Genomic DNA, 55,678 nt, shown 5'->3' with positions numbered 1-55,678 from the left:
CGCAGAGACTTTGATGCCGACCGGCTTTTTCGGCGGGAACACGCCGCGCACTGCATCGAACACTTCGAGCGGATAACGCATCCGGTTTTGCAGCGAGCCGCCATATTTGTCGGTGCGGTGGTTGGAGATCGGCGACAGGAACTGATGCAGGAGATAGCCGTGCGCGCAGTGCAACTCGACGGCGTCGACGCCGAGACGATTGGCGCGCCGCGCCGCCTCGACGAACGCATCGCGGATGCGCTTCAGCCCAACCGCGTCGAGCGCGAGCGGCTTCAGCTCGCCTTCCTTGTGCGCGACCTCGGACGGACCCACCGTCTGCCATCCCCGCTCGGTCAGCGGAATCTGCTGGCCGCCTTCCCAGGGCCGGTGGCTCGATCCCTTGCGGCCTGCATGCGCCAGCTGAATCGCGATCGCGATCGTCGAGTGCCTGCGCACCGAGGCCAGCACCGGCCGCAGCGCGGCTTCGGTCGCGTCATTCCACAGGCCGAGGCAGCCCGGCGTGATGCGGCCGATCTGTTCGACGTGGGTCGCCTCGACGCAGAACATCGCTGCGCCCGACAGCGCCAGCGTATTCATATGCGTGAAATGCCAGTCGTTCGCCTTGCCGTCCTCAGCCGAGTATTGGCACATCGGCGCCACCATGATGCGGTTTGGCAGCTCGAGATCGCGCAAACGGATCGGGGAAAACAGGGCGCTCATGGAACCGCATCCGGCGTGGGACGAAACTCATTTACAATGATCTATAATTCACACCTATGACGGAGGTCGAATGTCGATAGCGTGGAACGGGCTTCCGGAAACGCAACGGTCTTACGGCTTGATGCCGGCGGCCCTGATCACCTCGAGATTCTCCGCGACTTCGCGCGCCACGAACGCGTCCATCTCGGCAGGCGTCATCGGCAACGGCTCGATGCCCAGTTTCGCCAGGCTTTCCTGCATGGACGGCTCGGCCAGCAGCTTTATTCCGGCATGGTAAAACTTCTCGATAATGTCACGCGGCGTCTTCGCCGGCATGAAAACGCCGAGCCAGAAGATGCTTTCCGCATTCTTCAGGCCGGCTTCGGCCGGGGTCGGCACATCCGGCAGATCGGTAACGCGTTTTGACGTCGAGATCACAAGTGCGCGAACGCGTCCTTCCTTTATCAGGGGAAGCGCGGTCGCGAGCGGGCAAAAGTAGAAATCGATGCGGCCGCCGAGAATATCGGCGATCACTTCTGCGCCGCCGCGATAAGGCACGTGGGTGGTTTCAATCCCGGCCGCAAGGCGAAATTTCTCGGCGCTGATATGGGTTGCACTGCCGACACCGACCGAACCAAACGCGATTCCGCCGGGCCGCGCCCTGGCGTCGACAATGAAGTCCTCCACGGTCTTCCATGGCCGCGACACCGGCACGATCATCACATTGGCGCTGACGCCGATCATCAGCGCCGACGACAGGTCTTTGGTGATATCGAAGGGCAATTTCGGATAGATCGCGGGCGAAATCGACAATGCCGACGATTGCGCCAGGATGTTGTAGCCGTCGGCGTCCGCCTTCGCGATGGCGCCGGTGCCGATCGTGCCGCCGGCGCCGGGACGGTTTTCGACGACGATCGCCTGACCGAGTTCGGCCGAAAGCCGGTCGAACACGAGGCGCGGCACGACATCGGCCGCGCTTCCCGCGCCGAACGGGATCGTCGCCTTGATCAGGCGCGATGGCCAGCTGTCGGCTTGCGCCATACCTGCGAGCAGCAGGCTGCCCGCAACCACTGCCCAACGCATCACACGCATCCCTTGCTCCAGCTTCACGGCGTCCCGGCGAAGAGGTGCACAGATTTGCGGAGCAGTGCAAGCGTGCCGGCGGCACTACCACTCAGGCGGCTGGTCCGGATTTCCGGGTCTGAGGTCGATGACGCGATAGCCATGATGGCCGTCTGGGCGGCACTCGGCCTCGGCCGCGAATTCGACAAACAGCCTGCCGTCGTCGAGCTTTTCCTTCACGCGGCCATAGGCGCCAAGCAGCCGCAGAAAGGCCGGGTCCGACACGACAAACGTCCGGTCCTCCCGAAGCAGGATGCGGTTGCCGCGACGCCACTTGATCCAGGAGACGAGCCGGCGGAGGTCGTCCTGGTCGACAACGTCGCGGCTGGTGACTTCCTTGAACAGGCTGGGCGCGCGAATTGGCCGCGCGCGGCCGCCCTCAACGCTGTAAAGGTTGAGCGCAACCTCATGGCGGCTGGTCCGGAAGGCGATCGCCACGTGACGGGCATCTTTCGACCAGAAGGCTTCGTACGCGTCCGCCGCTGTATCGAGATTATTGTCGGAGCCGATACCGGGAAGCGCCATGATCTTCCGGTGCTCGGGCTCGGACATCAGCCAGACGTGAAAATTGCCATCGCCAAGCTCGCCTTCGCCGTGCGAGGCGAGCGACATCTTCTTGCTGGGTGCAAGACCCTCGCGGATGACGGCATACTCGTCCTTCGCATATTCGTGGTTGCTGGTGGCGCGCGAAGGCGAAATCGCCAAAGCGACCAGGACAGCAGCAGCGAACATGACGATGCGCGGAATCATGCCTGTTTGTCCGAGAACCGGGCCTCCAGTTCGACGTTCACTCGCGAAGCGTGAATTGTAGCAGCAGCGTGCGCTGGAGCATTGAGAAGTTATCGTCGGATACCATGGTCAGCACGGTCTCGCCCTGTTCCGTGACGTGGGCGTCGATGCCTTCCATGTTGTCGACCTCGTTGGCGAGGCTGGCTTCGAAAATCGATGGACCGTCGATCACGGCATTGGGCGCTACCGACGTGAGCGGGATACGGCGGATGCGAACGAAGAGCCCGGCGACCCAGGAAAATTTCCGCTCGAGGATCAAGAGATCGCCGGACGGCAGCAACACCGCATCGCTGATATCGAACTCTTCGGTGCGGCGGACACTGAACTGTCCCGGCGTCGGGCCGCCGACCAGGAACGCGATGAGATTTCCGTTGGCATCAAGGCCGCGCTCCGACATCGCGATCAACGTGCCGGCCAGCGCATGGCCCTTCGGCACGAACACCAATGCTTCGAGCCCCTTGTTGTTGGGCAGCCGGCTCGCCGCCTTCGGCAAAGGCACGACTTCGCCGCGTGCACGGATAAATCCCTTGCTGAAATCAAAGCGCAGCACTTTGTTGACGCGCTCAAGCCCGATGTACACGAACGAGCCGTCGATCGCGATCGACTCCGAATCGAACCAGCCGTGCGCCTGGATGGGTTTTCCGTCTGCTCCCAGCATCGGCGCCGACTCGACCTCGGCAAGTCCCGTCATCGCGCGGCCGTCGTACACGATACGCCCGGTGAACCAGTGGCCGTGGTCGCTGAACGAAATGAAGCGCTCGCCTTTCGGATCGAGCCGCAATCCCGACAATCCGCCGAAGCGCGGGAAAGACGAGGTCAGCACCAACCCGCTGCGATATTCCAGCGCGCCAAATCGGACGCGATCGTGGTCGCGGCGATCGAACCAGGGAATCGGCCTCGCCTTGACCTCGATCGATACCGGCGCATCGATCGACGTGCCCTCCGCCGGACCGGACGACACAGGCGGGACGAACTGGGCCTTCGCAACGCTGGAAGCGGCCGCGGTCGACAGACCAGCCGCCATCGCAGCGAGAAAACGGCGGCGCGAACTGCCGAATCCGAGTCCAGCTTGTTCGCGCAGGGTCATCCCGCGAGGATGGCTAATGAAGGCGACGTCGAGCCGTGGTGGCAGTCGGCGCGGCCCCTTGCGTCTCGGTAAAGAGTTCGGCGAGCTTCTCGGTGATCGCGCCGCCGAGTTCTTCCGCATCCACAATGGTGACGGCGCGGCGATAATATCGCGTGACGTCGTGGCCGATGCCGATCGCGATCAATTCGACTGGCGAGCGGGTCTCGATCTCCTCGATGATGTGGCGCAGGTGCCGCTCCAGATAGTTGCCGGGATTGACCGACAAAGTGGAGTCGTCGACCGGCGCGCCATCGGAAATCATCATCAGGATCTTGCGCTGTTCGGGCCGGCCGAGCAGGCGCTTGTGCGCCCAGTCGAGCGCTTCGCCGTCGATATTTTCCTTGAGCAGGCCCTCGCGCATCATCAGGCCGAGGTTCTTGCGGGCCCGTCGCCAGGGCGCGTCGGCTGCCTTGTAGATAATGTGCCGGAGGTCGTTGAGGCGGCCGGGATTGGGCGGCTTGCCGGCGGCAAGCCACGCCTCGCGCGACTGCCCGCCCTTCCAGGCGCGGGTGGTGAAGCCGAGAATCTCGACCTTCACGCCGCAACGCTCGAGCGTCCGCGCCAGAATATCCGCGCAGGTCGCAGCGACCGTGATCGGGCGACCGCGCATCGAACCGGAATTGTCGAGAAGCAGCGTAACGACCGTGTCGCGGAAGGTCGCTTCCTTTTCATGCTTGAACGAGAGCGGATGATAGGGATCGGTCACGACCCGCGGCAGACGGGCGGGATCGAGGATACCTTCCTCGAGATCGAACTCCCAGGCGCGGTTCTGCTGCGCCATCAAGCGCCGCTGCAGGCGATTGGCGAGCCGCGCCACGATGCCTTGCAGATGCGCGAGCTGCTTGTCGAGATAGCTGCGCAACCGTTCGAGCTCGTCGTGGTCGCACAGGTCCTCAGCCGCGATGATCTCGTCGAACTTGGGCGCAAAGGCGTGGTATTCCGGACCGCGCGGCTCATTCTTGCCGTGCGCATTCGGTCGCGTCGCTTCGCCCGGCGTCTGGTCGTCGCCGAGTTCGCCGTCGTCGAACGTATCGGAGGTCGAGGCCTGCGCGCTTTCCATCGCGCTGTCCGACATCTCTTCGGTCGTGGCCTGCGCCTGGTCGGCGCTCATCTCCTGCGCGGCGTCGGATTCGGGCGATCCTTCCGCGCCGGACTGGTCGTTCTCGCCGTCGCGGCTGTCGTCCTGGTTCTCGTCCTCGTCGGCCTCGGCATTGCGGTCGTCGCCGAGCTCGAGCGCCGTCAACAGATCGTGGACCGCGTCGCCGAACTTGGCTTGATCCTCGGCGAAGCGATCGAGCCGGTCGAGCCGCGCACCGATCTTGTCCTCCAGGATCGGCCGCCAGAGGTCGACCATCTTGCGCGCCGCGGCCGGCGGCGCCAGCCCGGTCAGTCGTTCGCGCACCAGCATCGCCAGCGCGTCGGCCAGCGGCGCGTCGGCGCGGTCGGTGATCTCGTCGAATTTGCCGCGATGGAAATGATCGTCGAGCATCGCGGTCAGGTTTTTCGCAACGCCCGACATTCGCCGCGAGCCGAGCGCCTCGACGCGGGCCTGCTCGACCGCTTCGAACACCCCGCGCGCCTGCGGGTTTCCCGGCATCAACTTGCGGTGCACTTTTGGATCGTGGCAGGCGAGCTTCAGCGCAATGGAATCGGCGTGACCGCGCACGATGGCCGCGTCGCGTCGCGACATCTTGCGCGGCGGTTCCGGCAGCCGCGCCTTGCCCGGCGACAGGCCCGGCCGCTCGGCGGCGAACGAAACCTCAAGCTCCGGCTTCTTGGCGATCGCGCGCAGGCATGCCGTCACCGAACGCTTGAACGGCTCGGTCGGCGCTTCCCTGGGTCCAGAGCGAAACTTGCTGTTCGATGTTGTCATAGCGTCTTCGTCAACCAGTGGCGCGTCACGCCGTGAGGATATCCCTTAATCGAACCAAATGCCTTGTAACCGCACGCCCGGTAAAAGCCCGGCGCCTGAACGCTCATCGTATCGACGTAGGAGCGTACCGCGCCGAAGCGGCGGGCCTCGTCCTCGATCGTCCGGATCAATTTCGTCCCGGCGCCTTTGCCGCGGAACCGCTCATCGATCCAGAACAGCTGAATGAACAGCACCGTGGTCCAGACTTCGCCGACGATCCCGCCGACGATCTTTTTCTTTTCCCGGAGCGAGACGGCGAAGCGGCGGTATCGCTGCTTCCCCATCTTCTGTTCGTTGTAACGGATGAGGCCGTCGAGTACCGCGCGTTTGGTTTCGCCAATCGTACGCTCGACGGCAATCGCCGGCATCGTCCTAGCTCAGCGCTACGTTGACCGCCGATTCCGCAAGCTCAGCATTGAAGCAGCGCTGATAGAACTCGGCCACCAGCGGCCGCTCCAGCTCGTCACACTTGTTGAGGAAGGTGACGCGGAAGGCAAAGCCAATGTCGCCGAAAATATCGGCATTCTCGGCCCAGGTGATCACGGTGCGCGGGCTCATCACCGTCGACAGGTCGCCGTTGGCGAACGCGTTACGGGTGAGATCGGCAAGCCGCACCATCTTGTTGACGATGTCGCGACCTTCCTGGGTACGATAGTGGTGGGCTTTCGCCAGCACGATCTCCACTTCCTCGTCATGGGCGAGATAGTTGAGCGTGGTAACGATCGACCAGCGGTCCATCTGGCCCTGGTTGATCTGCTGGGTGCCGTGGTAGAGGCCCGAGGTGTCGCCGAGGCCGACCGTGTTGGCGGTCGAAAACAGGCGGAACGCCGGATGCGGCTTGATCACCTTGTTCTGGTCGAGCAGCGTCAGGCGGCCGGAGACTTCCAGCACGCGCTGGATCACAAACATCACGTCGGGACGGCCGGCGTCGTATTCGTCGAACACCAGCGCGACGTTGTTCTGCAAGGCCCACGGCAGGATGCCGTCCTTGAATTCGGTGACCTGCTTGCCGTCCTTGACGACGATGGCGTCCTTGCCGACGAGGTCGATACGGCTGATATGACTGTCGAGGTTGACGCGCACGCACGGCCAGTTCAGCCGCGCCGCCACCTGTTCGATATGCGTCGATTTGCCCGTGCCGTGATAGCCGGTGACCATGACGCGGCGATTCTTGGCGAAACCGGCAAGGATCGCGAGCGTGGTGGCGCGATCGAAGCGATAATCCGAATCGACATCCGGCACGTGCGGATCGACTTGGGAATAGGCCGGCACTTCAAGGTCGCTATCAATGCCAAATACCTGCCGCACCGACACCTTCATGTCGGGCATGCCGGCGGGTTCCTGGGCTGTGGTCATGGCGGCGGTCGTCATTAGTCCTCCGAGGTCGCGGGGCGCTCCCGAAACCAGATTTACGGGCGTAGCTGCGGATGGGTTCAGTAACCGCAACCTATCAGAGAGCGGCGGTAGGAAGAAGCCCAGGCCGCAATCAAAGTTCCGCTGGGTTTTCATATAGATAGTTATTGGCCACAGTTTTTGGAGGGCTGCCCTGCGAATCTTGTTAAATCCGGACTGCGGGCTCAGGCGACCAATGCAGCGGCTGCGGCACTTTCCAGTCGCCTGGTGAGTTGTGGTAGGCCTGCGCGCCGACCGGCCGGCATAAACACAGGAATTTTCGTGGCCTCATTAATCGATCCGTTGATTTCGTTTGCTTCGACGCATGCACTGCTCGCTTATCTGACACTGTTTCTGGCAGCGCTGCTGGAGGCAGTTCCCATCGTCGGCTCCGTCGTTCCGGGTTCGACCATCATCTTTGCGCTGAGCGCGCTCGTTCCCGGCGGCCAGTTGGAACTCAAATGGGTTTTCGTGGCGGCCATCGCCGGCGCTCTGATCGGCGACGGATCGGCGTTTTGCCTCGGTCATCGCGAGCAACGCGAGATCCTGAGCAGCTGGCCGCTTTCGAACTATCCCCGCGTGGTCGCGCAGAGCGAAGCTTTCTTTCATCGCTGGGGTACGCTTGCGGTGTTCTTTGCCCGCTTCGTTCCGCCAATCAGGGCCTTTGTCCCGGTGACCGCGGGCGCGCTGGGCATGAGGCCGCCGATGTTTTTTGCCGTGAATATCCCGGCCGTGCTGCTATGGGCGCCGGCCCATGTGCTGCCGGGGGTCCTCGCGATCACAGCCCTGCACCGGTACGCTGGATTTGCGCCGCACGGCCATATCCTCAAGCACTACTGGATCCTCGCGGTCATCGTCGGCGCCGTGATCATTGCGCTCGCAAGCTGGATCGTCCGACGCCGGCGGGAGGCGGGCAAGCCTGCGGTTCACGCAAAGCCGAGCACGTCGTGAGCGCAAATTACGCGCGAACGACCGTCTTCAGATAGTTATACGCCTTGATGATCTCGATCAGGCGATCTTCGGTGGAGCGATCGCCGCCATTCGCATCTGGGTGGTGCTGCTTGACCAGCGCCTTGTATTTGGCCTTGACGTCGTCAAGCGTCGCCTGGGCGGAAAGTCCCATCACCTGGAGCGCCTTGCGCTCGGCGTTCATGACCTTGCGCGTTTCGGGCTTGGCTTGCTGCGCGCCCGGACCCGGTCGCCAGCGGCCGCGGCCATTGAGTTCGCTGAACATATGGAACGGATCGGCCGCGGTATCGAAATCGCCCTCACCCTTCTTGGCGCCGTTGGCGCCCATCTTCCAGGTCGGACGATGGCCGGTCAGCGCATCCTTCTGGTAGCGCGCGACGTCATCCGGATTCATGCCCTGAAAGAAATTGTAGGACTGATTATATTCGCGGACGTGCTCGAGGCAGAAATGCCAGTACTCGCGCGAATTTTCACGCCCCTTCGGCGCGCGGTGCGAACCCTTGTTCTGGCACCCCGCCCATTCACAATTTAAGGCTTCAACGCCGGCCTGCGCCTGGCGCTTCGCGCTCACCTTGGTCGGCTTGATGCGAATGGAGTCGAAGAACTTGGATGAATCAATCGGCATGCTGTCTTTTGACTACGCAACGCTTCGGGCTTCAAGTCTTGACATTGCGAAACCCTTCAAATCCGAAGCGCCATTGACGAAAAACGATCGCGGACGTATCTGCCGCCACCATGAACATCAAAACCACTATCACAAACAAGTTGCGCGAAGCTTTCTCGCCAGAGAGCCTCGACGTGTCGGATGAGTCACATCTTCATGAAGGCCATGCCGGCCACAGGCCGGGCGGCGAGACGCACTTCACAGTATATATTGTGTCCGGCGCCTTCAAAGGAAAGAGCCGGATCGAGCGCCACCGCATGATTAATTCGACGCTGGCCACGGAACTTGCCGGCGGCGTGCACGCACTGGCGATCAAGGCGCAGGCGCCGGGGGAAGCTGGCTAACCGGGCCGTCCATTTTGAACGCCCTTGATTAAAATGCCTCGATCAAAAAGCCTTGCCAGCCCGCCGCGGCCTTTTTTCCGCGACCTCGGCCTCGCGCGGCACCGCGACGATTCGAAGCGCCGTGATGCGGTTGCGCTCCCGCCGCAGCACACGGAAACGGAAGCCGTGGAAGGTAAAGCTCTGGCCACGTTCGGGGATCGAACGCGCTTCGTGGATCACGAGCCCCGCAACGGTTGTCGCCTCTTCGTCGGGCAGATGCCAATCCATCGCGCGATTGAGATCGCGGATCGGCACGGAGCCATCGACGACCACCGATCCGTCAGGCTGGGCGCGGACGCCGGCCACCACGACGTCATGCTCGTCGGAAATATCGCCGACGATTTCTTCCAGAATATCTTCCAGCGTGACCATGCCTTCGACCTCGCCGTATTCGTCGACGACGAGCGCGAAGTGGGTCTTGCGGCGACGGAAGGCCTTGAGCTGTTCGGAGACGGGCCGCATTTCCGGCACGAACCATGGCGGCAGCATGATGGTGGTAACATCGATTTTCGACGTGTCGCCCTCGGAGGCGCGGATGGCGCGCAGAAGATCCTTGGCGTGCAACACACCGATGATGTTTTCCGGCTTTTCCCGCCATAGCGGGATTCGCGTAAACTCGGTCGCGAGCACCTCCCGCACCAGATCTTCAGCCGGCAGGTCGGCATTGATCATCACCATCTCGGTGCGATGAACCATCACGTCGGAAACCTGGAGTTCGCGCAGATCCAGCAATCCGCCGAGCATGTCGCGGTCCTGTTTCTCGACCTTGCCTTCGTGATGCAGCAGGTCGACCGTGCCGCGCAGCCGTTCGAACGGCGACAGGATCGGCTGATTGTGGTGCGAGGTCGCACCAAATATTCGCAGCAACAGCCGCACCACAGCTTCGACCACAGTGACCAGCGGTCCAAGCAGGCGCAACATGAACCTCGTCGGCCGCGCGACAGCGAGCGCAACCCGATCCGGCGCATTGATGGCGATCGTCTTCGGCAACACCTCGGCGAAAATCACGACCAGTACCGTCATCACGGCGGTGGCATAGAGCACGCCGACCTCGCCGAACCAGATCGTGAAGATGCCTGTCGCGAGCGCCGACGCGCCGATATTGGCGATGTTGTTGCCGAGCAGAAGCGCGCCGATCAGCCGCTCGCGCATTTCCGACAGGCCGGAGACGATCGTCGCGTCCGCATTGCCCTGCTTCGACAGCCGCAGCATGCTGGCGCGCGACACGCCGGTCAGCGCAGTCTCGCTGGCGGCGAAGAACGCCGATACCAGCAGACAAATCACGACGACAGAAAACGTGATCCAATCCATGTGCGTCTATTCGGTTGTCCGGATTTAAGTCCGGCGTTCCAGCTTGCGTTTTAGAAAATCACGAACCAATGACGGTTCGACGTCAGGCGCAATCACGGCGCGGCCGATTGCCTGAAGCAGAATGAAGGTGAGCCGTCCGCGCTTGACCTTCTTGTCCTGCGCCATCAGCGTCATCAGCGCGTCCGCGTCCGCCAAACCTTCCTGTGCAAAACCTGCGATCTCCTGCAACGCCGTCGGCAAGCCAACGTCAGCAAGATGGCGTTTGACGCGCGCTGCGTCCTGCTCGGCGATCATGCCGAGTTGCGCGGACAATTCCGCGGCCAGCACCATGCCGACGGCAACGCCTTCGCCATGAAACAAGCGGTCGGAAAAGCCGGTCGCGGCCTCAAGCGCATGGCCGAAGGTGTGGCCCAGATTGAGCAGCGCGCGTTCACCATTCTCACGCTCGTCGCGCGCAACGATCGCAGCCTTGGCGCGGCAGGAGGTCGCAATCGCATGCTCGCGCGCGGTTTGACCGGCAAAAATATCGGCGTGATTCTTTTCAAGCCAGGTAAAAAAGGCTTCATCGCCGAGCAGGCCATATTTGGCGACCTCGGCATAACCGGCGCGGAACTGGCGCGGCGACAAGGTATCGAGCACGGCGGTGTCCGCGACGACCAGGATCGGCTGATGGAACGAGCCGATCAGATTCTTTCCCTGCGGAGAGTTGATGCCGGTCTTGCCGCCGACGGAGGAATCGACCTGCGCCAGCAGTGACGTCGGCACCTGCACAAAGTCGACGCCGCGGCGCAGGATCGCAGCCGCAAAGCCCGCGAGATCGCCGACCACCCCGCCGCCAAGCGCGATGACGAGATCGGCGCGCTCGATCCTGGCGGCGATCAACGCCTCGCTGACCTGCTGGAGCACCGCATAGCTTTTGGAGCCCTCGCCTTCCTCGACAACGACATGAGAGGAGGCGATCCCGGCTCCGGCCAGCGACGCTTCGGTCTTCGCAAGCCAGTGGCCCGCGACGTTGCGGTCGGTGACGATGGCGGTGCGGGCGCCCGGCCGCAACTCCGCGATCCGCGCGCCAAGCGAGGCGAGAACGTCAGGGCCGATCACGATGTCATAGGCGCGATCGCCGAGCGCGACATCGACCGTGATGGGGTCGCCATGTTTCAACGGCGCCGTCATGGGGTGTTACCTAATCGTTCCTGGCTCTCGTCGATATTGCCGCCGAAAAGCTTGCCGTGCAGCGCTTCCATGCATTCGTCGACGATCTTCTCGTGCGGCACGTCGCGCGACCAGACCGTCACGTCGGCCTGGCTGTAGACCGGCTCGCGCTCCCGGATCAGCCGCTCGACCGTGGCCTCGGGGTCGGCTGTCTGCAGCAGCGGGCGGTCGGATCGCCGCTTCACCCGGCGCATGATGATGTCGGAATCGGCTTTCAGCCAGATTGAAATCGCCTTTTCGCGGATACGATCGCGCGTCTCCTGGCGCATCACGGCACCGCCGCCGGTGGCAATCACGGCCGGCCCGTTGTTCAGCAGCCTTGCGATGACGCGAACCTCGCCGTCGCGGAAATACGCCTCACCGTATTTGGCGAAAATGTCCGGGATCGGCATGTCGTGGGCGAGCTCGATTTCGGCGTCCGCATCGAGAAACGGCAAAGCGAGCCGGGCCGACAGCCTGCGGCCGATGGTCGATTTGCCGGCCCCCATCATGCCCACCAACACGATCGAGCGCCCGCCGAGGGCGGCCGAAATCTCGGCGTCCTGGGTGGCGCTAACGGCATTTGGGGAGGCGGTTTCAGACATTTTCCTGGTTGATGGTCGCGGCATATGGCTATTCGGGCGACAATACTACCCCCGCCAATACAGTTGCTAGTGGCGGACCGGAAGAGCCATAAAGCCTTGCAACGAAATCTCGAACATGGTGGTAGTCAAAATCAGCACAATCCCGAGAGATCCGTGGTTAATTCGCCCTCCGAGGCGAAAAACCAACCGCTAGCCCATGCCGAGCCTGTTCCGCTTCTTAACCGTGGTCGCAATCATCGTGGGGGTCGTCTATGGGGCGATTTTCGCGCTGGCAAATTTCGTGAGCCCAAAACCCCGCGAAATGACGATCAATGTGCACCCCGACAAGTTCCTCAAGAAATAGACAGCCGGGACCGGTGTAAGCAAGAGAGAGGCAAGAATTTGAGAGGTAGGGTCCGCAGATGCGCGCCAAACCCTCTGACGCCAGGCTGATCGACCTGTTCCTTGATATGCTCGCCGCCGAGCAGGGCGCGGGCAACAATACGCTCGATGCCTACCGCCGCGACCTCACAGATTTCTCCGAATTCCTCGTCACCCGACGCCAGACCTTCGTCAGCGCCGCAACCCAAGCCTTGCGCGACTATCTCGCCGATCTCGATGTCAGGGGATTTAAATCCTCGAGCGTGGCGCGGCGGCTGTCGGCGATGCGGCATCTCTATCGTTTCCTGCTCAACGAGCGGGTTCGCAGCGACGATCCCGCCGCCATTTTGTCGGGACCCAAGCGCGGGCGCGGCCTGCCGAAGGTGCTGTCGATCCCGGATGTCGATCGCCTGCTGACGCGGGCAAAGGCCCTGACGGAGGAAGCGGAAACCTCAAAGCTTGCTCGGCTTCGCACGCTGCGGTTGCATTGCCTGCTCGAGGTGCTCTACGCCACCGGCTTGCGCGTCTCCGAGCTTGTGGCGCTGCCGCTATCGGCCGCGCGCACCGACGCCCGCATGATCGTGGTGCGCGGCAAGGGCAACAAGGAGCGGCTGGTGCCGCTCAATGACGCTTCGCGGCGCGCGATGGCCGACTATCTCGCGGCGATGGAGGCGCTCAAGTCGTCAAAGGCGAAAAATGCGGCCGGCTCGAAATGGCTGTTTCCGTCCTTCGGCGAGAGCGGCCACCTGACCCGGCAGCATTTTGCGCGCGACCTGAAAGAACTCGCGGCCTCCGCGGGCCTCGCGCCGCGGCTGGTCTCGCCACACGTGCTGCGGCATGCTTTTGCAAGCCACCTTTTGCACAACGGCGCCGACCTGCGCATCGTGCAGACCTTGCTCGGCCACACCGATATTTCGACGACACAGATCTACACCCATGTCGTCGAGGAGCGGCTGAAAAGTCTGGTGCGCGATCTGCATCCTCTGGCGGAGAAGTAGCGAATCACGCCATGCGAGGCGCTTGCAGATCAAGGCGAGGCTGCTTGACTTCGGCGGCGTCTCCCCCGAAAGAGCCATTTCCGCTCACTCCTGAAGGCGCCCCTTGCCGAAGGGAGCTTCGTCCAGCGTTGGAGCGTACGCTAAATATCTGAAGATGCGTGCTTTCTTCCCACCACCCGGGAGCGCTTCGCTCCAAGATGGCTTCGCCCCTATATTGAGATTTGATGCCGGATCAGATGCGCAGCTACCTCGATTTCGAAAAACCCGTCGCCGAGCTTGATTCCAAGATCGACGAATTGCGGGTGCTTGCAGCGTCCGGGAGCGACATCGGCGAGGAGATTTCGCGGATCGAGGAGAAGGCGGCCCAGGCGCTAGCCGACCTCTATGACAATCTGACGCCATGGCAGAAGACGCTGGTGGCGCGGCATCCGCAGCGGCCGCACTTCACCGATTTCATCACCGGGCTGATTACGGAATTCACGCCGCTCGCCGGCGACCGCAAGTTCGCCGAGGACGAAGCCCTGGTCGGCGGCTTCGGCCGTTTCCGCGGCGAGAGCATCTGCGTGATCGGCCAGGAAAAAGGCGCCAGCACCGAATCCCGCATCAAGCACAATTTCGGCATGGCGCGCCCGGAAGGTTATCGCAAGGCGGTGCGCCTGATGGAAATGGCCGACCGATTCGGCATTCCGGTGCTGTCGATCGTCGATTCCGCCGGCGCCTATCCCGGCATCGGCGCCGAGGAGCGCGGGCAGGCCGAAGCGATTGCGCGCTCGACCGATGCGTGCCTGTCGCTTGGCGTTCCGAATATCGCCATCGTCACCGGCGAGGGAATGTCCGGTGGCGCCATCGCCATCACCACCGCCAACCGCGTGCTGATGTTCGAACACGCGATCTACAGCGTGATCTCGCCGGAGGCCGCCTCATCGATCTTGTGGCGCGACGGCACCAAGGCCCAGGAAGCCGCCACCAGCATGAAGATCACGGCGCAGGATATGCTGCGCTTCGGCGTGATCGACCAGATCCTCAAAGAGCCGGTTGGCGGCGCTCATCGCGATTCTGCCGCCATGATCGCGAGCACGGGCGAGGCCATCGCCGAGACGCTGGGCGAGCTCAATCAGCTGGATGCCGACGCTATACGGAAGCAGCGACGGCAGAAATTCCTCGATATCGGACGAAAATCGTTCTGAGAGGCCGCTTTTGCCGCAGTGACGCCGGTGCCACACCCCATTTTCGCCGCAGTTGGACCTTGGCCTTCCGTTTAAAATTCATTCACCACGCCTGGGCAGGGCACAGGCGATAGAGTCTCCTCGGCTTGCGATTAGAGGGGCTTTAAGGATAAGATTTTATTCAATGGCTTCAGGGCGTCTGCGCGAGTTTGGGGTGCGAGAATTGCCCGTTGGGTGTGGAGCTTTGCATTGATCGGCCGCTCTTTGATTCGCGCGCTCATGACGTCTGCTGCGCTGTCAGCAGCTGTGCTCCTGGCCGGCTGCAATACTGAAGAGCTCACCTCGCTCGCAACCAACGCCAAGGCCAACCAGCCGGTCCCGCCCAAGCTGCTGGCGGCGATGGTCGAGAAGAACATGGATACCCAATCGCCGATGCTGATCCGGCTGTTCAAGCAGGAGGCGGAGCTCGAGGTCTGGAAACAGGACCGCACCGGCCGCTTCGCGCTGCTGAAGACTTACCCGATCTGCCGCTGGTCGGGCGACCTCGGGCCGAAGGTCCGCGAGGGCGACCGCCAGGCGCCGGAAGGTTTTTATGCGATCACGCCGGCGCAGATGAACCCGACCTCGGCCTATTATCTCTCCTTCAACACCGGCTATCCGAACGCCTATGACCGCTCGCTCGGTCATACCGGCTCGGAGTTGATGGTCCATGGCGACTGTTCCTCCCGCGGCTGCTACGCGATGACCGACGAACAGATCGCCGAGATCTATGCGCTCGGCCGGGAATCCTTCTTCGGCGGCCAGAAGTCATTTCAGTTCCAGGCCTATCCGTTCCACATGACGCCTGCCAATTTCGCGCGCCATCGCAACAGCCCGCACATGGCGTTCTGGAAAATGATCAAGGAAGGCAACGACATTTTCGAAGTGACGCGGCAGGAGCCGAAGGTCGACTTCTGCGAAAGGAAATATGTGTTCGACGCGGTGAAGACGCCGGATGCGAAGCGCGACCCGGTATTTGAGGCTTCGTCGAAATGTCCGGCCTATGCGATCCCCGACGAAGTCGCGCAAGCCGTGCACGAAAAGCAGGAAGCCGATCAGGCTGAATTCGACAAGCTGGTGGCCAAGGGTACGCCCGTCGCCCGGCTCAATACCGGCATCGACGGCGGCATGAACAGGGTATTCGCCGCCAGCGTGCCCAACGGCAACACCGGCCTTTCCGACGCTGGTTCGGGCCAGTCGCTGTTCGCGCGGCAGGAAAGAGCTCCCGGCACCATCCCGCTGGACCACGTCAACCCGCCGCGTGGACAGGTGACTTCACCTGACGAGCCGTTGACGGCCTCGCTCTCGACAACCTCGTCCTCGACGCGCGTGGCTGCCGCCGCTCCCGCAACGGAGAGCGGCGAGTCGGAGAGCTTCTTCTCCAGCCTCGCCCGCAAGGTCGGCCTGAGCAGCGCCTCGACCGAGACCACCGCGGCCACACCGCCGCAGCCGGTGGCGCCCGCCAAGCCGAAGGTCGCCGAGACCAAGCGCAAGGTTGCGAAGGAAACCAAACAGGCCTCCGCCAAGCCCGCGGCGACCGAAACCGCGGCCGCCGCAAATCCTGCGCCTGCTGCCGCTCCTGCCGCACCCGTTGCCAGCAACAGCCTGGTCGCCGGTGCTCAGCCGATCGTACCGACGAACTCGTTCGACAGCCGCTTCTCGGCAACCAAGTAAGCCGGTCTCCGTCTCCGCCCGATTTATTGCCGCCCGACTGCAGTGCAGCCCTGCAGATCGCCTGCGGGTGATGTCCTCGCCTCAAAGTTTTCGATGCGCTAGTCTCCTGCACAAATAAAGAACGACGGGCCCGGCTTGTCGAAAAAAGCGGGAGAAAGCTCATGGCCAAATCGGATGAAACCGGCCTGCATCGCCGGCGCTTTCTGAAAGGCGTGGTTGCGGCCGGCGGGGCCACCATCGCCGCGCCGAATGCCAGAGCAGCGCAAACCGAACCGGCCGGGAACACCACCAAGGGCACGACGCCGCTGCCCAACGCGGCCACACAATCGCAAGAACGCGGACACCCGCCGGACGTCGAGCAACTGACGACGGAGAAGACCGGCTCCGACTTCATGGTCGACGTCTGCAAGACGCTCAATCTCGATTACATCGCGGCCTGCCCCGGCTCGACCTTCCGGGGCTTGCAGGAAAGCTTCGTCAACTACGGTGCCAACAAGCGGCCGGAATGGCTGACCTGCCTGCACGAGGAAGTCTCGGTCGGCATGGCGCATGGCTATGCCAAGGTCGCCGGCAAGCCGATGGCCGCGATCATGCACGGCACCGTCGGCACGCAACATGCCGCGATGGCGATCTACAACGCCTATTGCGATCGCGTTCCCATGATTCTCTTCACCGGCAATGCCGGCCCGCTCACCGATCGCCGGCCCGGCGTCGAATGGTTCCACAGCGTGCAGGATGGCGCCGCCACCGTGCGCGACTTCGTCAAGTGGGACGACTATCCGATGTCGCTGCAGCATTTCGCCGAGTCGACCGTGCGCGGCTATGCGCTTGCCTGCGCCGAGCCGCCCGGGCCGGTGTTCCTTGTCGCCGACAGCAAGTTGCAGGAAGGGCCGCTGGAAGACCACGAGGCGCGCAAGCTGAAAATTCCGCGCCTGACCATGCCGTCGCAAACCGCAGGCGATCCGAACGCGTTGCGCGAAGCGGCCAAAATGCTGGTGGCCGCGGAAAACCCGGTCATCATCGCCGACCGCTATGCGCGCTCGCAAGGCGCCATGGACGATCTCGTGCGCCTCGCCGAGCTTTTGGAAGCGCCTGTGATCGACAACCGCGCGCGCATGAACATGCCGAACACGCATTATCTTTGCCAGTCCGAGCGCGCCGGCACGCTGATCGGACAAGCGGACTGCATTCTCTCGCTCGAACCCGTCGATTTGTTTGGCCAGCTCAACGCGATGCGCGATCAGATCGAACGCACCGACAGCCCGAAGGTCAAGGCAGGCGTAAAGGTCATCAGCATCTCGACCCGCGACCTGCTCGTGCATTCCAACTATCAGGATTTCCAGCGCTATGTCGGCGCCGACCTCAACATCACGGCCGACGCACAGACGACGCTGCCGTTCCTGATCGAGGCCGTACAGCGCCAGACGAGTGCGAGCGGCAAGAGCGGGAGCGAAATGCGCGCAGAGAAGCTGCGTCAGGCCTATCGCAACGCGCTCGAGCGCGCTCGCACCGAAGCAACCTACGCATGGGACGCCAAACCGATTTCCACCGCGCGTCTCTACATGGAGCTGTGGGGACAGCTGCAAAAGGAAGACTGGGCGCTGGTCTCCGACAGCGACTTCTCGTCGCGATGGCCGCATCGGCTGTGGCCGCTGGAAAAGCATTATCGCTTCATCGGCGGCTCGGGCGGCTACGGCGTCGGCTATCAGCCGGTCGCATCGCTGGGCGCGGCGCTGGCGCATCGCGATGCCGGCGGACGCGTCGTCGTCAATGTTACCGGCGACGGCGAATTCAACATGGCGCCGCATACGCTGTGGACTGCGGCGCATCATGGCATTCCCTATCTGACCGTCATCCAGAACAACCGCGCCTATCATCAGGAGATTATGCATCTCCAGCGCATGGCGAATCGGCACAATCGCGGCGTGACCACCGCGCCGACCGGGGCAACGATCGACAACCCGAACATCGATTACGCCAAGATCGCGATGGGCTATGGCGCGGTCGGCATCGGGCCGATCGAGGATCCGAACGATCTGGCCGATTCGTTCCGCAAGGGCATCGCCGCCGTCAAATCCGGTCAGCCCGCGCTGATCGACGTCGTCACGCAGCCGCGCTAGTGGAGTGGATTTGACATTCGCTACCGAACTAACCACGGACCAGGAAAGCGAATGTCAAATCCGAAACTCCACTAGAGACTCATATTTGCTAGTGGTCCTGTGATTCTAACATTCGCAAACGGACCGCTGAGAAGGGATGCGAATGTTAGAATCGGACCACTAGGGGGACAGGCTATGAAACAGTCCAGCCTCACGCTCGTGGCTTTGGTGCTGGCGATCGGATCGGCGTCGGCGCAACAGGCAGCGCAGCCCTCCGGCAATGCCGAGCACGGCAAGACGCTCTACCGCGAGACCGGGTGCTATCAATGCCATGGCCTCGCGGGCCAGGGAGCGATCATGACCGGCCCGCGCGTCTCGCGCACCGAATTGCCGCTCGACGCCTTCGTCAATCAGTTGCGGCATCCGGCCAACCAGATGCCGCCCTATGAGGCCGCGATCGTTTCCGATCGCGACGCCGCCGATATCTATGCTTATCTGAAGCAGATGCCGGTGCCGCCGGACGCGAACAGCATCCCGCTGCTCAAGGTGGCGCGCTGAAGGCTTAGCTCCAATGCCTGCACCCAGACATCTCATTGTTGAAGGATCGAGCTCGAGCGTCGATAACGGCGGCGCCGGAACGACGTCGTATCACACACTCTACCTTCCTCACGCGATCCAGGAGACCGACCAAAAATGCTTCGCTACGAATGGCGCTCACCTGCCCGACATGATTGCGCGGCAATCGCTGGTGATCGAAGCATTCCAGGACGGTCCGAACATTCTATTTGTCCAGGCAGGACAGAATGACCTGGTTTCGACGGATGCCTCGGCGTGGCTAGACGCCTTTTCAGCCTAACTTGCCAAATTCAGGGAGGCTATCGCAGCGTCCAGCAAGCTGGTTCAATTGGGGATCTGCACTCACAATCCGCGTAATGACGCTACGTTCAATGCCAATAGGGCAATTGCTGATCCGGCACTGCGACTTTTCCCAAGTCAGGGGAAATGCGACTTCATTGTTGATTGGGCGGCTGATCCTGTCTGGGGACCCGACTCGGCTGCGGCAAATCCGGCTCTGTATCCTGACGGAACGCATCCGTCGCAGGCTGGTCAAAACAACATGGAGGCGAGGTTCTTTCGCCCCGCTCTGAATTCCCTCTTTCTTCCATCGAGCTAAGAAGACGGCAAACCGGCTTCGATGACGAAGCTAGGGCACAAGCCAAGCGCGGCCGCTAACGCTCGCGGAGGCTCCTCATCGATACGCGAAGAGAGCCTTCCTCAGGCGTACTTGCCGTGGCAGTGCTTGTACTTCTTGCCTGAGCCGCAGGGACAATCCTCGTTGCGGCCGACCTTGCCCCACGTCGCCTGGTTCTTCGGGTCGCGGTCGGCGGCCGCCGTCGGCACCAGCGAGGCGTTGGCGAACTGATCTTCGCCGGTATTGGGATCGAACTTGTGCGCTTCCATCGCCGGCAGCGGCTGCGGCGGCTGCGCGGGCGGCACGATCTCGACGCGCATCAACTGCGCCGTCACGGCCTCGCGCAGGTGCGCGATCATGGTCTCGAACAGGTTGAACGCTTCGGACTTGTATTCCTGCAACGGATCGCGCTGGCCGTAACCGCGGAGGCCGATCACCTGGCGCAGGTGATCGAGCATGATCAGGTGCTCGCGCCAGAGGTGATCGAGCGTCTGAAGCAGGATCGTCTTCTCGACGTAGCGCATCACGTCGGCGCCCCACTGCGCCACCTTGGCGGCCATGTGCTCGTCGACGCGATTTTCGATCCGGGTCAGCAGCTCTTCGTCGGCGATGCCCTCTTCCTTGGCCCACTCGTCGACCGGCAGGTCGATGTCGAGCACGCGCTTGAGCTCTTCCTTGAGGCCGGCGACGTCCCACTGCTCGGCATAGACATGCTCGGGCACATGCTTGGTCACGACGTCCTCGACAAAGGCGCGGCGCATGTCGGCTACCGTCTCGGCGACGCTTTCGTCTTTCATGAGATCGACGCGCTGATCGAAGATCACCTTGCGCTGATCGTTCTGGACGTTGTCGAACTTCAGAAGGTTCTTGCGGATGTCGAAGTTGCGGGCTTCGACCTTCTGCTGGGCCTTTTCCAGCGCCTTGTTGATCCAGGGGTGGATGATGGCCTCGCCTTCCTTGAGGCCGAGCCGCGTGAGCATGCTGTCGAGCCGGTCGGACCCGAAGATGCGCATCAGGTCATCTTCCAGCGACAGGAAGAATTTGGAGCGGCCAGGATCGCCCTGACGGCCGGAGCGGCCGCGAAGCTGGTTGTCGATGCGCCGCGATTCATGCCGTTCGGAGCCGATGATGTAGAGGCCGCCCGGCTTGGTCACGGTCTTGGCCGGCTTCGATCCCTTCGCCGGCTCGATCTCGATGGTTTCCTCGGCTTTGAGCACGATCTCACGGAAACGTTCGACGTCGGCCTTGATCCCCTCGATCCTGGCGTTGCGCTCGGCCTCGTCGGCAATCCCCGCGGTCTCGTGCTGGATGCGCATGTCGAGCGAGCCGCCGAGCTTGATGTCGGTGCCGCGGCCGGCCATGTTGGTGGCGATCGTGATCGCGCCCGGCACGCCGGCTTCCGCCACGATATACGCTTCCTGTTCGTGGAAGCGCGCGTTCAAGACCGCAAACAGTTTGGCCTGCTTGCCGGCGCGGGCAGCGGCGTAAAGCTTGTCCATCGCCTTCTCATTGCCGAAGTCGATCTGCTTGTAGCCGTGCTTCTTGAGATATTCGGCCAATACTTCCGACTTTTCGATCGAGGCGGTGCCGACCAGCACCGGCTGCAGCCGCGCATTCGCGCGCTCGATCTCGGAGAGGATGGCGGCGTATTTTTCATTCTGGGTGCGGTAGACCTCGTCGTCTTCGTCGAGGCGCGCCACCGGCAGGTTGGTCGGGATTTCGACCACGTCGAGTTTGTAGATGTCGAACAACTCGTCGGCTTCGGTTGCCGCGGTGCCGGTCATGCCCGACAGCTTTTCATACATCCTGAAGTAATTCTGGAAGGTGATCGAGGCCAGCGTCTGGTTCTCCGGCTGGACCGGCTGATGCTCCTTGGCTTCCAGGGCCTGGTGCAGGCCTTCCGAATAGCGACGACCGGGCATCATGCGGCCGGTGAACTCGTCGATGATCACGACCTCGCCGTCGCGGACGATGTAGTCCTTGTCGCGGGTGAACAGCGTGTGGGCGCGCAGGGCCTGGTTGATGTGATGAACGACCGAGACGTTCTCGACATCGTAAAGGGATTCGCCCTTGAGCTGGCCGGCATCGCGCAGCAGGACTTCGATCTTCTCCATGCCGCCTTCGGTCAGCGTCACGGTGCGCTGCTTCTCGTCGACCTCGTAGTCGGCCTTCTCCAGCTTGGGAAAGAAGGTGTCGATGGTGTTGTAGAAATCCGAGCGGTCGTCGAGCGGGCCCGAGATGATCAGCGGCGTGCGCGCCTCGTCGATCAGGATCGAGTCGACTTCGTCGACGATGGCGTAGAAATGCCCGCGCTGGACCATGTCCTCCAGGCGGTACTTCATGTTGTCGCGCAGATAGTCGAAGCCGTATTCGTTGTTGGTGCCGTAGGTGATGTCGCAGGCGTAGGCTTCCTTGCGTTCGGCATCGTCGAGGCCGTGGACGATGACGCCCGTGGTCAGGCCGAGGAAGGAATAGATCTGACCCATCCAGGAGGAGTCACGGCGGGCGAGGTAGTCGTTGACGGTGACGACATGGACGCCCTTGCCGGCGAGTGCGTTGAGATAGACCGCAAGCGTCGCCACCAGCGTCTTGCCTTCGCCGGTTTTCATTTCAGCGATATCGCCCTCGTGCAGGACCATGCCGCCGATCAGCTGCACATCGAAATGCCGCTGGCCGAGCGTGCGCTTGGCAGCCTCGCGGACGGTGGCGAAAGCGGGAACCAGAATGTCGTCGAGCGTCTTGCCGTCTGCGAGTTCCTTGCGGAATTCCGCCGTGCGCGCTTTCAGCGCCTCATCGGACAGCGCAGCGACCTCGCTCTCCAGCGCGTTGATGGCATCGACGCGGCTCTGGTACCCCTTGACCCGCCGGTCGTTTGAGGAACCGAAAAACTTGCGGGCGAGCGCGCCGATCATGCCAACTTCCTGTGCTTCGGCAGAGCTGCCGTGAGGTGGTCGGATTACCAGCCAGCCATCAACTCATCGTGACGCGCTAACGACCGGCCCTGACCGGGGTTATCCGTCGAATGAGTGGGAGTTCAGCAATCCGGGGTTCAACGGCTAAAACGCGGAAAAAAAGGCGCTATCGCCATTGACTCAGGTTCGGCAGAGATATGGCTGAGCCTAAGCCTTGTCAACGCCGCCAGAGGCCTGCGGATGCTATCCCAGGCTCGGGAGGATCAGCGTTTGGCGCCGGCGGCACACGGCCGGTCCAACGCCGTGGCGGAGCGTTGGTTAGACCCGGTTTGCCCCCGGCGAGAGGCCTGCCAGCCCGCCGGCGAGAGGCCCTGCAAAAGCAGGCCGGCCTTTCGAGGATTTCATGATTTTGACAGACTTTTCGCGTTGCCAAGGCCACGCGATTGGGCGAGTGTCGCGCCGCCTTAACGACCCCCAGGGCGCAACAGCCATTTGGCTTTGATGATATAAGGATTTTTCATGACTAGTTCGTCGTCACACGCAAACCGCGCCCGCTTTGCCGCGGCAACCGGCGCATTGGCAATTGCCCTGTTCGCGAGCCAGCCGCTGCGTGCTGAAGATAACCCCGTGCTTGCCAAGGTGAACGGCGCTGAAATCCGTCAGAGCGACGTCACCCTTGCGGAAGAAGAGCTCGGGCCCAGCCTGGCGCAGATGGACCCCGCGACCAAGAAGGAAAACGTGCTGGCGTTTCTGATCGACATGAAGATCGTCGCCAAGGCCGCGGAAGACAAGAAGATCGAGGATCGCCCCGACTTCAAGGCCCGCCTCGCTTTTACCCGCAATCGCCTTTTGATGGACAATCTGCTCGCATCCGAAGGCAAGGCGGCGACGACGGACGACGCCATGAGGAAGGTTTACGAGGAAGCCGCCAAGCAGATCGCTGGCGAGCAGGAGGTGCATGCGAGGCACATCCTGGTCGAGACCGAAGACGAGGCCAAGGCGATCAAGGCTGAGCTTGCGAAGGGCGCCGACTTTGCCGAGCTTGCCAAGTCGAAGTCGAAGGATCCCGGTGGCGCGGCCGATGGCGGCGACCTCGGCTTCTTCACCAAGGACCAGATGGTGCCCGAATTTTCCGCCGTCGCCTTCTCGCTCGAACCCGGCAAGATTTCCGATCCGGTGAAGTCGCAGTTCGGCTGGCACATCATCAAGGTCGAGGAAAAGCGTAACCGCAAGGCGCCCGATTTCGCGCAAGTGAAGCCGCAGATCGAGACCTACGTCACCCGCAAGGCGCAGGCCGAGTACGTCGCCAAGCTGCGCGAAGGTGCGAAGGTCGAGCGCATGGATCAGGCCTCCAACGCGCCGGCCGCTTCACCCGACGCCGCCAAGCCGGGGGATGCAAAGATGGCGCCTGCGAAGAAGTGACGAAGTCATCCCGGACGACGCGAAAGCGGCGATCCGGGATCTCGAGATTCCGGGTCTGGTGCTTACGCACCATCCCGGAATGACGGGGTGCAGGTGACGCACCCTCTCCCTTCCTGACAGCGAAGGTGATAGAGAGCGCTTCCCGCATTTCCCGCCGCTGGTGCTCTCATGTCCTCCATCTCCCCCCTCGCCCCCACCGATGTCCCGGATATGCCCGCCATTGCGGGCGTGCGGCTTGCGACCGCAGCCGCCGGCATCCGTTACAAGGGCCGCACCGACGTGCTGCTCGCGATCATGGACGAGGGGACGGCGGTGGCCGGCGTTTTCACGCAGTCGAAATGTCCCTCAGCGCCGGTCGAATGGTGCCGCGCCAAACTTTCACGCGGCAAATCTTCCGGGGGAGGATTCGCGCGTGCGCTGGTCGTCAATTCCGGCAACGCCAACGCCTTCACCGGCAAGACCGGCCGTCAATCCACGGCCTTGACCGCCTCGATCGCCGCGAAGGCGGTCGGCTGTCAGGCGAGAGAGATCTTCCTGGCCTCTACCGGCGTCATCGGGGAGCCGCTTGATGCCACCAAATTCGACGGCGTGCTCGCCGACCTCGCCACCAAGACGACGCCGGATGCATGGATGGAAGCGGCGCGCGCGATCATGACCACGGACACTTTTCCAAAGGTGGCCACCGCAACGGTCAAACTCGGCAAGGCCAAGGTGACGATCAACGGCATGGCCAAGGGCGCCGGCATGATCGCGCCTGACATGGCGACCATGCTGTCCTTCATCTTCACCGATGCACCGATTACGGCAAGCGCGCTGCAATCGCTGCTGAAGGCAGGCGTCCAGGACAGTTTCAACGCGGTCACTATCGATGGCGACACGTCGACATCGGATACGCTGCTCGCCTTTGCGACAGGAGCAGCCGCGCGACATGGCGCGCCGAAGATCAGCCGCGCCAGCGACCCGCGGCTGAAGGCCTTCGTCAAGGCCTTCAACGCTGTACTCGCCAATCTCGCCGAGCAGGTCGCGCGCGACGGCGAAGGCGCCCGCAAGCTCGTCGAGATCACCGTCGAAGGCGCGGTCTCCAAGACGTCAGCGCGCAGGATCGCCATGTCGATCGCAAACTCGCCGCTGGTGAAAACCGCAATTGCCGGCGAGGACGCCAATTGGGGCCGCGTGGTGATGGCGGTCGGCAAGGCGGGCGAGCCCGCCAACCGCGACAAGCTCTCGATCTCGTTCAACGGCATCCGCGTCGCAAAAAGCGGCGCGCGCGATCCCTCCTATGACGAGACCGAAGTCTCGGCTGCGATGAAGCAGCCGAAGATCGCGATCAAGGTCGCGCTCGGCCTTGGCAAGGGCCGCGACCGCGTTTTGACCTGCGATCTCACCAAGGAATATGTCGCGATCAACGGCGACTACCGGTCGTAAAAATCTCTCTTCCCGCGACAAATTACGCGAATTTTACCAGCCGCGTTTAGCGACTGTTAACGATCCGCCCTGATCGGATCGACCGATTTTCGCGCGCCTCGCGTTCACGCGGTCGGCGTAAGCATTGTTTAACGGCCGATCTTCAAAGTTCCCCGTTGCCGAGACAGCGGAGGAGGCTCTTTGCCGTCTTTTTCCGCACTCAGCCTTTGCAATACCAAGGAATTGCCCCGGGACCTATGGCGATTGGGATGAAGGTTATGCTCCGCGCTTGGTTGTATCGCTTCGCCAGAGATCACAGGGCGAACGTCGCCGTGATTTTTGCGCTCATGATGATTCCGATCATCTTTCTGCTCGGCATGACGCTCGATTTCACCCAGGCGCTGCGGAAAAAGGAGCAGTTGGACGCGGCTGCCGACGCAGCCGCCATCGCGGCCGTCAGGCCGGCCATGTTGATGCAAAGCGATACCGTGGCCGCGGCCACTGCCAACGCCATCTTCATGTCGACGGCGAACGCCCTGGCCCCCGGTCTGCAAAACGGAGCTCCGACGCCGACGATCACCGTGACGGATACCGGACTTTCTCGCACCGTCTCGGTTTCGTACACCTCCGCGGCCCTGAACAACTTTCCTAAAGTGCTGGGGAACGGCGTGAGCAAGGTAGCGTGGCCGATCAGCGGTTCTGCCACGTCGCAGGCGGCAGCCGCACCCAACATCAATTGGTATTTTCTGACGGATGACTCGCCGTCGATGGGCATCGGCGCGACCCTGACCGACATCAACAACCTCATTACGTATACCGCTCCCTCGAAACAACCGGCAACAGCGTCGCAAAATTGCGGCTTCGCCTGCCATGAAGCCAATATCGCCCACGAGGGCGGGACCCAGGACAACCTTGCGATCGCAAAGGCCAATAATGTCACCTTGCGAATCGATCTCTTGAAGAATGCCCTCACCCAGCTGTTCGTTTCATATACGGGCTGCCCGCAGACAAGCATTACGACCGGCGTCATGAATTGCATGTCGGCTCTGAACAACACCACCTACAAGGCGGCCCTCTATACCTTCGACGTCAGCCTGAACACACTGGCGACACTGACCACCCCGACACTGGCTGGAAACCAGATTGGCAACATCTCGCTGATGCAGGTCCAATACCAGAACTGTATCTACGTTGGCTGCTCTTCCACGAGCACGAGCAATCCCAACACCGACTTTGGCACAGATATCGCGGGCGCACTCTCAACTCTCAACAGCAGCCTGCCCAGCCCCGGCCTTGGCAGCAACGCGTCGGGAGATACGCCACAGGAAGTGGTGTTCATTATCACCGACGGCGTCGAGGACAAGATCGTCGCGAACGCAGGGGCTTGTCCCAACGCGAGCCTCGCCTCCCACAATCGTTGCCAGCAACCGCTCGACACGACGATGTGCACGACCATCAGGAACCGGGGCATCAAGATCGCGATCCTCTACACGGAGTACCTTCAGCTCAAGAATCTCGGCTCCAGTCAAAACATCACGGACAACTGGTACATGAGCTGGGTAGACACCTACGACGAGCCTGCTCCCGATACCGGCACGATCGCAGCAAAACTCCAGGCGTGCGCCTCACCCGGCTTCTACAAAAGCGTGGCAACCGGCGGCGATATCACGAAGGCGCTGACAGATCTGTTCATCAAGGTTGCGTCAAGTACCGCCAGCCTCACACAGTAAGAGAAGCGCGCCATGGCCCAACTGGAAACCACTGAAGGAAAAGGACACCGCAAGCGCTTCGTCGCTTTTGCCAAGGACAGCAAGGGCGCGACGGCGGTCGAGTTCGCGCTGGTTGCCACGCCGTTCCTCGCCTTGGTCGCCGCCCTCATCCAGACGTTCCTGATTTTCTTTGCGCAGGCGCTGCTCGAAAATGCCGTGCGCGCATCGGCTCGCCAAATTCTGACCGGGCAGACGCAGACAACGGATGCGAGCCTGACCCAGGCACAAGCCGTGGCAGCATTTCACCAGACTGTCTGCAACAATTCCAACGTCCTCTTCACCTGCACTAACATCATGGTCGATGTGCAGGTCGCCAGCAACTGGTCCTCGGCCAACACCGGCATGCCGACGTTCACCTACAACCCGGATGGGACTGTCAGCGCTACATCTCTTGCAAACTTGCAATTCAATCCCGGAAACGCCGGCGACATCGTTGTTGTCCGCGTGATGTATCTCTGGCCGGTTTTCTTCGGGCCGATTGCCGGCAACATAGCCAACCAGGCCAACGGCAGCCGGCTGCTCATGGCATCCGCCGCTTTCCAGAACGAGCCGGCCGCACCCTAGAGGTATCGACCTATGACAAGCCTGTCATTTCGCGTAAGGAAATTTTCGACCGACGCCGACGCCGTGGCAGCGACGGAATTCGCGATCGTGGTCCCGTTCATGTTGCTGCTCTACGTCGGCGGCGTCGAACTCGCGGACGGAATGGCGATCAACGTCAAGGTCAGCGCGACCGCACACTCCGTCGCCGATATGGTGACGCAGAACACGATGCTCAGCACGGCCTCGATGCAGAACATTCTCACCGGCGCGACATCCATCATTGCACCCTATCCCGTCTCCGGCAGCCAGCTTGGGGTGACGGTGTCCGAGATCTCCAGCGACGCCAATGGCAACATGACCGTCCAATGGAGTCAGTACTACAACGGATCAAGCTTCGCACAGGGAAGATCAAGCCTCAGCAGTTCGTCAGCAAACGGGGCAACCCCAGCCTACAACGCTTTGGCGCTGCCTACGTCGCTCAACGGAGCAGTGGGCAATGTCAACAATCCAAACGGTCAAAACGACCAGGTTTCGTTCATCGTGAGTGAAGTCACTTACGCCTATACACCCGCTCTCGGTTACACGATCAGTGGCACCGTCAATCTTCAGGACGTCTATTGGCTGTATCCGCGCTGTTCGACAGACAGCCCAACGAACTCGACCGGTCCTGCGTATTATGACGTCAAGTACGGCACGACGGCCAATCCCTCGAACAAAACGTGTACCTGTATCCAGCACTTGCAGCAGAAGGCCTGCTAGCTCTGCCAGAAGGGGCGATGGGATATAACCGCCACGTCCGTGTGAAGGCAGACGGCCGCGCCGTTGCCGATCTGGATTTGGCCAAACGGTCGCTGCAATAGCCGCGCAGGCAATTTCTCAACGTCATGCTCTGGTTCGGCGGCGCTGCTTCAGCTATGGCTGGTCGCGATCGGGGAGCCGGCCCGCACATAACGCGCCCTTCACGAAAAGCGATTGAAATTGCTCAAGCAGGCAAGACATGACCGACATCAAACTGACGCTGGTCGTGGCCTGCGCCCTCGTCGACGCCGACAAGCGCGTGCTGATCGCGCAGCGGCCGCCAGGCAAGGCGATGGCAGGTCTCTGGGAGTTTCCGGGCGGCAAGCTCGAGCCCGGCGAGCGGCCGGAAGCAACGCTCATCCGCGAGCTGCACGAAGAGATCGGCATCACCGTGAAGGAGGCGTGTCTTGCGCCACTCACGTTCGCGAGCCACGCCTATGACGATTTCCATCTCCTGATGCCGCTGTACATTTGCCGGCGCTGGGAAGGCGATGTGATCGCGCGCGAGGGCCAGAAGCTCGCCTGGGTGCTCGTCACCAAATTGCGCGACTATCCGATGCCGCCCGCCGACATTCCGCTGATCCCGCATCTGATCGATTTGTTGATGTGATGAAACTCCTCATCCTGAGGAGCGCGCCCTGCGCGCGTCTCGAAGGATGGCCGCGAGTCGGGCCTCATGGTTCGAGACGCGCTTTCAGCGCTCCTCACCATGAGGGTCGGACCTACGTTTCACCGCTTCTTCCAAGCTTGCTTTCGCCGATCCCGGTTTGAGCGGTTTTGGCTGGCTGTCATGCGGTGCCCAGCCTGAGAGCCAGATGATGTCGAAGGTCGCGCGAATGCGGCCGTCAGGATCGGCGAAGCGTTCCTGATAGATCTCCGCCATCCGCAACATCGTGGCGCGGCGGGTCAGCGCACGCCGCCGCTCGACGAGGATGTTGGTTGCGCCCATCCGCCGCAAATCACCCATCAACTTGAACGCGCTGTCGTAGCGCACGACGATGCGGTCGACGTCGGTTACGGGCAGCGCAAGACCTGCCCGCTGCAACAGGCTACCGACGTCGCGCAGATCGGCGAATGGTGCCACGCGCGGTGACACGCCGCCTTCGAGCTCAGCTTCCGCTGCGGCAAACGACTGCCGCAGCTCGGTCAGCGTATCGCCGCCGATCATCGCTGCCATTAGCAATCCATCAGGACGCAGCGCGCGGCGGATCTGCGCCAGCACGCCCGGCAAATCATTGACGAACTGGAAGGCGAGCGCGGAAACCACGAGATCGAGCGAGTGCGGTTGAAGTGGAAGCGGCTCGGATTCCCGTTCCGGCAGGTCGATCCGCGCATATTGATCGAAGCTTCCCGCGAGCGCGCTCGCGATCTGCGTGCCCGGCGCGCCGATCTCCGCCGCGCATTTGAACTCCCGCAAGACGGCCTTGAGCCGCTCGGCCATGTCCTCGGCAACGCGATCGAGCAGAAAGGTCGCAAGACCCAGCCTTTGCGCCCGCGCAAACCGGACAGGCAGCAAAGCGCGGTCAAACAGGCGGGGTGCGGCAGCTCTGTCGTAAACCATGCTGGTTGGTAGGCCTGCGATGGTGGGCTGACAAGGAGCCTCGTTCTGGTGTAAATAGACTCTTAATAGATACTTTTCAGTACCCGCGTGAGAGGCTAGCGTTTTTGCATGGCCACAGAAAAAGCCGAAACCGACCGCGTTCCAGTCACGTTGGCCCTTTCGACCATCACTTACCTCGAGAAGCTGGTCAGACAGGGAACCCACGGGACGAGCGTGCCAGGCGTTGCGAGGACCCTGATCGAGGAGGGTATTCGTCTCGCCATCAAGGACGGGCTGCTTTCGATCCGCGATAACGGCAAGACGCCCTGAGAATCGCGGCATTCGGGACGGATCGGCGACTGGGAGGCCTATGGGGGAGCCGGTGTGACGGCTCATACTTCGGGACTTTCAAATGCCTGCCAAAGAAGCGACCTGGACCACCGACCGCATCGAACTCCTCAAGAACCATTTCGCAGCCGGCCTCTCCTGCCGGGAAATCGCCAATGAAATCGGGGTCACCCGCAACGCCGTGATCGGCAAGCTTGCCCGCCTCAACCTGACCCGGGAAAAGAAGCCTGACCTGCGGCGAGTGAGCCCGAAAGCCAGCCGCCCACGCTCGGTGCCGAGGCTGCAATACCGCATCCTGCGCAGATTGTTTTCGGAAGCGCCGCCTGTGGAAGACGACCAGAGCATCCAAAGTGAGCAGCATTGCTCGCTGCTCGAGCTTAGCGAAGAGAGGTGCCGCTGGCCGATCAACAGCCCCGGCGAAGAGGATTTCTGCTTCTGCGGCAACCAGCCGCTGCACGGCCTACCCTATTGCGCCGGTCACAGCCGCCTTGCTTACCAGCCCGGATCTTCGCGGCAGCGCGCCGCGCGAGGGTGAACTGTCCTAGATGGACGCCACGCCCCAGCCCAGGAATACGCCGGTGGCCCGCCAGAACCATGTGTTGCCGTCGCGGGCCGCCTGCAGACTGAAAAATCGCTGATTCCAATAGGGATCGTGACGGAAGCGGATGTTCTCGATCCTGAAATCATCTTGCCGTCGTTTCCACTCCGTCACCCAGGCCAGATGCACCTGATCGAGTTGCCGACGAAGTTTGTGAAATTCGGTCTGCCGAAGCCTGGTGACTTCGATCTGATAGGGGCGCGGAAAGATAATCCTGAGCATGGCGATCCGGCTTTGTCGTCAGATCAAGGCAAGTCGTTCTCCTACTGAGCTAGCGACGGGCGACGGCTTCGGCAAGAGCGCTTCTTGCCGCTTGAGCCGAGGCAAGCCCGACGATAGCCTTTGGGCCCATGGACGCCGAGAATCCGTCACCCTCGATTTCCTCGCATCTCCACAGCGCGCTCGTGGCATGCAGGGGCGCGTGGTCGCACGCGGCAAAGCTCGCGCTCGACATCGCGCTGCCGACCTTGTGCGTGGCGTGCCGCGAGCCGGTCGAGGGCGAAGGCGTCTGCGCGGCTTGCTGGGCCAAGCTGTCGTTCATCGCGCCGCCGTTCTGTCCGCGACTGGGCATTCCCTTTGTCTACGATCCCGGCCCCGACATGCTTTCGATGGAGGCGATCGCGAGCCCTCCGGCCTATACGCGCGCCCGCGCGGCGGTGCGCTATGACGACGTGGCGCGGACGCTGGTGCATGCCTTGAAATACCAGGACCGCACGGATCTCGCGCCCAGCATGGGCCGCTGGATGGCGCGGGCCGGGCGGGAATTGCTCGAGGAGGCCGACGTGCTCGTTCCCGTGCCGCTGCACTGGCGGCGCGGATGGAGCCGCCGCTACAATCAATCGGGCGCGCTGGCGCGCATCATCGAACGGCAGACCGGCGTTGCTGTCGCAGCCGAGGCGCTGCGCCGGATCCGTCGCACCGAACAGCAGATCGGCCTGTCTCGACCCCAACGGGCCAGCAACGTACAGGGCGCCTTCAAGGTCGCGCCTGAACGGCAACACCTCATCGCCGGGCGCCGCGTTGTGCTGATCGACGACGTCTTGACGTCAGGCGCAACGGTGGATGCCTGTGCGCGGGCGCTCTTGCGCGCGAAGGCCGCCGCTGTCGACGTGCTGGTCTTCGCCCGGGTTGTGGATAACCACAAAACTCCCATATAATCAGCCATTCCGGTCATTAGTCCGAATCGGACCACCACTGCGGCGAATTTGAAGTTCCTATCGATATTGCGGCAAGTTCGTCATGGGAACTTCAAATTCAAGCCGCCGTGGCAAAATTCAGTTGCTAGAGCTCCTTTGATTCCGAAGTTCGCATCAGAGGTAGCCGCGATAGTTTGCGAACTTCGGAATCGGAGCTCTAGAGAGCGCGTCATGGTTGCTGCGATCGAAATCTATACCCGTCCCGGCTGCGGCTATTGCACCGCCGCCAAGCAATTGCTGACGCGCAAGAAAGCAGCGTTCACGGAGCTCAGCGTCTCGTCCGATCCGGCCTTTCGCGAGCAGATGTACGACCGCGCCGGCGCCGGTTCGACCTTCCCGCAGATTTTCATCGGCGAAACCCATGTCGGCGGCTGTAACGAGCTCTATGCACTCGATCGCGCCGGCAAACTTGACACGTTGCTCGCCGGCGAAGGGGCCAACTCATGAGCGAGGTCAGCTCCTTTACCGCCGCGATGGTGCAGATGCGCACAGGCCTCTTGCCCGAGCCGAGCCTCGAGCAGGGCATCAAGCTGATCCGGCAGGCGGCCGCTGAGGGCGCCGACTACGTGCTCACGCCGGAAGTGAGCAACATGATGCAGCTGAACCGCAAGGCGCTGTTCGAGCATCTCGCGGACGAAGCCGACGATCTTTCGCTGAAAGCCTATCGCGCGCTCGCATCAGAGCTGAAAATTCATCTGCATATCGGCTCGCTGGCGTTGCGCGCGTCGCCGGAACGCGCGGTCAACCGCTCTTTCCTGATCGGCCCGGATGGTGGCGTGATCGCGAGCTATGACAAGATCCACATGTTCGACATCGATCTACCGGGCGGCGAAAGCTATCGCGAATCCGCCAACTATCAACCTGGCGAGACTGCTGTCGTCGCCGACCTGCCATGGGGACGCATTGGGCTGACGATCTGCTACGACGTCCGCTTTCCGGCGCTCTATCGCGCGCTGGCCGAAAGCGGCGCCTCGTTCCTCACTGTGCCGTCGGCGTTCACCCGGAAGACCGGCGAAGCGCATTGGCACACGCTGCTCCGCGCCCGCGCCATCGAGAACGGTTGTTTCGTGTTCGCGGCCGCTCAAGCCGGCCTGCACGAGAACAAGCGCGAGACGTTCGGCCATTCGTTGATCATCGCGCCCTGGGGCGAGGTGCTGGCCGAAGGCGGCGTCGAGCCCGGCGTGTTCATGGCCAGGATCGATCCTTCGCTGGTTGAGACCGCGCGCAAGACCGTGCCGTCGCTGCAACATGGCCGGCGCTTTTCCGTCGCCGACCCGAAATCCGGGCCGGATTATCTGCAACTGGTGTCTCGGGTCTGACATTCGTATCTTATCGCGGCAGGCTTGTTTACGAATGTCAGACCCAAAGAGACACCAGCGAAATTTAAACTTGAGTGGAGTTTTGGATTTGGCATTCGCTATGAGAACGTGCGGCTACGGGTTAGCGAATGCCAAATCCACTCCACTCGTTCGGGGATCGGCATGATCCATTACAATCTACGCTGCCGGAAGGGCCACGCCTTCGAGAGCTGGTTCCAGAGCTCGTCTGCGTATGAAAGCCAGGAAAAACGCAAGCTCGTGAGCTGCCCGATTTGTGGCTCGACCGAGGTCGAACGCGCGATCATGGCGCCGCGGATCGCACGCAAGAAGGGCCGCGACAACGCCTCCTCCGAGCCGGTGGCGACACCCGCAGTCCCAACGCCGGCTGCCGAGGTGATCCCACCTTCGACCTCGACGCCGCTCTTGATGACGCAGGAGCGCGAGCTGCGCGCCAAGCTCAAGGAGTTGCGCGACCACATCGTCAAGAACGCCGACAACGTCGGCGACAGCTTTCCGAACGAAGCCCGCAAGATGCACTATGGCGATATCGAGCATCGGCCGATCTACGGCGAAGCCTCGGCGGACGAAGCGAAAGCCTTGATCGACGAGGGCGTCGAGGTCATGCCGCTGCCGACGCTACCCGACGACCGGAACTAGCTCGCGAGCCGCGACGCCGAAAGATCCCCTATGAACCGGCAGGCGGTCCTATCCTCGCTCATTCAGTTCAATGAACCCGTCACACTGCTGAAGGTGGCGCTCGAGCCATTTCCCTGGGATTCCGACAAACCGCTCGTCACGCTAACGAGCCGCGATATCGTCGCAGTCTTGCAGCGGTTTGCGGCCGGCGAATTTGGCGCAATTGTTCTGGAGGAATGGGCCAATCTGGTGGAGTGCCGAGAGGATATCGAGTACGAGCCTGACCGCCGAGACGCGATCTCTGACGCGATATTTCAGCTTGCAAATCCGACGCTCCATGCTCCGCTTGTGACCCAAGTGCCCAAGATCATTTCCAGCCTTCGGTAAGCGCCCATCATGAGCAGTTCCTGGCAAGTCTGGGCCGTGCTGTCGGCAGTGTTTGCCGCACTCACGGCGATCTTCGCCAAGGTCGGCGTCGAGGGCATCAACTCCGATCTTGCCACGTTGATCCGCACCGCCATCGTGCTGGTCACGCTGTCGCTCATCCTGTTCGCAACCGGGCAGTTCACCGATCCCGGGCCGATCCCGGCCAAGAGCTGGGCTTTTCTGGTGCTGTCGGCGCTCGGCACTGGCGCGTCGTGGCTTTGTTACTTTCGTGCCTTGAAACTCGGGCCCGCGACGCTGGTCGCACCGATCGACAAATTGAGTGTGGTGCTGGTCGCGCTGTTCGGCGTGACGTTTCTCGGCGAACGGCCTTCGCTGCAGGGATGGATCGGAATTGCAATGATCGCCGGCGGCGCCGTGCTGATCGCTTTCAAAGGCTAAAATGCAACCAGAAGCGCAACACCGACCACGATCAGCACGATGCCGAAGAGTTCGCGCGCCGAAAGTGGCTGCTTGAACGAGTAATAGGCGACGCCCTGCGCGAACAGCACTTCCACCAGTGCCAGCGTGCGCACGTTGGCCGCGGCCGTCAGCGCGAACGCCAGAAACCAGAACTGCGACGCGAACGCGCCCATGAAGCCCGCGAGCAGCGACGGCTTCCATAGCTTCAGGATCGATGTGAGCACCTTGGGCGCCCGCGAGAGCAGATAGACGGTCAGGATCAGCGTCTGCACGAACAGCCCGACCGCCAGAGTATAGGTCGCGGCCGTCACGAACGATGCGCCGTGGATGGTGATGATCGCGCCGCGATAGCCGTTGGCGGACAGCGCGAACGCTGCGGCAGAGACGAGACCGATCACGGTCGGCCGAAGGTCGGAAAAGCCTTTTTCGCCGCCCGGCCGCAAGGCGGTGACAACGACGCCGACCGTGGCGATCACGATCGCGAGCACTTTCAAGGCGGTCAGGTGGTCGCCGAGAAAGACAAAGCCGAAGATCGCCGTCTGGATCGCTTCGGTCTTCAGATAGGCTGTCGTCACCACGAAAGAACGCTCGTTCATCGCCACCAGCATCAGTCCGGTCGCGACGATCTGGCAGATCGCCCCGAGCAGGAGCCACGGCCAGAACACAAGTGTCGGCCGTGGCAAGGCGTCGCCGCCAAAAATCAAGACGCCGGCGAAGAACAGAAGCGCGAACGGAAATCCGAACAGGAAGCGGATGTTGGTCGCGCCCCAGGTGCCGAGCGGGCCGGTCAACTGCCGCTGCATGGCATTACGCGCGACCTGACCTGCCGCAGCGGTCACGGTGAAGGGAATCCAGAGCGAGGTGACGGTGAACATCAGCGAAATGAGGGAAGCGAGAAATGAATCAGGCGAAGGTCAGATCATGCCTTCGGCGATCACCATGTAGTTCACGTCCATGTCGGACGACAAACCCCAGCGATCAGTGAAGGGGCTGTACACTACGCCAGTCTGCTCGGCGATGGTTAGCCGGTTATCGAGGAGGTGGCGTGCAAGTTCGTCGGGGGTGACGAACTTCTCCCATTGATGGGTGCCGCGCGGCAGCCAGCGCAGCACGTATTCCGCGCCGACGATGGCAAGAGCAAAGCTCTTCCAGTTGCGATTGAGTGTGGAAACCACCATCAGCCCGCCTGGCTTGAGCATCGCCGCGCAACGGCCGATGAACGCGCCGACGTCAGTCACGTGCTCGACCACTTCCATCGCCAGCACGATGTCAAAACGCTCGCGCACGTCCATCTCCTCGACGGTCGTGCAGCGATAATCGATCGACAGATGACCGCGGTCGGCGTGCAGCCGCGCCGCCGCAATATTGCTGGCGGAGGGATCGACGCCGATCACCTGCGCGCCAAGCCGCGTCAGCGGCTCGCACAGCAGGCCGGCGCCGCAGCCGATGTCGAGGATGCGCAGGCCCGACAGGCAGCCGAGGCTCTTGATGTTGCGATCGAACTTGCGGCAGGCGGCATCGCGAATATAGGTCAGGCGCAGCGGGTTGATCTTGTGCAGCGGCGCCATCTTGCCCCGGGGATCCCACCACTGCTCGGACAGCTTCGAGAATTTGGCGATCTCCGCCGGATCGACGGTGGAGGCTGCTGGAGAGGCGGGAGAGTTCGGCTGGGTTGCCATCTGCCGCTCCTAACGCGCGGTAATGGCGCTGCGAAACGCCAAAGGCGACGCAATGGTCGAAATCGTTTGCCGGCCCTCGCCGACCCCCATGATGGTGACGTCGCCGTAGTTGAAGATACGGCCAAGAATGGTCTGCTCGACGTCGACGCTCTCGATCTTGTCGAGGGCAATCTCGAACGTGCGCCGTTTGATGAAGCCGGTCTTGTGCACCACCCGGCGGTCGGTGACGTCGGTTTCCGTGGTGAGCCGGTGGAACCAGCCTTTGACCGTGAAATAGAGCGCCACCACGGCGATGACCGCGGCCGCGGGCAGGCCGATCACGGCTATTGGCGGAAAGGAGACTGAAGCAGCTACGAGCACCAGCGCCACAACCCAGGCCACGATGGCCGGCAGATAGAAGATCCAGTGCGCATTGGTCGAATACAGCACTTTTTCGCCCGGCTGCAGGATTTCGTCGATGTAGCGCGCCATACCAACAGCCTCAATTAACTCAATAACATGGCGCGATTCGGAGCCGGTTACTTGCCCTCGACCGCGCCGCTATGTATACGCGCGTTTCGAGTACCGCGTGCGAACGTTTGCGCCCGGTTACATTAATAATCCGCAGAGGAATGTACCAGCCATCATGGGTCGCCTCGTGATGAAATTCGGCGGCACATCGGTCGCCAATATCGAACGCATCCGCAACGTGGCGCGTCACGTCAAGCGGGAGGTCGATGCCGGCCACGACGTCGCCGTCATCGTCTCGGCCATGGCCGGCAAGACCAATGAGCTGGTCGACTGGTGCCGCGAAGCCTCGCCCGTGCATGACGCCCGCGAATACGACGCGGTGGTGGCGTCCGGCGAGCAGGTCACCGCGGGATTGCTGGCGATCGCATTGCAGGCGATCGGCATCCAGGCGCGCTCATGGCAGGGCTGGCAGATCCCGATCAAGACCAGCGACGCGCATGCCTCGGCGCGGATTCTCGACATCGACGGCACCGAACTGCTCAACCGCTTCAAGGAGCGCAAGGAGGTCGCGGTCATCGCCGGCTTCCAGGGCATCAATCCGCAGACGGGCCGGATCACCACGCTCGGGCGCGGCGGCTCCGACACGTCGGCAGTTGCGGTCGCGGCCGCCATCCGCGCCGACCGCTGCGACATCTATACCGACGTCGACGGGGTCTACACGACCGACCCGCGGGTGGTTCCAAAAGCAAAACGGCTCGACCGGATCGCTTTTGAGGACATGCTCGAGCTGGCCTCGCTCGGCGCCAAGGTGCTGCAGGTGCGCTCGGTGGAACTCGGCATGGTCCACAACATGCCGATCTTCGTCCGCTCCAGTTTCGACAAGCCCGAAGATATCGATCCGCACGCCAACCAGCCGCCTGGCACGCTGATCTGCGGTGAGGAGGAAATCATGGAAAGTCACGTCGTCACCGGCATCGCCTTCTCCAAGGACGAGGCGCAGATTTCCATTCGCCAGATCGAGGACAAGCCCGGGGTCGCAGCGTCGATCTTCGGCCCGCTGGCGGACGCCAATATCAATGTCGACATGATCGTGCAGAACGTCTCCGAGGACGGCAAGACCACCGACCTCACCTTCACGGTGCCGGCCTCCGACTACGTCCGCGCCCGCGACACCATCACCTCGGCCAAGGCCAAGATCGGCTATGCCCGGCTCGATACCGCAACCGACGTCGCCAAGGTTTCGGTGATCGGCAGCGGCATGCGCAGCCATGCCGGCGTCGCCGCCAAGGCATTTTCGGCGCTCGCGGCGCGCAACATCAATATCCGCGCCATCACCACCTCGGAAATCAAGTTTTCTGTGCTGATCGACACCGCTTATACCGAACTCGCCGTGCGGACGCTGCACACCCTTTACGGGCTCGATCAAGCCTAGAAATAAACTTCCCTTAGCGGCTGCAACATAACCGCAGCGGCGCAAGCCGCTGTGTTCACAATGGCAGGCCTTTTGCTTGGCAAAACAAGGCTCGATTCGGTATACGGCCTGAATGAGCTCAATTGTGAACCGTGCCACTGTTTTCGCGGCGTGATTCGGCCATTAGCTTGGCTCTGCGGCATCCGCCGAATGAATAAAATTGTTGCGTTTTGAGTCTAAACGCCTGCTCGCGGCCACCCGGCGGGCTGGCCTGGAGGAATAGGATTTGACCCCACTGCGAAGCGCATCGGGAGGCCCCCGCGTCCTGTTGAGACGGCTTCGCGAAACCATGGCGGAGCAGGTCTCGGCCCAGGAGCGACTGGACAAGATCGTGGTGCTGATCGCCGCCAACATGGTGGCGGAAGTCTGCTCGGTCTATGTGCTGCGCGTCGACAATACGCTCGAACTCTATGCGACCGAAGGTCTCAACCGCGACGCCGTGCACCGCACGGTACTGAATGCGCATGAGGGCCTGGTCGGCCTTGTCGCCAGCGAGGCGACACCGCTCAATCTCAACGACGCCCAAAGCCACCCGGCCTTCTCGTTCCGCCCCGAGACCGGCGAAGAGATCTATCACTCCTTCCTCGGCGTGCCGATCCTGCGCGCCGGCAACACGCTTGGCGTACTGGTCGTGCAGAACCGCGCCAAGCGCACCTATGTCGAGGAGGAGGTCGAGGCACTCCAGACCACCGCGATGGTGCTGGCGGAAATGATCGCCTCTGGCGAGTTGGCGGCGCTGGCCCAGCCGGGCGCCGAACCCGCCGCGCGGCACTCCCAGCACAAGACCGGCGCAATCCTGTCCGACGGTATCGCGCTTGGCCACGTCGTGCTGCATGAGCCGCGCGTCGTCATCACCAATTACATTGCCGAGGACCTGCCGAAGGAAATCAAGCGGCTGGACGCAGCGCTCGCCAAGCTGCGCGCCGACCTCGACCGCATGCTGGAGCGCGGCGACGTTGCCGACGGCGGCGAGCATCGCGACGTGCTCGAGGCATACCGGATGTTCGCCAACGATCACGGCTGGTCGCACAAGCTGCACGAGGCGGTCGCCACCGGCCTCACCGCGGAAGCCGCGGTCGAGCGCGTTCAGTCCGATACCCGCGCGCGCATGCTGCGCTCCACCGATCCCTATTTGCGCGATCGCCTGCACGACCTCGAAGATCTCGGCTATCGCCTGATGCGGCAACTGGTCGGACAGGATCATGCGCCTTCGCGCGAGCAGCTCCCCGACAACGCCATCCTGATCGCCCGCGCGATGGGGCCGGCGGCGCTGCTCGACTACGATCGCAAGCGCCTGCGCGGCCTGGTGCTGGAAGAGGGCACCGCCAATTCGCACGTGTCGATCGTGGCCCGGGCGCTCGGCATTCCCGCGGTCGGCGAGGTTCCGAACGCGCCGGGTATCGCCGATCCCGGCGACGCCATCATCGTCGACGGCACCTCGGGCTCGATCTATGTCCGCCCGTCGGCGGAGATCGAGGCGGCCTATGCGGAGCGGGTGCGGTTCCGCGCGCGCCGGCAGGCACAATATTCGGCGCTGCGCGACAAGCCCTGCGTGACCAAGGATGGCCAGCGGGTCGAACTCCTGATCAATGCGGGCCTTGCGATCGACCTGCCGCATATCGACGACACAGGTTCTGCCGGCATCGGCCTGTTCCGCACCGAATTGCAGTTCATGGTCGGCCAGAGCCTGCCGCGCACCAGCGACCAGCTCGCACTGTATCGCACCGTGCTTGATGCTGCCGGGACGAAGCCCGTGACGTTCCGTACGCTCGACATCGGCGGCGACAAGGCGCTGCCCTATATGGAAAGCGTGATCGAGGAAAATCCGGCGCTCGGCTGGCGCGCGATCCGGCTCGGGCTCGACCGGCCCGGCCTCTTGCGCGGCCAGATCCGCGCGCTGCTGCGCGCCGGCGGCGGCCGCGGTCTGCGCATCATGTTTCCGATGATCACGGAAGTGGCCGAGTTCGATGCCGCCAAGAGCATCGTCGAACGCGAGCTGACGTATTTGCGTCAGCACGGGCACTCACTGCCCGAGCGCATCGACATCGGCACCATGCTCGAAGTACCGGCTCTGCTCTATCAGCTCGACGAGCTGTTGAAGAAGGTCGACTTCATCTCGGTCGGATCCAACGATCTGTTCCAGTTCCTGTTCGCGGTCGATCGCGGCAATGCCAAGGTCTCCGAGCGGTTCGACACCCTGTCGGCGCCGATCCTGCGGGTGCTGCGCGAGATCGTGCAGAAAGCCACGCTGGCGAAGAAATCCGCATCGCTGTGCGGCGAAATGGCGTCGAAGCCGATCGGTGCCCTGGCGCTGATCGCGCTCGGTTACCGCTCGCTCTCGCTGTCGGCGACCGGACACGGTCCCGTCAAGGCGCTGATCCTCGACCTCGATGCCAAAAAGGCCGAAGCCTTGATGAACTCGCTGCTCGATGCGCCCGCCGGCAGCGTCTCGATCCGGCAGAAGCTGACCGAATTCGCCGAGGCCGAAGGGCTGGCGTTGTAGCGAGGCTTTATCCTCGCTCCGCTGCTGTCCTCTATCCGCTGAAAAGCAAAGTTGTTCGAGACTCCCGATGTCGATGCTCCCCGAAGCCAAACTGGATATTCTGCTGGCGCACCACGCGTCCCTCGAAGCGGAGCTGCTGGGTCAGGTCGGCTCCGACCGATATGTCCAGATCACGCGCGAGCTTGCCGAACTCAATCCGCTGATCGACGCCGTCAAGACCTATCGCGCCGCGCGCAGCGAGCTTACCGACACCGAGAGCCTGCTCGCGGACGCGGCGACCGATCCCGAGATGCGCACCATGGCGGAAGCCGAACGTGAGACGTTGCTGGCGCGCATCGGCGACCTGGAGCAGAAGATCCGCGTCGCACTATTGCCAAAGGACGCCATGGACGACCACAACGTGGTGCTGGAAATTCGCGCCGGCACCGGCGGCGACGAGGCTTCGCTGTTTGCCGGCGATCTGTTCCGGATGTACGAGCGCTTCGCGGCCCTGCAGGGCTGGAAGGTCGAGGTGATCTCGGCGAGCGAAGGCACCGTCGGCGGCTACAAGGAAATCATCGCCGAGGTGCAAGGCCGCGGTGCGTTTGCCAAGCTGAAGTTCGAATCCGGCGTGCATCGTGTGCAGCGCGTCCCCGACACGGAAACGCAGGGACGCATCCATACCTCGGCCGCGACGGTCGCGGTGCTGCCCGAAGTCGAGGACGTCGACGTCGACATCAAGAACGAAGACTTGCGGATCGAGACCATGCGCGCGGGCGGCGCCGGCGGTCAGCACGTCAACAAGACCGAATCCGCGATCCGCATCACACACATTCCGACCGGCATCGTGGTGATGATGCAGGACAGCCGCTCACAGCACAAGAACCGCGCCTCTGCGATGAACATCCTGCGCTCACGCATCTACGACGCCGAACGCCAGCGCATCGACGCGGCGCGCTCGGCGGATCGCAAGGAGAAGGTCGGCTCCGGCGATCGCTCTGAACGCATCCGCACCTATAATTTCCCGCAGGGCCGCGTCACCGACCACCGCATCAATTTGACGCTGTATAAGCTGCCGCAGGTGATCTCGGGCGAAGCGCTCGGCGAGTTGACCGACGCGCTGACAACGGAGCACCAGGCCGCGCAGCTCGCCGCGCAAGGCGCGTCGGCTTAAAGGTCAATGCCGCACGGAACCGTTCGACGACTTCAATAGCCGGATCATCGCCGGGCTCGCCGCGCGGCGCAGCTCTCCGAGATTGATTCTGGAGATCGCCTGAAGCTTCTGCTCGCCCTTCGCCGTCAACCTGAGATGCACGCGCCTTGCGTCCTTTGGATCGGGCGCGCGCTTGATCAACCCACCCTTCTCCATACGCTTGATGAGTTCGACGGCCGAATGATGCCGGATCAGCAAAAACCGTGCGACGTCGCCAACCGTCGCGGGGCCCGATTCGACAAACCCTTTGATACCGAGCAGCGCCTGATGCTGCTGCGACGTCAAGCCCTGTCGCTCCGCTGCCGTCTCGCTGAAAGCGAGGAACACACGCAGCTGATAGCGAAACTGCGCGAGCGCCTTGTAGTCGACCGCGAGCGCTCTGCTGCTGCGCTTGACCTTGGTGATGCCTGACCGCGTTAGCGGCCGACGCCGCCGCCTGGATTGGACCATTCCGCCGCCCCTGCTTCGCTCAACCGCGAGAGGGTATCAAGGCGAGAGAGCCGGAACTATCCCGTTTTGCGACGATGGCGCTTCATTTTAGAAAAAGTCCGCCCCGCTCGCGCGTCAGGGCAATGGCGGCGGATCGTAGGTCGAACTCAATATTTCCAGAAGAATGATCTGGAAGGCGACCGGAATGCGCGCGCTCTTGCGGCGGATCGACTTTTCCAGCGCTTCGGTGATTTCGGCCCGGGTAAGTTTTCCGGCGGAGGCGCGCGCCGCCAGGCTGTGCCACACCTCGGACAGCGATTTACCGATGAAGAGCGGCGATCTGATCGACACGCCCCTGGCACGAGCCCAGCCGATGATTTCACGCGCCGTTTGTGGCCCGCAATTTCGAGCGGTCGCCAGATGCTGGGCGGTGAGCTTGCGAAGCAGCTCTTCAGGTGGAACCCAGGGACCTTTCGGCGGGCTCTCTCCGATCAGTTCGGGCGCCAGTTCCTTCAGCACATTGACTGCACGAACGCTCAATGCTCCGGACGATGAGGCGGAGACATTCTCACTGCAAGGCACAGTCTCGTCTTGCAAAACACTGCCTCGCCTGTCGGCCTGCCGAATTCGGGTCATGAGCGCGCTTGTATAGGGAGAACGCTTCAGCGGTAAAAACCGAGATATATCGTATACCGATATTATCGCAACATCCTTCGACCAAAGTGACATTGACAGAACGGCTGGGAACGCAATTCTAACGGCAACTAGCTGCGTTACGCAGCCCAGGGCGCGTGGGCCGATCGCCGGCATCCGGCAATCGGGCCCGTTTCGTGCGACAAAAATAATCACCCAGATTGGGAGGAGACTGAACGATGACTAACAAAGTGTTGCGCCAGGGAATGAGACCGGGCGTGTCGCGCCGCGCGCTGTTGCAGGCCGGCGCTGGCTTCGCAGGCGGCGCCTTGCTGCCGGTCTCTATGGTCATGCCAGTTTATGCCGAAGATCACGCGGCCATCGGCACCTATCCTGAGGGCTCGTCGGGCTCTTCCGTGTTCATCGGCATCTCCGTTCCCCGCACCGGTACCTATGCCGTGCAGGGCGAGGACGAGCTCAAGGGCTATCAGCTCGCGATCGAACACATCAATAGCGGCCACGATCTGATCAAAAAGATCTCGCCGAAAACCAAGAAGGGCGTGCTCGGCAAGGAACTGAAATTCGGCGTCGCCGATTCCGCCGCCAAACCGAACGAGGCGGTGCAGGCGCAACAGCGCTTCATCAGCGAGAACAAGGCGATCATGATCACCGGCGGCACTTCGAGCGCAGTGGCGGTGGCGCTGAACAAGCTGGCGCAGCGCGAAAAAGTACTGTTCGTGTGCGGCATCTCCGGCTCGAACGACACCACCGGCAAGGATTGCGTGCGCTACGGCTTCCGCCAGAATTTCTTCGGCCAGACCGCTGCGGCTGCGATCGCGCCGGTCCTCGTCAAGCAATTCGGGAAAAACAAGAAGGCTGCCTATCTGACGCCGGACTACACCTACGGCCACACCGTCACCAAGGCGATGCAGGATCACCTTGCGGAAGCAGGCTGGACCACGGTCACCAACCAGGTGTCGCCGCTCGGCGCGCCAGACTATTCCTCCTATCTGCTCAACGTCGCCAACTCCGGCGCCGACGTGCTGATGAACGTCAACTGGGGCCACGACGCCGTGCTGTCGATCCAGCAGGCCAAGCAGTTCGGCGTGCTGGACAAGATGAAACTCGTGGTGCCGTACCAGGTGCCGTTTATCGCCCGCGAAACCGGCGGACTGATGCAGGGCGTTTATGCCGCAACGGATTATTGGTGGACCGTCGAGGACAAATATCCGCTCGCCAAGATGTTCAACGACGAGTTCAGCAAGAAGTACGGCTACAAACCGGAATGGGGCGCCGAGAACGCCTACATCAGTTTTGCCTACTGGGCGCGAATGGTTGAGGAAGCCGGCAGCTTCTATCCGCCTGACGTCATCAAGACCTACGAGAAAGGCGAAACCCTGCCTTCGTTCGTCGGCGACGTCCACTTTCGCGCGGAGGACCACCAGTGCGTCCGCCCTGTCATCATCGTCAAGGGCAAGATGGAAAAGGACATGAAGAACAAGGAAGACTATTACGACATCGTCGAGATCGTTCCCGGTGACGAATTGATGCAGAAGCCGGACGCCTTCGGCTGTCATCTCGGCGACTATACTTAAGTTCGAGCTGCAACGGACGCCGTGGGTGGAACGACCCTACCCGCGGCGTTATTTTTGTGTCTAATGATCTGCGTGCACGCGGATTTGATATTATGATCAACTGGCCAAATTTCGTCTCGCAGCTTTTCAACGGACTGGCGCTTGGCGCGCTGCTCGCACTCATCAGCTCGGGACTCACAATCATCTACGGCACGCTCGGCGTTCTCAACCTCGCGCATGGCGCGATGTTCATGATCGGCGGCTACGCCGGATATGTTGCCTTCAGCTACACGCATTCTTTCATCGCTGCCGTCATTGCCGGTTCACTGTTCGTGATGGTGCTCGGCGTGGTGATGGAGCGCGTCATCATCCGCAACTTCTATCAGCGCCCGCACGAAGACCAACTGCTGGTGACGTTTGGTCTCGGCATCTGCTTTGTCGAAATCGTGCGCCTGTTGTTCGGCAGCCAGTCGCAGATGGTGCCTCCGCCGCCGCTCTTGCAGGGCATCACTTCGCTTGGCTTCATGTATTACCCAACCTATCGCCTCGCCGTCGTCGGCATCGTTGCGGTCGCCCTTGGCGCGCTGTTCATCGTGCTTTACCGCACCCGCCTCGGCATGATCGTGCGCGCCGGCATCGAAGATTCGGTCATGGTCGATTCGCTTGGCATCAACGTCTACCGCGTCTTCATGATCGTGTTCGGGATCGGCGCCATGGCGGCGGGCTTTGCCGGCATCGTCAACGCGCCCGTGGTGTCGCTGACGCCAGGCGTCGGCGACGACATCCTGGTCGAGACGTTCGTCGTGGTGGTGATCGGCGGCGTCGGCTCGTTTCCCGGCGCCATCCTCGGTGGCCTGATCGCCGGCGAGATCATCAGCATCACCTCCATGTTCAACCCGAGCTACGCCTACGTCATGTTGTTTGCGGCCATGACGCTCGTGCTGGTGCTCCGGCCGCACGGCCTGCTCGGTACTCAAGGCCGCGAATGAAAGCGCATTTGTCATGCTGAAGCAGCGACCCTTCCTGATCGAGGCCCTGACGGCGGCGGGCCTGATCGCTGCGCCATTCCTGCTGCCGCTGCTCGGCCTGGCGCCCAACACGGTCAACCGAATTCTGGTCTGGGGCCTTTTCGGCCTCGGCTTCGACATTCTGTTCGGCTTCACCGGATTGTTGTCGTTCGGTCAGTCCGCGTTCTACGGCACCGGTGGATTTGTCGCCGCTTATCTCCTGACCCGGGCCGGATTTCCCTATGTCGTGCTGGCGCTCATCATTGGCATGATCGCCGCGGCCGCTGTGGGTTACCTCGTCGGCCTGATCGCGTTGCGGCGCACCGGCATCTATTTCGCGATGATCACGGTTGCGATTGCCGAGGTGTTCTTCTTCGTCGAGTTCAATCCGCTGGCGGACTGGACCGGCGGCGAGAACGGATTGCCGGGGGTGCCGACGCCGAGCATCCACCTCGGTTTCACGACGCTTAATTTCACGACTGGCTGGTCGCTCTATCCGTTCCTGGCGTTCTGCTACTTCATCGGCATCGTCATCGCGTTGCGCATCGTGCGTTCGCCAGTCGGCGCCGTCCTTAGCGCCATCCGCGACAATCCGCTGCGCGCGAGCGCGGTCGGCCATAACATCCATGGCTATAAACTCACGGCCTTCGTGATCGCCGCGGCCTATGCCGGATTCGCCGGCGGACTTCTCGGTGTCTTGCAGGCCTTCATGCCGCCGGATGCTTTTACCTTCGACACATCAGGCCAGCTTGTCATGCAGACCGCGATCGGCGGTCGCGGAACGCTGTTCGGCCCACTGGTGGGTGCGGCCGTCTGGCTCTCCTTGCAAGATTTTCTCCAGGCCGCCCTCGGGCTCGGCGCCGCGTGGAAGCTCGTACTGGGCGTCGTTTTCGTGTTGCTGGTCTGCTTTCTCCGTCGCGGCATCATCGGCGGGATCGCAAGTCTCTATCACCTGGCGACCGGCAAGCGCACTGCTGCGGAGCCGAAGGAAGCGCAGCCTCCAACAAGCATGACCACCGGCCAACAGCCCGCCAGCGCCGCGAGCCCTGCGCGAGCGCCAGCCGCGCCAGTGAACCGGTGCGGGGATGCAAATGCCGCCGGCCCGATCCTGCAAGCGAAAGGGCTGACGAAGCGATATGGCGGTTTGCTCGCCAACAGCGATATCGACTTCACGGTCAACCACGGTGAACTCCGCGGCATAATCGGCCCCAATGGCGCGGGGAAATCGACCTTCTTCAAGATGCTGACTTGCGAGGTGCCACCGACCTCCGGCACCATCACATTCGAAGGCCGCAACATCACGGGAATGAACGTAACCGACGTGTGCCAGCTCGGCCTGACCAAGAGCTATCAGGTCAACCAGTTGTTCACCGGCCTCACCGTTCGCGAGAATCTCAACATCGCGGCGCTTTCGGCGCTGCGCGGCAAATTCCGCCTCGATCTGTTCCGGCGCATCCAGAACATCCCCGGACTTTCCGAGCGTGTGGAACACACGCTTGAACTGGTCAATCTGGCATCGCGGCCGGATACGCCAGTGTCGGAGCTCGCATATGGCGAAAAGCGCCGGCTCGAAATCGGGCTCGCGCTTGCCACCTCCCCGAGCCTGCTGCTGCTCGACGAACCGCTCGCCGGCATGAGCCCGCGAGAGCGCGTGGAAACGGTGAAGCTGCTCAAATCGATCAGCCAGGGCCGCACCATGATCATCATCGACCATGACATGGACGCGTTGTTCGAACTCGCCGAGCGCGTGACGGTGTTGCAGGAGGGCCGCGTCCTGGTCGAGGGAACGCCACAGGAGATCAAGAACAACACGACCGTCCAGGAGGCTTATCTGGGCGGCGTGAATGGAGTGCTCGCCGCATGAGCTTGCTCGAAGTCAACGGCCTGAACAGCTATTACGGGGATTCTCATATCCTCTTTGACGTCTCGATGCGGGTCGAGCGCAACGAGGTCGTGGCGCTGCTCGGCCGCAACGGCGCCGGAAAAAGCACGACGCTGAAAAGCCTGATGGGAGTCGTCACTCCCAGAGCCGGATCGATCGTGTTTGACGGCATCGACGTGGCGGGCCGCAAGAGCCACAAGATCGCACAGGCCGGCATGCAGCTTGTCCATGAGGAACGCCGCATCTTCGGCAGCCTGAGCGTCGAAGAGAATCTCGTTCTCGCAGGCTACACCGCCGCAAAACGCTGGCCGCTCGATCGCATCTACGAGATGTTCCCGCGCCTGAAGCAACGCCGCGGCAACCGCGGCACGGACTTGTCCGGCGGAGAGCAACAGATGCTTGCGATTGCGCGCGCGCTGGTCCGCGATCCAAAAATCATTTTGCTTGATGAGCCATTCGAAGGGCTGGCGCCGGTCATCGTGCGCGACCTCATGGCCGCGTGCCGCAACCTGGCTGCCGCCGGCCAGACCATTGTGCTGGTCGAACAGAATCTGGCCGCGACGCTGGCCCTCGCCGAGCGCATCTACATCATCAACAATGGTCACATCGTTCACGAGGGGCCGGCGCAGGAGATCAAGTCCCAGCCTGATGTTCTGCAACGGTATCTCGGCGTCTAAGCAATATCGACGCTGCATCCGGTATCGGCTAACAACGATCATATGCCTCAGCCCAATTTCGGGACGCACGTGGTCGATCGATTTACTGGCAGGACTGTCGAAGAGGCGCGGCGAACGTTGACGTCTGCCCTGAATTCGGGCGGCGTTGCGTCGGCCGAACTCGACGCCCGCTTGCTGGTCGGTGAAGCCCTTGAGCTGGATTTCACCGGCCTGATCGCCGCAGCGGGCCGCAGGCTCAACGCCGAGGAAGCGCAGCGCCTCGAAGAATTCACGCAGCGACGCCTTGAAGGCGAGCCGGTTGCCCACATCCTTGGCGTCAAGGAATTCTGGGGCCTGCCCTTGCGGCTTTCTTCGGCGACGCTGGTGCCACGGCCTGACACCGAAACGGTCGTCGAACTCGCGCTCGACATATGGCGCGGCGAACAAGGCGGCGAGCCGCGGCGTATCGTCGATATCGGCACCGGCTCGGGCGCCATTTTGCTTGCGCTGCTCTCGGAATGGCGCGAGGCGACCGGCATCGGCACCGACATCAGTTCGATGGCGTTGCAAACTGCACGCCTCAATGCCGGCCGCCTCGGCTTCGCTCCGCGGGCCGCGTTTGTCGCCTGCAACTACATGGCGGCCCTGTCGGGAGCGTTCGACTTGATCGTGTCGAACCCTCCTTACATCCGCTCGGCTGACATCGCGGAACTGGACCGCGAGGTGCGCGCATATGACCCGCTCGCCGCACTGGATGGGGGTGCCGATGGCTTCACGGCCTACCGTGCCATTATTCCGGAGGCAGCACGCCTGCTTGCGCCTGGAGGGGCACTGATCGTAGAGGCCGGATACGGCCAAAGCGGCCCTATTTTAGAGATGATGGCGGCATCAGGGTTAACGTCGGAGAGGCCGCCAAAAGCCGATCTGGCGGGTATCCCGAGGGCTGTTGCGGGCCGGAAACTGTCCCGATAAAGCCTGATTGGAATGCAAAAAAGCTCTTGGAAAAGTCCCCCGGAGCGACTACGTTCCGCTCAACATCAGTCCAGGGTTACTGGCCCCGTAGACGGATACGGATTGAGGCCAGAGTTCTCAAAGCGAGAGCCCGCCCCGGGTGAAAAGGTTCCAAAACGCAGGTCATTCTGAGCGCGATGGCTTTGGTAAGCTGCGCAGCTTGCGACCGCAAAGCGAACGAAAGCCTGTTATTGCGCTTGAAAAATCACGCTCGAAACCAGTGCTTGTTTTGGCAGGCGGAATGATTTGATGCGGCCGGCGAAGCGCGCCGGGCTGGTGGGGAACGCGTCTTTGTTGGCTGCGACGTACAGCAAATCTGTGTGGAGATAAGCGGCTGCCTCGATCAGGCACGCGAGAGAATCGCGCGAGCTGAATCAAGCAGTGCGTAACGTGGAAGAAGCGAAACGGCACTCCGAGGCCCGTTAAACGTTAGGGTCGAGGAGTTTCAAAGCAGGGCAATTTCAGGGCTGGATCAAAGGCACGACATGAGAAACGGTCAAAACAACAAGCGGATGCGTAACCGGAACAATAACAACAACAATAATAACCGGCGTGGCCAAAACCCGATGACCCGGGTGTTCGAATCCAACGGACCGGATATCAAAATCCGTGGCACTGCATCTCACGTTGCTGAAAAATACGTACAGCTGGCGCGTGATGCGCGCTCCTCCGGCGATCCGGTCGCTGCGGAAAATTACTATCAACATGCCGAGCATTACTTCCGCCTGATTGCCGCGGCCCAGGAGCAGCTCCGCCAGAATCAGCCGCAGCAACAGCCGCGGCCCGATGCCGACATGATTTCGGAAGATGGCGAGGAGGATGAGGGCTTTTCCAGCTTCGGTCAGGAGCCGGGATTTGTGCCGCAGCAACAGCAGCCTTATCAGCCGCGCGAGCGCGACAACGGCCAGCGCGACCATCAGCAATCCTATCAGCCGCGCGAGCAGCAGCACCAGCCGCGTGAACACCGCGATCAGCGCAACCAGCCGCAGTATCAGCAGCCGCAACCTTCGATGCCGGACAATGGCGGCGTCGACCGCCTGCCTTCCTTCATCACCGGACCGCAGCCGCAGATCAATGGCGGTCACGGCGGTTTCGAAGGCAATGGTGGCGGCGGCGAACGCGAGCGCTTCCCGCGCCGTCGACGCCGCCCGCATGGTCCGCGCCCCGAGGGCGTGGCCGCCGCGCCGGCTGCGCCGAGCGACGACTTCAATTCGGGCAACGAATAGCTAGTCTGCCGGCTTTCTCGCGCGGTCGTCAGCGGCGTCTATTTCTCATCGCGCTGGAACGACGACGGCACCAATACCGGCGGCAAAGCCGGTATCAGCCGCGCGCGCTCGCGATGCGCGGGGATCGCGCGGTAAACCTGTTTGGTTGCTTCCACGATATGGACGCCGGCAAACGGCACCGATATCGCGGCGCCGATCCGCTCCCAAACCATTGCCGAACGCAGAAACCAGCTGGCGCCGACCGGCGGCACGAACAGGGCCTCGCCCCAACCGATCGGCGTGAACCATGTCTGCCGCAACAGCTGCGTGATCTGCGAGCGCGAATACGGCCGGCCGTGACCGAACGGCGTGTTGTCGGTGCGGGTCCACACCCCTCGCCGGTTCGGAATGACGGCCATCATCCGCCCCGAAGGCGCGAGCACCCGCCACACCTCGCGGAGCAGTCCTTCGGGGTCGTCACACATCTCGAGCGCGTGAACCAGGAGGATGCGGTCGACCGCGGAATCCGGCAGCGGCAGCGAGAATTCGTCAACCAAAGCAGCCAGCGTCGGCCGCGCCGTCGGCCATTTCAACACGCCTTGCGCCGCCGGCATGAAGGCGATGCAGCGCTCGGACTTGTCGCGAAACAGGCCGAGATAGGGCGTGGGATAGCCGATGCCGAGCACGCGCTGGCCTTCGGCTTCCGGCCAGCGGGCGTGAATGCCGCGATTGATCAATCGCCGCGCCACGATGCCGAGGCGCTGCGAATAAAAATCTCTCAAATCGATGACGTCGATCGACATGGCGTGCAATCTATCACGAATTAAGCGGCCAATCGCGCATTGCTCATTCGGCGTTAACGCCCTATTTCATGCTTAAGGGAAGCATTTTCCAGAACGACACGGAGTTATCATGGCCGCCGAAATTCGCCTGTTCCCCTGCCTGTCCGATAATTTCGGCTACCTGATTCACGATCCAGCGACCAAGGCGACCGCCTCGATCGACGCCCCGGAAGCCGCGCCCGTCATCGCCGCGCTGGAGCGCGATGGCTGGCAGCTCACCGACATTCTCATCACCCATCACCACCATGACCATGTCGGCGGCGTCGCCGAACTCAAGCAGAAATACAACTGCCGCGTCGTCGCGCCCCATGACAAGTCCACCAAGATCGCCAATGTCGATCTTCGCACCAAGCAGGGCGACGTTCTGAAGATCGGCAGCCTGCTCGCGCGGGTGCTGGAAACGCCGGGCCACACGCTCGATCATGTCGCTTACGTCTTCGATAACGAAAAGGCGCTGTTCGCCGCCGACACGCTGTTCTCGATCGGTTGCGGACGGGTGTTCGAAGGCACCTATCCAATGATGTGGGACTCCTTGCTCAAGCTGCGCGCGCTTCCCGACGACTTCAGACTTTATTGCGGTCATGAATATACCGCCTCCAACATCAAATTCGCCTTGACGATCGAGCCGGACAATCCGGTCCTGAAGGCGCGCGCAGAAGAAGTGAAGCGCCTGCGAAGTGAGAACAAGCCGACGATCCCGACGCTGCTGGCTGAGGAAAAAAAGGCCAACGTCTTCCTTCGCGCGGACGAGCCCTCTGTCGCCGCCGGCGTGCGGATGAGGGATCGCAGCCCGGCTGAGGTGTTTGGCGAATTACGCGAACGCAAGAACAAATCCTGACCATGACGGCGCGGCCTTCCGCTGCCGACATGATCGCGCAGCTTGACCTCAAGCCGCATCCTGAAGGCGGCCACTATCGCGAGACGTTTCGCGATTCGAACGTCGACGCGAACGGCCGTTCGCGCTCCACCGCGATCTATTTCCTGCTCGGCCGCGGCGAACGCTCGCACTGGCACCGGATCGATGCGGTGGAAATCTGGCACTACCATGCAGGCGATGCGCTGACACTGCAGATCGCCGACGATGACGGCATATGCAACATCAGGCTTGGGCCGGATATCGCTGCCGGTGAAATCCCTCAAGCGATCGTTCCGGCACACGCCTGGCAAGCGGCTGAAAGCGCTGGTGACTGGACGCTGGTCAGCTGCACGGTCGCGCCGGGATTCGAATTCGCGAAATTTGAGCTGGCGCCAAAAGGCTGGAAGCCGGAATAGCTTCATCGCTTGCGAAACATGTCGCGCGCCGCAATCAGTCCGCCGCCGGCGATCAGCACGGCCGCGATTGCGATGTTGGCGCTGGCCTTGGCAAAACCTGCGAGAATCAGAAACGCGGTCGACAGCAACGGCGTCGCATAGGACGCCGCGCCCAGCACGCGGATGTCGCCGCGCTTCATGCCGATGTCCCAGGTGTAGAACGCCGCACCCACGGGACCAACGCCAAGCGCAATGACCGCAAGCCATTGTCCCGTCGTCTCCGGCCACACCGTTTGCTCAAGCAGCAGATGCATGATGGCGGCGAGCAGCGCGGTGACGAGGCAAAAGCCGGCAACCGCATCAGTCGGCACGGCCTTGAACCGCCGCGACATGACAGAATAAGTCGCCCAGACGAACGCCGCGATGAATGCCGCGAGCAAGCCTGGCAACTGCCCGGGCGCGAATCCTGAGAGGCCATTTCCCGCGATCAGCACCACCGTGCCGGCAAGCCCCGCCAGCGCGCCGACGACGTGATGGGGCGCCAATCGCTCGCCGGGCAGAAACGAAGAAAACAGAACGATCAACAGTGGCCACAGGTAATTCAGAAGTCCGGCTTCGGCCGGTGGCGCAAAGCGCAGCGCGAGAAAATAGAGCGCGTGATAGCCGAACAATCCGCCGACGCCGACGGCCCAGACCTTTGGCGGCTGCCACAACGCGGAGATCGCCTCGGGCCGGCCAATGAAGGTGGCAAGGCCCACGAGCCCGCCGATCGCAAAGGTGATCGCGGCCAATTGAAAGGCCGGAATTTTTCCGCTTCCCACCGTCAGGGCGGCGAGCAGCGACCACATCAGGATTGCGGAGAGGCCGATCAGGGTCGCGGTGCGGGAGGTCATTGCAGCACTATTTCTCCGTCATGGCCGGGCTTGACCCGGCCATCCACGTCTTTCTTGGATCCCAAATCTCAAAGACGTGGATGCCCGGCACAAGGCCGGGCATGACGAATCACTTGCATCATCCGGCGCTGCTACACAACGACAGCGCAATCACACCATATACTGCCCGCCGTTGATCGACAGCGTCGAGCCGGTGATGGCGCCGGCCTCATCGGCAGCGAGAAAGACCACCGCGCGCGCGATCTCATCCGGCTCGCCCAAACGGTTGATCGGGATCAGCGGCAGGATGCTCTTTTCAAGAACCTCCTTCGGCACCGCCTGCACCATTTCGGTGTTGATATAGCCCGGGCAGATCGCATTGACGGTGACGCCGCCCTTGGCGTTCTCGAGCGCGAGCGCCTTGGTGAAGCCGATATCGCCGGCCTTCGCGGCCGAATAATTGACCTGACCGAACTGGCCCTTCTGGCCGTTGATCGAGGAGATGTTGATGACGCGGCCGAACTTGCGCGCGCGCATGCCCTCGATCACCTGGCGCGTCATGTTGAACAGCGAGCCGAGATTGGTGTTGATGACGGCATTCCATTGCTCGAGCGTCATCTTGTGGAAGGCACCGTCCTTGGTGATGCCGGCATTGTTGACGAGCACATCGACCGGACCGAGATCTGCTTCGACCTGCTTCACTCCGGCGGCACAGGCTTCGAACGAACTGACGTCCCACTTGTAAACGGGGATACCGCTCTCGGCCTTGAACTTCTCTGCGGCCGCATCGTTGCCGGCGTAGCTGGCGGCAACCTTGTAACCGGCCGCCTTCAAGGCCTTGCTGATCGACGCACCGATACCTCGCGTTCCCCCCGTCACCAATGCAACACGTGCCATGTCGGAACCTCCCTTGGTCTTCTGAAGAATATTTTTTGTAGTAGCTTCGAATTATGCGAGCCGATTGACTAACATCAAGAACAAAACGCCCGGCGTGAGCCGGGCGTTTCCAATAGGTGAGTCCTTTGCGGTTGCGAAGGAAATATTTGCGGCAACGGCTGAACCTTTTTTAGACGCGTGCGCTGCACGCGCCCGGATTTCGTCGCGCACCGGGCGCGTCTATTTTTTGTTTTGACGCGTTTTCTTCACGCGAACCGGTGCCCACTTCGCTTGAAAACGCTTTTAATTCCGCTCCACGCACATCGCGATACCCATGCCGCCGCCAATGCAGAGCGTGGCGAGGCCCTTCTTGGCATCGCGCTTCTGCATTTCGTGCAGCAACGTCACCAGCACGCGCGCGCCGGATGCGCCAACGGGATGGCCGATTGCAATCGCGCCGCCATTGACGTTGACCTTGCTGGTATCCCAGCCCAGGTCCTTGTTGACCGCGCAGGCCTGCGCCGCGAAGGCTTCATTGGCCTCGATCAGGTCGAGGTCCGCAATGTTCCAGCCGGCCTTCTTCAGCGCGGCGCGCGAGGCGGGAATGGGACCGGTGCCCATGATCTTGGGGTCGACGCCGGCATGCGCCCACGACACGATGCGGGCGATCGGCGTCCTGCCTTCCTTGGCCGCCAGCTTGGCCGTCATCAGCACGACGGCAGCGGCGCCGTCATTGATGCCGGAGGCATTGCCGGCCGTGACGGTGCCGTCTTTCTCGAAGGCCGGACGCAGTTTGCCCATGGCATCCAGTGTGGCACCGTGACGCGGGTATTCATCCTTGTCGACGATGACGTCGCCCTTGCGGGTCTTGATCGTCACCGGAACGATCTCCTCCTTGAACCGGCCGGACTTCTGGGCGGCTTCGGCCTTGTTCTGCGAGGACACCGCGAACTCATCCTGCTGGGCGCGGGTGATCTGATACTGCTTGGCCACGTTCTCGGCGGTGTTGCCCATGTGGTAGCCGTTGAAGGCATCCCAGAGCCCGTCCTTGATCATGGTATCGACGAACTCGACGTTACCCATCTTGACGCCACCGCGCAGATACTGCGCATGCGGGGCCATGCTCATCGATTCCTGGCCGCCG

Annotated in this window: 57 protein-coding genes (1 of these 57 cut by a window edge); 34 read left to right on the top strand and 23 right to left on the bottom strand. The window is 62.2% G+C overall.

Annotation, left to right across the window (positions count from 1 at the left end):
- The 7 genes from VFB05_RS25645 to cobS form a co-directional block, all read right to left on the bottom strand.
- A protein-coding gene (locus VFB05_RS25645) for an NADH:flavin oxidoreductase/NADH oxidase (protein ID WP_325017599.1) crosses the window boundary here: on the bottom strand, positions 1-699 show its 5' portion. Its footprint begins 414 nt before the window's first position; 699 of the gene's 1,113 nt are visible here — the first part of the coding sequence; the start codon lies at positions 697-699; its stop codon lies beyond the left edge, outside the window.
- Between the two features lie 111 nt (positions 700-810).
- Positions 811-1,761: a Bug family tripartite tricarboxylate transporter substrate binding protein gene (locus tag VFB05_RS25640; protein WP_325017597.1), complete on the bottom strand. Its 951-nt coding sequence runs from the start codon at positions 1,759-1,761 to the stop codon at positions 811-813.
- A gap of 84 nt (positions 1,762-1,845) precedes the next feature.
- Positions 1,846-2,550 (bottom strand): hypothetical protein, encoded by a 705-nt coding sequence (locus tag VFB05_RS25635; protein WP_325017595.1) that lies wholly within the window; start codon positions 2,548-2,550, stop codon positions 1,846-1,848.
- Between the two features lie 37 nt (positions 2,551-2,587).
- The gene (locus VFB05_RS25630) at positions 2,588-3,613 is read right to left on the bottom strand and encodes an esterase-like activity of phytase family protein (RefSeq protein WP_325017612.1); all 1,026 of its coding nucleotides are present in this window, start codon (positions 3,611-3,613) and stop codon (positions 2,588-2,590) included.
- A 76-nt stretch (positions 3,614-3,689) separates the two neighbouring features.
- The gene (gene cobT / locus VFB05_RS25625; protein WP_325017593.1) at positions 3,690-5,588 is read right to left on the bottom strand and encodes a cobaltochelatase subunit CobT; all 1,899 of its coding nucleotides are present in this window, start codon (positions 5,586-5,588) and stop codon (positions 3,690-3,692) included.
- Entirely contained in the window at positions 5,585-5,995 is a 411-nt protein-coding gene (locus tag VFB05_RS25620; protein WP_325017591.1) for a GNAT family N-acetyltransferase, read from the bottom strand. The genes cobT and VFB05_RS25620 overlap by 4 nt, the downstream gene beginning before the upstream one ends.
- A gap of 4 nt (positions 5,996-5,999) precedes the next feature.
- A complete protein-coding gene (gene cobS, locus VFB05_RS25615) occupies positions 6,000-6,998 on the bottom strand; it encodes a cobaltochelatase subunit CobS (protein WP_325017589.1) in 999 nt (332 codons plus the stop codon).
- Between the two features lie 303 nt (positions 6,999-7,301).
- On the opposite strand from cobS, the gene VFB05_RS25610 reads away from it, so the two are divergent.
- Positions 7,302-7,970: a DedA family protein gene (locus tag VFB05_RS25610; RefSeq protein ID WP_325017587.1), complete on the top strand. Its 669-nt coding sequence runs from the start codon at positions 7,302-7,304 to the stop codon at positions 7,968-7,970.
- A gap of 7 nt (positions 7,971-7,977) precedes the next feature.
- On the opposite strand, the gene VFB05_RS25605 is transcribed toward VFB05_RS25610, so the two are convergent.
- On the bottom strand, positions 7,978-8,613 hold the full coding sequence (locus VFB05_RS25605) for a J domain-containing protein (RefSeq protein WP_325017585.1): 636 nt from the start codon (positions 8,611-8,613) through the stop codon (positions 7,978-7,980).
- Between the two features lie 110 nt (positions 8,614-8,723).
- On the opposite strand from VFB05_RS25605, the gene VFB05_RS25600 reads away from it, so the two are divergent.
- On the top strand, positions 8,724-8,996 hold the full coding sequence (locus tag VFB05_RS25600; RefSeq protein WP_325017583.1) for a BolA family protein: 273 nt from the start codon (positions 8,724-8,726) through the stop codon (positions 8,994-8,996).
- Between the two features lie 42 nt (positions 8,997-9,038).
- On the opposite strand, the gene VFB05_RS25595 is transcribed toward VFB05_RS25600, so the two are convergent.
- From VFB05_RS25595 to VFB05_RS25585, 3 genes are read right to left on the bottom strand one after another with little or no spacing between them, the layout of a single operon-like run.
- Positions 9,039-10,346 carry an HlyC/CorC family transporter gene (locus tag VFB05_RS25595; RefSeq protein WP_325017581.1) on the bottom strand — a complete coding sequence of 436 codons (1,308 nt, stop codon included), beginning with the start codon at positions 10,344-10,346 and terminating at the stop codon, positions 9,039-9,041.
- 24 nt (positions 10,347-10,370) lie between these two features.
- A complete protein-coding gene (gene aroB / locus VFB05_RS25590; protein ID WP_325017579.1) occupies positions 10,371-11,519 on the bottom strand; it encodes a 3-dehydroquinate synthase in 1,149 nt (382 codons plus the stop codon).
- Positions 11,516-12,142, bottom strand: coding sequence for a shikimate kinase (locus VFB05_RS25585; RefSeq protein WP_325017577.1), 627 nt, complete (start codon positions 12,140-12,142; stop codon positions 11,516-11,518). Before VFB05_RS25585 ends, aroB begins: the two co-directional genes overlap by 4 nt.
- A 196-nt stretch (positions 12,143-12,338) precedes the next feature.
- Here VFB05_RS25585 and VFB05_RS25580 point away from each other — a divergent pair, with 196 nt between their 5' ends.
- The 7 genes from VFB05_RS25580 to VFB05_RS25550 all read left to right on the top strand — a co-directional run bounded on the left by VFB05_RS25580 (position 12,339) and on the right by VFB05_RS25550 (position 19,334).
- Positions 12,339-12,485, top strand: a complete 147-nt coding sequence (locus VFB05_RS25580) for a histidine kinase (protein ID WP_325017575.1) — start codon at positions 12,339-12,341, stop codon at positions 12,483-12,485.
- Between the two features lie 58 nt (positions 12,486-12,543).
- Positions 12,544-13,500, top strand: a complete 957-nt coding sequence (gene xerD / locus VFB05_RS25575) for a site-specific tyrosine recombinase XerD (protein WP_325017573.1) — start codon at positions 12,544-12,546, stop codon at positions 13,498-13,500.
- A 224-nt stretch (positions 13,501-13,724) separates the two neighbouring features.
- Complete coding sequence (locus tag VFB05_RS25570; protein WP_325017571.1) at positions 13,725-14,687, top strand: acetyl-CoA carboxylase carboxyltransferase subunit alpha; 963 nt, start codon at positions 13,725-13,727, stop codon at positions 14,685-14,687.
- A 228-nt stretch (positions 14,688-14,915) separates the two neighbouring features.
- On the top strand, positions 14,916-16,379 hold the full coding sequence (locus VFB05_RS25565) for a murein L,D-transpeptidase family protein (protein WP_325017569.1): 1,464 nt from the start codon (positions 14,916-14,918) through the stop codon (positions 16,377-16,379).
- Between the two features lie 161 nt (positions 16,380-16,540).
- A complete protein-coding gene (locus tag VFB05_RS25560) occupies positions 16,541-18,499 on the top strand; it encodes a thiamine pyrophosphate-binding protein (RefSeq protein ID WP_325017567.1) in 1,959 nt (652 codons plus the stop codon).
- 174 nt (positions 18,500-18,673) lie between these two features.
- The gene (locus VFB05_RS25555) at positions 18,674-19,036 is read left to right on the top strand and encodes a cytochrome c (protein WP_325017565.1); all 363 of its coding nucleotides are present in this window, start codon (positions 18,674-18,676) and stop codon (positions 19,034-19,036) included.
- Positions 19,037-19,049: 13 nt separating this feature from the next.
- Positions 19,050-19,334, top strand: a complete 285-nt coding sequence (locus tag VFB05_RS25550) for a hypothetical protein (RefSeq protein ID WP_325017563.1) — start codon at positions 19,050-19,052, stop codon at positions 19,332-19,334.
- A 419-nt stretch (positions 19,335-19,753) separates the two neighbouring features.
- Here VFB05_RS25550 and secA read toward each other — a convergent pair whose 3' ends face one another.
- Entirely contained in the window at positions 19,754-22,582 is a 2,829-nt protein-coding gene (gene secA, locus VFB05_RS25545; RefSeq protein ID WP_325017561.1) for a preprotein translocase subunit SecA, read from the bottom strand.
- 519 nt (positions 22,583-23,101) lie between these two features.
- Between secA and VFB05_RS25540 the strand changes: the two genes are divergently transcribed.
- The 6 genes from VFB05_RS25540 (at position 23,102) to mutT (ending at position 29,128) form a co-directional block, all read left to right on the top strand.
- Entirely contained in the window at positions 23,102-24,004 is a 903-nt protein-coding gene (locus tag VFB05_RS25540) for a peptidylprolyl isomerase (RefSeq protein ID WP_325017559.1), read from the top strand.
- A 168-nt stretch (positions 24,005-24,172) separates the two neighbouring features.
- A complete protein-coding gene (gene argJ, locus VFB05_RS25535; RefSeq protein WP_325017557.1) occupies positions 24,173-25,429 on the top strand; it encodes a bifunctional glutamate N-acetyltransferase/amino-acid acetyltransferase ArgJ in 1,257 nt (418 codons plus the stop codon).
- Between the two features lie 257 nt (positions 25,430-25,686).
- Positions 25,687-27,138 (top strand): TadE/TadG family type IV pilus assembly protein, encoded by a 1,452-nt coding sequence (locus VFB05_RS25530; RefSeq protein WP_325017609.1) that lies wholly within the window; start codon positions 25,687-25,689, stop codon positions 27,136-27,138.
- A 12-nt stretch (positions 27,139-27,150) separates the two neighbouring features.
- On the top strand, positions 27,151-27,741 hold the full coding sequence (locus VFB05_RS25525) for a TadE/TadG family type IV pilus assembly protein (protein WP_325017555.1): 591 nt from the start codon (positions 27,151-27,153) through the stop codon (positions 27,739-27,741).
- A 12-nt stretch (positions 27,742-27,753) separates the two neighbouring features.
- Positions 27,754-28,479 carry a TadE/TadG family type IV pilus assembly protein gene (locus VFB05_RS25520; protein WP_325017553.1) on the top strand — a complete coding sequence of 242 codons (726 nt, stop codon included), beginning with the start codon at positions 27,754-27,756 and terminating at the stop codon, positions 28,477-28,479.
- A 238-nt stretch (positions 28,480-28,717) separates the two neighbouring features.
- Positions 28,718-29,128: an 8-oxo-dGTP diphosphatase MutT gene (gene mutT / locus VFB05_RS25515; protein ID WP_325017551.1), complete on the top strand. Its 411-nt coding sequence runs from the start codon at positions 28,718-28,720 to the stop codon at positions 29,126-29,128.
- Between the two features lie 84 nt (positions 29,129-29,212).
- On the opposite strand, the gene VFB05_RS25510 is transcribed toward mutT, so the two are convergent.
- On the bottom strand, positions 29,213-30,079 hold the full coding sequence (locus VFB05_RS25510) for a methyltransferase domain-containing protein (RefSeq protein ID WP_325017549.1): 867 nt from the start codon (positions 30,077-30,079) through the stop codon (positions 29,213-29,215).
- A 108-nt stretch (positions 30,080-30,187) separates the two neighbouring features.
- On the opposite strand from VFB05_RS25510, the gene VFB05_RS25505 reads away from it, so the two are divergent.
- Both VFB05_RS25505 and VFB05_RS25500 read left to right on the top strand, forming a co-directional pair.
- Positions 30,188-30,388, top strand: a complete 201-nt coding sequence (locus VFB05_RS25505) for a hypothetical protein (protein ID WP_325017547.1) — start codon at positions 30,188-30,190, stop codon at positions 30,386-30,388.
- 82 nt (positions 30,389-30,470) lie between these two features.
- Entirely contained in the window at positions 30,471-30,941 is a 471-nt protein-coding gene (locus VFB05_RS25500) for a GcrA family cell cycle regulator (RefSeq protein WP_325017545.1), read from the top strand.
- Between the two features lie 6 nt (positions 30,942-30,947).
- On the opposite strand, the gene VFB05_RS25495 is transcribed toward VFB05_RS25500, so the two are convergent.
- Positions 30,948-31,226 (bottom strand): hypothetical protein, encoded by a 279-nt coding sequence (locus VFB05_RS25495; RefSeq protein ID WP_325017543.1) that lies wholly within the window; start codon positions 31,224-31,226, stop codon positions 30,948-30,950.
- A 128-nt stretch (positions 31,227-31,354) separates the two neighbouring features.
- Between VFB05_RS25495 and VFB05_RS25490 the strand changes: the two genes are divergently transcribed.
- The 6 genes from VFB05_RS25490 to VFB05_RS25465 all read left to right on the top strand — a co-directional run bounded on the left by VFB05_RS25490 (position 31,355) and on the right by VFB05_RS25465 (position 34,980).
- Positions 31,355-32,161 carry a ComF family protein gene (locus VFB05_RS25490; protein ID WP_325017541.1) on the top strand — a complete coding sequence of 269 codons (807 nt, stop codon included), beginning with the start codon at positions 31,355-31,357 and terminating at the stop codon, positions 32,159-32,161.
- Between the two features lie 210 nt (positions 32,162-32,371).
- Entirely contained in the window at positions 32,372-32,647 is a 276-nt protein-coding gene (gene grxC / locus VFB05_RS25485) for a glutaredoxin 3 (protein ID WP_325017539.1), read from the top strand.
- Complete coding sequence (locus VFB05_RS25480; RefSeq protein WP_325017537.1) at positions 32,644-33,519, top strand: carbon-nitrogen hydrolase family protein; 876 nt, start codon at positions 32,644-32,646, stop codon at positions 33,517-33,519. Before grxC ends, VFB05_RS25480 begins: the two co-directional genes overlap by 4 nt.
- 162 nt (positions 33,520-33,681) lie before the next feature.
- Positions 33,682-34,176: a DUF1178 family protein gene (locus tag VFB05_RS25475; RefSeq protein ID WP_325017536.1), complete on the top strand. Its 495-nt coding sequence runs from the start codon at positions 33,682-33,684 to the stop codon at positions 34,174-34,176.
- A 30-nt stretch (positions 34,177-34,206) separates the two neighbouring features.
- Positions 34,207-34,542 carry a hypothetical protein gene (locus VFB05_RS25470; RefSeq protein WP_325017534.1) on the top strand — a complete coding sequence of 112 codons (336 nt, stop codon included), beginning with the start codon at positions 34,207-34,209 and terminating at the stop codon, positions 34,540-34,542.
- Between the two features lie 9 nt (positions 34,543-34,551).
- The gene (locus tag VFB05_RS25465) at positions 34,552-34,980 is read left to right on the top strand and encodes an EamA family transporter (RefSeq protein ID WP_325017532.1); all 429 of its coding nucleotides are present in this window, start codon (positions 34,552-34,554) and stop codon (positions 34,978-34,980) included.
- On the opposite strand, the gene VFB05_RS25460 is transcribed toward VFB05_RS25465, so the two are convergent.
- The 3 genes from VFB05_RS25460 to VFB05_RS25450 are packed head-to-tail and all read right to left on the bottom strand — an operon-like array spanning position 34,977 to position 37,151.
- Positions 34,977-35,876 (bottom strand): DMT family transporter, encoded by a 900-nt coding sequence (locus VFB05_RS25460; protein WP_325017530.1) that lies wholly within the window; start codon positions 35,874-35,876, stop codon positions 34,977-34,979. The two genes, VFB05_RS25465 and VFB05_RS25460, sit on opposite strands and share 4 nt — an antisense overlap.
- Before the next feature lie 39 nt (positions 35,877-35,915).
- Positions 35,916-36,680: a bifunctional 2-polyprenyl-6-hydroxyphenol methylase/3-demethylubiquinol 3-O-methyltransferase UbiG gene (gene ubiG, locus VFB05_RS25455; RefSeq protein WP_325017528.1), complete on the bottom strand. Its 765-nt coding sequence runs from the start codon at positions 36,678-36,680 to the stop codon at positions 35,916-35,918.
- A gap of 9 nt (positions 36,681-36,689) precedes the next feature.
- Positions 36,690-37,151: a PH domain-containing protein gene (locus VFB05_RS25450; RefSeq protein ID WP_325017526.1), complete on the bottom strand. Its 462-nt coding sequence runs from the start codon at positions 37,149-37,151 to the stop codon at positions 36,690-36,692.
- A 154-nt stretch (positions 37,152-37,305) separates the two neighbouring features.
- Here VFB05_RS25450 and VFB05_RS25445 point away from each other — a divergent pair, with 154 nt between their 5' ends.
- The 3 genes from VFB05_RS25445 to prfA all read left to right on the top strand — a co-directional run bounded on the left by VFB05_RS25445 (position 37,306) and on the right by prfA (position 42,257).
- Positions 37,306-38,562: an aspartate kinase gene (locus VFB05_RS25445; protein ID WP_325017524.1), complete on the top strand. Its 1,257-nt coding sequence runs from the start codon at positions 37,306-37,308 to the stop codon at positions 38,560-38,562.
- 274 nt (positions 38,563-38,836) lie between these two features.
- On the top strand, positions 38,837-41,104 hold the full coding sequence (ptsP, locus tag VFB05_RS25440) for a phosphoenolpyruvate--protein phosphotransferase (protein ID WP_325017607.1): 2,268 nt from the start codon (positions 38,837-38,839) through the stop codon (positions 41,102-41,104).
- A gap of 67 nt (positions 41,105-41,171) precedes the next feature.
- Positions 41,172-42,257 carry a peptide chain release factor 1 gene (gene prfA / locus VFB05_RS25435; protein WP_325017522.1) on the top strand — a complete coding sequence of 362 codons (1,086 nt, stop codon included), beginning with the start codon at positions 41,172-41,174 and terminating at the stop codon, positions 42,255-42,257.
- Between the two features lie 3 nt (positions 42,258-42,260).
- Here the strand turns inward: prfA and VFB05_RS25430 are convergent, their stop codons facing one another.
- Together VFB05_RS25430 and VFB05_RS25425 are read right to left on the bottom strand one after the other, a co-directional pair.
- Entirely contained in the window at positions 42,261-42,746 is a 486-nt protein-coding gene (locus VFB05_RS25430) for a MarR family winged helix-turn-helix transcriptional regulator (protein ID WP_325017520.1), read from the bottom strand.
- A 114-nt stretch (positions 42,747-42,860) separates the two neighbouring features.
- Positions 42,861-43,535 (bottom strand): hypothetical protein, encoded by a 675-nt coding sequence (locus VFB05_RS25425; protein WP_325017518.1) that lies wholly within the window; start codon positions 43,533-43,535, stop codon positions 42,861-42,863.
- Positions 43,536-43,597: 62 nt separating this feature from the next.
- On the opposite strand from VFB05_RS25425, the gene VFB05_RS25420 reads away from it, so the two are divergent.
- The 6 genes from VFB05_RS25420 (at position 43,598) to VFB05_RS25395 (ending at position 50,714) form a co-directional block, all read left to right on the top strand.
- Positions 43,598-44,953, top strand: coding sequence for a substrate-binding protein (locus VFB05_RS25420; protein WP_325017516.1), 1,356 nt, complete (start codon positions 43,598-43,600; stop codon positions 44,951-44,953).
- Between the two features lie 92 nt (positions 44,954-45,045).
- Positions 45,046-45,921, top strand: a complete 876-nt coding sequence (locus VFB05_RS25415) for a branched-chain amino acid ABC transporter permease (protein ID WP_325017514.1) — start codon at positions 45,046-45,048, stop codon at positions 45,919-45,921.
- 13 nt (positions 45,922-45,934) lie between these two features.
- Complete coding sequence (locus VFB05_RS25410) at positions 45,935-47,803, top strand: branched-chain amino acid ABC transporter ATP-binding protein/permease (RefSeq protein WP_325017512.1); 1,869 nt, start codon at positions 45,935-45,937, stop codon at positions 47,801-47,803.
- On the top strand, positions 47,800-48,498 hold the full coding sequence (locus tag VFB05_RS25405; RefSeq protein WP_325017510.1) for an ABC transporter ATP-binding protein: 699 nt from the start codon (positions 47,800-47,802) through the stop codon (positions 48,496-48,498). The genes VFB05_RS25410 and VFB05_RS25405 overlap by 4 nt, the downstream gene beginning before the upstream one ends.
- A 42-nt stretch (positions 48,499-48,540) precedes the next feature.
- Positions 48,541-49,449, top strand: coding sequence for a peptide chain release factor N(5)-glutamine methyltransferase (gene prmC, locus VFB05_RS25400; protein WP_325017508.1), 909 nt, complete (start codon positions 48,541-48,543; stop codon positions 49,447-49,449).
- A gap of 524 nt (positions 49,450-49,973) precedes the next feature.
- On the top strand, positions 49,974-50,714 hold the full coding sequence (locus VFB05_RS25395; RefSeq protein ID WP_325017505.1) for a DUF4167 domain-containing protein: 741 nt from the start codon (positions 49,974-49,976) through the stop codon (positions 50,712-50,714).
- Between the two features lie 38 nt (positions 50,715-50,752).
- On the opposite strand, the gene VFB05_RS25390 is transcribed toward VFB05_RS25395, so the two are convergent.
- Positions 50,753-51,496, bottom strand: a complete 744-nt coding sequence (locus VFB05_RS25390; protein ID WP_325017503.1) for a class I SAM-dependent methyltransferase — start codon at positions 51,494-51,496, stop codon at positions 50,753-50,755.
- Positions 51,497-51,605: 109 nt separating this feature from the next.
- On the opposite strand from VFB05_RS25390, the gene gloB reads away from it, so the two are divergent.
- Together gloB and VFB05_RS25380 are read left to right on the top strand one after the other, a co-directional pair.
- A complete protein-coding gene (gloB, locus tag VFB05_RS25385; RefSeq protein WP_325017501.1) occupies positions 51,606-52,373 on the top strand; it encodes a hydroxyacylglutathione hydrolase in 768 nt (255 codons plus the stop codon).
- Positions 52,374-52,375: 2 nt separating this feature from the next.
- A complete protein-coding gene (locus tag VFB05_RS25380) occupies positions 52,376-52,807 on the top strand; it encodes a cupin domain-containing protein (RefSeq protein ID WP_325017499.1) in 432 nt (143 codons plus the stop codon).
- Between the two features lie 2 nt (positions 52,808-52,809).
- On the opposite strand, the gene VFB05_RS25375 is transcribed toward VFB05_RS25380, so the two are convergent.
- The 3 genes from VFB05_RS25375 to VFB05_RS25365 all read right to left on the bottom strand — a co-directional run.
- Positions 52,810-53,679, bottom strand: a complete 870-nt coding sequence (locus tag VFB05_RS25375) for a DMT family transporter (RefSeq protein WP_325017497.1) — start codon at positions 53,677-53,679, stop codon at positions 52,810-52,812.
- 150 nt (positions 53,680-53,829) lie between these two features.
- Entirely contained in the window at positions 53,830-54,555 is a 726-nt protein-coding gene (gene phbB / locus VFB05_RS25370) for an acetoacetyl-CoA reductase (protein ID WP_325017494.1), read from the bottom strand.
- Positions 54,556-54,837: 282 nt separating this feature from the next.
- Positions 54,838-55,678: acetyl-CoA C-acetyltransferase (locus VFB05_RS25365; RefSeq protein WP_325017492.1), on the bottom strand; the 841-nt coding region annotated here is incomplete at its 5' end.

The organism is Bradyrhizobium sp. (assembly GCF_035652035.1).
GTDB lineage: Bacteria > Pseudomonadota > Alphaproteobacteria > Rhizobiales > Xanthobacteraceae > Bradyrhizobium.
The sequence above is the reverse complement of the archived record's forward strand: the minus strand, read 5'-3'. Positions and strand labels throughout refer to the sequence as shown.

Excerpts from the sequence above, each read along its gene's own strand:
- VFB05_RS25640 (WP_325017597.1), bottom strand. The coding sequence starts at position 1,761 with ATGCGTTGGGCAGTGGTTGCGGGCAGCCTGCTGCTCGCAGGTATGGCG.
- VFB05_RS25635 (WP_325017595.1), bottom strand. The coding sequence starts at position 2,550 with ATGATTCCGCGCATCGTCATGTTCGCTGCTGCTGTCCTGGTCGCTTTG.
- VFB05_RS25630 (WP_325017612.1), bottom strand. The coding sequence starts at position 3,613 with ATGGCGGCTGGTCTGTCGACCGCGGCCGCTTCCAGCGTTGCGAAGGCC.
- cobT (WP_325017593.1), bottom strand. The coding sequence starts at position 5,588 with ATGACAACATCGAACAGCAAGTTTCGCTCTGGACCCAGGGAAGCGCCG.
- VFB05_RS25620 (WP_325017591.1), bottom strand. The coding sequence starts at position 5,995 with ATGCCGGCGATTGCCGTCGAGCGTACGATTGGCGAAACCAAACGCGCG.
- cobS (WP_325017589.1), bottom strand. The coding sequence starts at position 6,998 with ATGACGACCGCCGCCATGACCACAGCCCAGGAACCCGCCGGCATGCCC.
- VFB05_RS25605 (WP_325017585.1), bottom strand. The coding sequence starts at position 8,613 with ATGCCGATTGATTCATCCAAGTTCTTCGACTCCATTCGCATCAAGCCG.
- VFB05_RS25600 (WP_325017583.1), top strand. The coding sequence starts at position 8,724 with ATGAACATCAAAACCACTATCACAAACAAGTTGCGCGAAGCTTTCTCG.
- VFB05_RS25595 (WP_325017581.1), bottom strand. The coding sequence starts at position 10,346 with ATGGATTGGATCACGTTTTCTGTCGTCGTGATTTGTCTGCTGGTATCG.
- aroB (WP_325017579.1), bottom strand. The coding sequence starts at position 11,519 with ATGACGGCGCCGTTGAAACATGGCGACCCCATCACGGTCGATGTCGCG.
- VFB05_RS25585 (WP_325017577.1), bottom strand. The coding sequence starts at position 12,142 with ATGTCTGAAACCGCCTCCCCAAATGCCGTTAGCGCCACCCAGGACGCC.
- VFB05_RS25580 (WP_325017575.1), top strand. The coding sequence starts at position 12,339 with ATGCCGAGCCTGTTCCGCTTCTTAACCGTGGTCGCAATCATCGTGGGG.
- xerD (WP_325017573.1), top strand. The coding sequence starts at position 12,544 with ATGCGCGCCAAACCCTCTGACGCCAGGCTGATCGACCTGTTCCTTGAT.
- VFB05_RS25570 (WP_325017571.1), top strand. The coding sequence starts at position 13,725 with ATGCCGGATCAGATGCGCAGCTACCTCGATTTCGAAAAACCCGTCGCC.
- VFB05_RS25560 (WP_325017567.1), top strand. The coding sequence starts at position 16,541 with ATGGCCAAATCGGATGAAACCGGCCTGCATCGCCGGCGCTTTCTGAAA.
- VFB05_RS25555 (WP_325017565.1), top strand. The coding sequence starts at position 18,674 with ATGAAACAGTCCAGCCTCACGCTCGTGGCTTTGGTGCTGGCGATCGGA.
- VFB05_RS25550 (WP_325017563.1), top strand. The coding sequence starts at position 19,050 with ATGCCTGCACCCAGACATCTCATTGTTGAAGGATCGAGCTCGAGCGTC.
- secA (WP_325017561.1), bottom strand. The coding sequence starts at position 22,582 with ATGATCGGCGCGCTCGCCCGCAAGTTTTTCGGTTCCTCAAACGACCGG.
- VFB05_RS25540 (WP_325017559.1), top strand. The coding sequence starts at position 23,102 with ATGACTAGTTCGTCGTCACACGCAAACCGCGCCCGCTTTGCCGCGGCA.
- argJ (WP_325017557.1), top strand. The coding sequence starts at position 24,173 with ATGTCCTCCATCTCCCCCCTCGCCCCCACCGATGTCCCGGATATGCCC.
- VFB05_RS25530 (WP_325017609.1), top strand. The coding sequence starts at position 25,687 with ATGCTCCGCGCTTGGTTGTATCGCTTCGCCAGAGATCACAGGGCGAAC.
- VFB05_RS25525 (WP_325017555.1), top strand. The coding sequence starts at position 27,151 with ATGGCCCAACTGGAAACCACTGAAGGAAAAGGACACCGCAAGCGCTTC.
- VFB05_RS25520 (WP_325017553.1), top strand. The coding sequence starts at position 27,754 with ATGACAAGCCTGTCATTTCGCGTAAGGAAATTTTCGACCGACGCCGAC.
- mutT (WP_325017551.1), top strand. The coding sequence starts at position 28,718 with ATGACCGACATCAAACTGACGCTGGTCGTGGCCTGCGCCCTCGTCGAC.
- VFB05_RS25510 (WP_325017549.1), bottom strand. The coding sequence starts at position 30,079 with ATGGTTTACGACAGAGCTGCCGCACCCCGCCTGTTTGACCGCGCTTTG.
- VFB05_RS25505 (WP_325017547.1), top strand. The coding sequence starts at position 30,188 with ATGGCCACAGAAAAAGCCGAAACCGACCGCGTTCCAGTCACGTTGGCC.
- VFB05_RS25500 (WP_325017545.1), top strand. The coding sequence starts at position 30,471 with ATGCCTGCCAAAGAAGCGACCTGGACCACCGACCGCATCGAACTCCTC.
- VFB05_RS25495 (WP_325017543.1), bottom strand. The coding sequence starts at position 31,226 with ATGCTCAGGATTATCTTTCCGCGCCCCTATCAGATCGAAGTCACCAGG.
- VFB05_RS25490 (WP_325017541.1), top strand. The coding sequence starts at position 31,355 with ATGGACGCCGAGAATCCGTCACCCTCGATTTCCTCGCATCTCCACAGC.
- grxC (WP_325017539.1), top strand. The coding sequence starts at position 32,372 with ATGGTTGCTGCGATCGAAATCTATACCCGTCCCGGCTGCGGCTATTGC.
- VFB05_RS25480 (WP_325017537.1), top strand. The coding sequence starts at position 32,644 with ATGAGCGAGGTCAGCTCCTTTACCGCCGCGATGGTGCAGATGCGCACA.
- VFB05_RS25475 (WP_325017536.1), top strand. The coding sequence starts at position 33,682 with ATGATCCATTACAATCTACGCTGCCGGAAGGGCCACGCCTTCGAGAGC.
- VFB05_RS25470 (WP_325017534.1), top strand. The coding sequence starts at position 34,207 with ATGAACCGGCAGGCGGTCCTATCCTCGCTCATTCAGTTCAATGAACCC.
- VFB05_RS25465 (WP_325017532.1), top strand. The coding sequence starts at position 34,552 with ATGAGCAGTTCCTGGCAAGTCTGGGCCGTGCTGTCGGCAGTGTTTGCC.
- VFB05_RS25460 (WP_325017530.1), bottom strand. The coding sequence starts at position 35,876 with ATGTTCACCGTCACCTCGCTCTGGATTCCCTTCACCGTGACCGCTGCG.
- ubiG (WP_325017528.1), bottom strand. The coding sequence starts at position 36,680 with ATGGCAACCCAGCCGAACTCTCCCGCCTCTCCAGCAGCCTCCACCGTC.
- VFB05_RS25450 (WP_325017526.1), bottom strand. The coding sequence starts at position 37,151 with ATGGCGCGCTACATCGACGAAATCCTGCAGCCGGGCGAAAAAGTGCTG.
- VFB05_RS25445 (WP_325017524.1), top strand. The coding sequence starts at position 37,306 with ATGGGTCGCCTCGTGATGAAATTCGGCGGCACATCGGTCGCCAATATC.
- prfA (WP_325017522.1), top strand. The coding sequence starts at position 41,172 with ATGTCGATGCTCCCCGAAGCCAAACTGGATATTCTGCTGGCGCACCAC.
- VFB05_RS25430 (WP_325017520.1), bottom strand. The coding sequence starts at position 42,746 with ATGGTCCAATCCAGGCGGCGGCGTCGGCCGCTAACGCGGTCAGGCATC.
- VFB05_RS25425 (WP_325017518.1), bottom strand. The coding sequence starts at position 43,535 with ATGCCGGCGATCGGCCCACGCGCCCTGGGCTGCGTAACGCAGCTAGTT.
- VFB05_RS25420 (WP_325017516.1), top strand. The coding sequence starts at position 43,598 with ATGACTAACAAAGTGTTGCGCCAGGGAATGAGACCGGGCGTGTCGCGC.
- VFB05_RS25415 (WP_325017514.1), top strand. The coding sequence starts at position 45,046 with ATGATCAACTGGCCAAATTTCGTCTCGCAGCTTTTCAACGGACTGGCG.
- VFB05_RS25410 (WP_325017512.1), top strand. The coding sequence starts at position 45,935 with ATGCTGAAGCAGCGACCCTTCCTGATCGAGGCCCTGACGGCGGCGGGC.
- VFB05_RS25405 (WP_325017510.1), top strand. The coding sequence starts at position 47,800 with ATGAGCTTGCTCGAAGTCAACGGCCTGAACAGCTATTACGGGGATTCT.
- prmC (WP_325017508.1), top strand. The coding sequence starts at position 48,541 with ATGCCTCAGCCCAATTTCGGGACGCACGTGGTCGATCGATTTACTGGC.
- VFB05_RS25395 (WP_325017505.1), top strand. The coding sequence starts at position 49,974 with ATGAGAAACGGTCAAAACAACAAGCGGATGCGTAACCGGAACAATAAC.
- VFB05_RS25390 (WP_325017503.1), bottom strand. The coding sequence starts at position 51,496 with ATGTCGATCGACGTCATCGATTTGAGAGATTTTTATTCGCAGCGCCTC.
- gloB (WP_325017501.1), top strand. The coding sequence starts at position 51,606 with ATGGCCGCCGAAATTCGCCTGTTCCCCTGCCTGTCCGATAATTTCGGC.
- VFB05_RS25380 (WP_325017499.1), top strand. The coding sequence starts at position 52,376 with ATGACGGCGCGGCCTTCCGCTGCCGACATGATCGCGCAGCTTGACCTC.
- VFB05_RS25375 (WP_325017497.1), bottom strand. The coding sequence starts at position 53,679 with ATGACCTCCCGCACCGCGACCCTGATCGGCCTCTCCGCAATCCTGATG.
- phbB (WP_325017494.1), bottom strand. The coding sequence starts at position 54,555 with ATGGCACGTGTTGCATTGGTGACGGGGGGAACGCGAGGTATCGGTGCG.